Origin of the sequence: Streptomyces aureocirculatus (genome assembly GCF_000720475.1) — a bacterium.
Classification (GTDB): domain Bacteria; phylum Actinomycetota; class Actinomycetes; order Streptomycetales; family Streptomycetaceae; genus Streptomyces; species Streptomyces aureocirculatus.
In genome coordinates this window covers 1-57,671 of the sequence record NZ_JOAP01000044.1, presented here as the reverse complement: position 1 = coordinate 57,671, position 57,671 = coordinate 1, and the positions used below count along the sequence as shown (strand labels likewise).

The window sequence follows — 57,671 nt, the reverse complement described above, 5'->3', positions numbered from 1 at the left end:
ACCTTCCTGCATGGCGGTCGGCGGCCATACGTCCACCAGGCCGGGGCAGCGCTCCTGCCAGGTGTCGAGCTCGGCCTGGCCGACGGGCACCAGGGGCACGTCGGACGGCGTCAGACCGCCCGCGTCCGCGGAGACGGCGTGCCGGGCGAGGCCCTGGAGCGCCGTGCGCCACAGGGCGGCCAGCTCCTCCACGTCCGCGCGGGACAGCAGTCCGGTGGGGTAGTCCAGGCGGCCGGCCAGCCGGGGCCCGTCGGGGGTGTCGGTGACGTAGGCGGTCACGCTCACCGACGCGAGGGCGGGCATGTCCGCGTCCAGGTCGGCGAGCAGCTCCGTGGTGCCGTCCGCCTGGGTGAAGCCCGCGCCGCGCAGGTGCTCCGGCACGGCCGTGGCGCCCGCGTAGTGGCCCAGGTAGTTGAAGGCGACCTGCCCGTTCCCGTACCGCGCCAGGATTTCGGCCGTCCCGGGGTTGAGGTGGCGCAGCATGCCGTAGCCGAGGCCCTTGTCCGGGACGGCGAGGAGCTGTTCCTTGACGGCCTTGACCGCGTCCGAGGCGGCGGGGCCGCCGGCGAGCGCCTCGTCGAGATCCACCCCGGACACGTCGAGGCGGACGGGGTACATGCTGGTGAACCAGCCGACCGTACGGGACAGGTCCGCGCCCGGCACCACGTCCTCCTCGCGGCCGTGGCCCTCCAGGCGCAGCAGCAGCGAGGGTTCCGCCTCACCGCGCGCCGCGCGCCACCGCGCCATGGCCAGGGCGAGCGCGGTGAGCAGACCGTCGTTGACACCGCCCCGGTAGGCGGCCGGGAGGGTCGTCAGGAGCGGTCGGGTGACGGACGCGGGCAGGTCGAGGGAGACGTGCTCGACCGTCGCCTGCACGTCGACGGCCGGGTCGAAGGGGCGCGCGCCGAGTGCGGGGTCCGGCCCGGCGACGATGTCCTCCCACAGGGCGAGTTCGGCCGTGCGCCGCGCGTCGGTCGCCTCCTGTTCCAGGGCGTGCGCCCAGCGCCGCAGCGAGGTGGCGACCGGTGCGAGCCGCGGCGTGCGGCCCTCGCGCACGTGCTGCCACGCCTCGGCGAGGTCGGGCAGCAGGATGCGCCAGGACACGCCGTCGACCACCCAGTGGTGCAGGAGGATGATCAGGCGTCCGGCCGTTTCCGCGCCCGCGTCGAACCACACGAACCGGGCCATCACCCCGCGCTCGGGGTCCAGCTCGCCCGCGGCGGCGTCGAGTTCGGCGGCGGCCCGGGCCCGCCACGCCTCCCCCCGGACGCCGTCGGTGGCGACGCGGCGGAGCAGCGTGGCGACGTCCACCGCGCCCGGCTCCGCCACTTCGAGACCGGTCCGCTCCCCGACGACGAGACGCGAGCGCAGGGCGTCGTGGCGGTCGAAGACCGCGCCGAGCACGGCCACGAGGCCGCCCTCGTCGATGCCGACGGGCAGGTCCACGACCATCGACATGGTGAACCGGCGGCTCGCGGGGCCGAGGTCGCGCAGATAGTGCCCGATCGGCAGCAGCGGTACGAAGCCGGCGCCGCCGCCCTCCCACTCCTCCAGGACCGGTCCCGTCGGGCCGCTCGCGGCGGCCTCGGCCAGCTCCGCCACCGTGCGGCACTCAAAGATCTGTCGCGGCGTGACCTCGACGCCCTGGGCGCGGGCCCGCGAGACGACCTGGATGGAGCGGATGCTGTCGCCGCCGATGGCGAAGAAGTCGTCGTCGACGCCGACCCGGTCCAGGCCCAGGACCTCGGCGTACACGGCGGCGAGCACCTCTTCCTGCGGGGTGCCCGGGGCGCGGTAGGTGCCGCCGGTGAACTCCGGTTCGGGCAGCGCCTTGTGGTCCAGCTTGCCGTTCGGCGCCAGCGGCAGCCGGTCCAGCATCACGAACACCGAGGGCACCATGAACTCCGGCAGTCTGCCGGAGACGAAGCGGCGCAGGTCCCGCACCGAGAGCAGGGCCGTCAGGTCCAGGTCCAGATCGCCCAGGTTGTCCACGTCGCCCAGGCCCTCGGCACCGCCCTGCGGCACCACGTAGCCGACCAGGCGGGTGCTGCCGCGGTCCGTGCGCACCACCACGGCGGCCTGCGCCACGCCCGGGTGGGCGGTCAGCGCCGCCTCCACCTCGCCGGGCTCGATGCGGAAGCCGCGCACCTTGACCTGCGCGTCGTCACGGCCCACGTACTCCAGTTGGCCGTCGGGGGTCCAGCGGGCGAGGTCGCCGGTGCGGTACATCCGGGAGCCCGCGGGTCCGAAGGGTTCGGCGACGAAGCGTTCCGCGGTCAGCGCGGGACGCCCGTGGTAGCCGCGCGCCACGTTTCCGGCGACGTACAGCTCTCCCACCACGCCGGGCGCCACCGGCCGCAGGCCCGGGCCGAGGACGTAGGCGCGCATGTTGCCCAAGGGCCTGCCGATGGGGGCGCCGGCCGTGCCGGTCCACTCGGTGGCCGCGAAGGCGGTGGCGTAGAACGACTCGGTCTGGCCGTAGCCGTTGACGATCCGGGTGCCGGGCATGAGTTCGCGGACCCGTCGCACGAGGGAGGCGGGCAGGGCCTCTCCGCCGAACACCACCGCGTCCGCGTCGATCTTCTCGCCCACCTGGTCGAGGAGTTCGGCGAAGACCGAGGGGACCGTGCTGACGACGCCGCCGGTCCAGCCGCCGCGCTCACCGATGACCAGGACGTCGCGGACCACTTCGAGGGTGCCGCCGACGGCGAGTGTGGTGATCGTCTCGAAGACCGACACGTCGAAGTTGACCGAGGTGCCGGCCAGGGTCCGCGTCCCCGCGCCGATGCCGACGACGTCGGCGAGCCGGAGCACGCCGTTGACCACGTCGCGGTGGGTGATGGTCACGCCCTTGGGGGTGCCGGTGGAACCGGAGGTGTACATCACGTACGCGGCGTCGGCGGGTCGTGCCGGGGTCGGCTCGGTGTCCGCGGTGTCCGCGTCACTCTCGGCTGCGTCGCCCACGAACAGCGTGGGCACGTCCGTCGCGGGCAGCACCGGCACCGTCTCCGCGTCCGTCAGGACCAGCGCCGGGCGCGCGTCGCGGAGGATGTGGTCGAGGCGTGTGCTGGGGTACTTGGGGTCGATCGGCAGGTACGCCGCCCCGGCCTTGAGGATGCCGAGCATGCCGGCCACGAGGTCCTCGGTCCGCGGCAGAGCCAGGCCGACGACGGTTCCCGGGCCCGCACCGCGCCCGGCGAGTCGCCGGGCGAGACGGTCGGCCCGCGCGTCCAGCTCCGCGTACGTCAGCTCGGTGTTGTCGTGGACGACCGCGACCGCGTCGGGCGTCGACGCGGCCTGGCGCTCGACGAGCCGGGCCACGGTGAGGTCGGGGGTCGGCTGCCGCGTGTCGTTGCGGCCGTGCAGCATCAGCTCGCGCTCCGCGGGCGTGAGGACGTCGGCCAGCGCCACCGGCAGCGACGGGTCCCGCACCAGTTGGCGCACGAGCCGCTCGTAGCGCGCGGCGATGTTCTCGGCGGTGGACCGGTCGAACAGGTCCGTGGCGTACTCCAGCGTGATGGTCAGGCCCGGCTCCGCGGGGTCCGCGAAGAAGCTGAACTCCAGGTCGAACTTGGCCGTCGCCGTGGGCAGGCCCGTGCAGGTGCCCGTGACACCGCCCGGCAGCCGCACGGCGACCGAACGGTGGTTCTCCCAGGTGAACATCGTCTGGAACAGCGAGTGGTACGCCGTGGACCGCTCGGGGTTGAGTGCCTCCACCAGGCGCTCGAAGGGCGCGTCCTGCTGGTCGTAGGCGGCCATGGCCTTCTGGCTGACCTGGGCGATGAGGTCCGTGAAGGTGGGGGTGCCGGACAGATCGGTGCGCAGCACCCAGGTGTTGACGAAGAAGCCCACGAGGTCGTTGAGCTGGTTGTCCATGCGTCCGGCGACGGTGGAGCCGATCGAGATATCCTCGCCCGCGCCCAACTGCTGGAGGAGCGCCGCGAGGGCCGTCTGGAAGACCATCGGCAGGGTCGCCCTCGTGCGCAGGGCGAGCTGTTCGGCCTCGGCGAACAGCTCCGCGTCGACGGTGAACTCGACGGTGTCCCCGCGGTGTCCTGCCACCGGCGGCCGGGGGCGGTCGGTGGGCAGGCGCAACGGCTGCGGGGCGCCGGCCAGCTCGTCGCGCCAGTAGGACAGTTGGGTGGCCAGGATGCTGTCGGGGTCGTCCTCCTCGCCCAGGAGCTCCCGCTGCCACATCGTGTAGTCCGCGTACTGGACGGGCAGTTCGGGCCAGTCGGGCCGGCCGCCGGTGACGCGGGCGGTGTAGGCGGCGGTGAGGTCGCGGACGAGCGGGCCCATGGACTCGCCGTCGGTGGCGATGTGGTGGGCCAGGAACAGCAGCCGGTGCTCACGGGGCCCGGTGCGGAACAGGGTGGCCCGTACGGGGATGTCCTCGGCGAGGGTGAACACGTGGTCGGCGGCGGCGGACACGGCCGCGTCGGCGTCGTCGGGGGCCACTTCGACGAGCGGGACCTCCAGGCACATCTCCTCCTCCGGGACGATGCGCTGTTCGGGTACGCCGTCGGGGCTCTCCACGATCAGGGTGCGCAGGCTCTCGTGCCGTGCGACCACGTCCCGCACGGCCGAGGCCAGTGCCTGGGTGTCCAGTGCGCCGGTGAGCTGGATGACGAAGGGCAGGTTGTACGTCGCCGACGGCCCCTCGAAGCGGTCGATGAACCACAGACGGCGCTGCGCGTAGGACAGAGGGATCATTTACTTGGCGCTCCTGTTCATCCGGCGCAGTGCGGGCCGCTTGGTGGCTGAGGCGTTCTTCAGGGTGCGGGCGAGGTCCGCCACGTCGCGGGCGCCGAGCACCGCGCTGATGGGCACGTCGACGCCGATCGCGTCGCGGATCCGGCCGACCAGGTTGACGGCGAGCAGTGAGTGGCCGCCCAGCTCGAAGAAGTTGTCGTCGACACCGACGCGCGCCATGCCGAGGACGTCGGCGAACAGGTCGCACAGGCGTGCTTCCTGCGGGGTGCGCGGCGCCCGGTAGGCGGCGCTCCCGGTGACGTCGGGGGCCGGCAGGGCCTTCCTGTCCAGCTTGCCGTTGGGGGTCAGGGGGAGGGCGGTGAGGGGCACGACGGCGGCGGGCACCATGTGGGCGGGCAGCCGCTCGTGGAGGTGGTCGCGTATCTCGTCGACGAGGGCGGCGGTCCGTGCGGCTCCGGACCGGTCGCCGCCGTCCGCGGCCCCGGGCACCACGTAGCCGATCAGTCGCTTGCCGGGGCCCACGGTGCTGTCGCGGGCGACGACCACGGCCTGGGCCACCTCCGGGTGGCCGGCGAGGACCGCTTCGACCTCGGCGGGTTCGACCCGCACACCACGGATCTTGACCTGGTCGTCGGCGCGGCCGGCGTACTCGAGCTGTCCCTCGGCGTTCCAGCGGGCGAGGTCGCCGGTGCGGTACATGCGGCTGCCCGGCGGGCCGTACGGGTCGGCGACGAAGCGGTCGGCGGTCAGTGCGGGACGCCGGTGGTAGCCGCGTCCGACGATTCCGGCCACGTACAGCTCACCGACCGTTCCCGGGGGCAGCGGGTTGAGGCCGGGGCCGAGGACGTAGACGCGCATGTTCCCTATCGGGGTGCCGATCGGGGCGCTGGCGCCGTCCGTGGTCCGCCAGCCCTCGTCGGCGGTGAAGGTGGTGGCGTAGAAGGACTCGCTCTGGCCGTAGGCGTTGATCACGCGTACCCAGGGCAGCGTCCGACGGATCCGGTCCACGAGGGCGGCGGGCAACGCCTCGCCCGCGAACACCGCGGTCTTGAGTCCGGTGATGGTGCCCATCCGGTCGCCGAGTTCGGCGAAGACGGAGGGGACCGTGCTGATGACGTCGGCGGCCAGGGTCTCCCGCTCGGCGAGGACCAGGGCGTCGCGCACCACCTCCACGCGGCCGCCCTGGGAGAGGGTGGTGAGGATCTCGAAGACCGACACGTCGAAGTTGACCGACGTGCCCGCCAGCACGTGGGTGTGCGCGTCGATGCCCACGCGGCGGGCGAGCTGGGTGATGCCGTTGACCACTCCGGCGTGCGTGATCATGACGCCCTTGGGGGTGCCGGTGGACCCGGAGGTGTACATCACGTACGCGAGGTGGTCCGGGAGTGGTGTCGCGGCGCGCGCGGTCTCCTCCGGCGGGGTCCTGTCCGCCGCGGTCGCCGGACCGGGGTCGTCGATGCACAGGCGGGGGATGTCCGGCCGCGGCAGGGCCCCGGACGTCGCGGTGTCGGTGACGATCAGCACCGGACGCGCCTGGCCGAGGATGAGGTCGAGGCGTCCGCCCGGGTAGGCCGGGTCGATGGGCAGGTATCCGGCGCCGGCCGTGAGGATGGCCAGCATCCCGGTGACGAGGTCCGCCGAGCGGGGCAGGGCGAGGCCCACCACGCTTTCCGGGCGGGCCCCGCGCGCGGTCAGCTCCGCGGCGAGTGCCCGCACCCTGGCGTCCAGTTCCCGGTAGGTCAGGGCCTGGTCGCCGCAGACGACTGCCGTGGCCTGCGGTGTGCGGGCCACCTGCCGCCTCCATGTCTCCACGAGCGTCGTCCCGGGCTCCGGGGTGACGGTGTCGTGCGCCTCGCAGGCCGGCGCGGCGTGTTCGTCCGGCAGGAGCAGGTCGACGCCTCCCACCGGTTTGTCCACGTCCGCGGTCAGCTCGGTCAGGACGCGGCCGAAGCGGGCGGCGAGCGCCATGGCCTCCTCCGGCGCGAAGGCGTGCCGCTGGTACTGGAGGGTCAGGCGCGGGTGCGGGCCGTCGGGGTAGACGAAGAGGGTCACCGGATAGTGGCTGGCGGTGAACGTGCGCATGCCGACGACGGAGAACCCGGCCGCCGCGCTCGCCTCCCCGATGCCCGCCCGGTCGAGCGGGAAGGACTCGAAGGCGATCATGGTGTCGAACAGCGGTGCCAGGCCCGTGGCGCGCTGGATCTCGGTGAGGCCGACGTGGTGGTGGTCCATCAGGGCGGCCTGCGCCTGCTGGAGGTCGGTCAGGAGGTGCGCGAAGGGCCGGCCCGGGGCGCACCGGACCCGTACGGGCACGGTGTTGAGGAACATGCCCACCGTCTCGTCCACGCCGGGCAGGGCGGGCGGACGCCCCGACACGGTCGCGGAGAACACCACGTCCTGCCGGCCGGTCATGCCGCCGAGCAGGACGCCCCAGGCGCCCTGGATCAGGGTGTTCAGGGTGACCCCCACATCGCCCGCGCGCCGCGCGAGGTCCCGGGCCCGGGCGGGCGTCAGGGGCACGTCCGCCTGGCCGATGCCGGAGGCGGGGACGTCGAGAGCCTGCGGGGCGAGGAGCGTCGGTTCGGTGACGCCGTCCAGCTCCCGGGCCCAGGCGCGCACGGAGTCCCGTGTGTCCTGCTTCCCCAGCCAGGTCAGGTACCCCCGGTAGCTGTGGGCCCGCGGCAGGCCGGAGGCGTCGCCGTCGGCGGCGTACAGGAACAACAGGTCCTGGATGAGCAGGGGCAGCGACCAGCCGTCCAGCAGCACGTGGTGCACGGTCAGGACCAGTTCGTGGCGCCCGGCCGCCGTCGTGAGCTGGGCGAGGCGCAGCATCGGCGGGGCGGCCGGGTCGAAGTGCGCGGCGAGGTCGTCGGTCAGGAACCTCTCGTGGGCGCGCTCGCGTTCGCCGTCGTCCAGGCCGCTCAGGTCAAGGTGCGTCCAGGGCAGCCGCACGCCGTCGACGACCAGTTGGACCAGGCCGCCGTCGGGGCCCGGTACGAACGCGGTGCGCAGGACGGGGTGGCGGTCCAGGAGCGCCTGCGCCGCCACGCGCAGTTGGGCGGGGTCCACCGTGCCGGACAGGTGCAGCACGTACTGCTCGTGGTAGGAGTCGAACGTCCCGCCCGCCTCGGCCTCCACCTTCGAGTGGAACAGCAGGCCGGACTGGAGCGGGGAGGCGGGCCACACGTCGGACAGGCCGGGGTGGCGCCGCTCCCAGTCCTCGATGTGGCCCTGCGTCACCGAGGGCAGTGCCACGTCGGAGGGGGTGAGTCCGCCCGCGTCCGGACCGGTGGCGTGGCGGGCCAGGCCCTTCAGGGCCTGGCACCACAGTTCGGCCAGTTCCCGCACCTCGTCCGGGTCCAGCACCCCTCGCGGGGCGGTGAACAAACCGCCCAGGCGTGGTCCTTCGGGCGTGTCGGTGACGTGCGCGTTGATGTCGAGCTCGGCGGGGGCGGTCATGTCCGGGTCCTGGCCCGCGTCGAGTTCGGCCAGGTCGGCGAGGCCGGGGGCCTGGGTGAAGCCGAGCCCGCGCAGTTCCTCGGGCATGTCGGAGGCGGCGGAGAAGCGCCCCAGGTAGTTGAAGGAGACCTGCCCGGTCCCGTACCCGGCGAGGGCGGCCGACGTCTCGGGGTTGAGGTGGCGCAGGAGGCCGTAGCCGATGCCCTTGTCCGGGACGGCGAGCAGTTGTTCCTTGACGGCCTTGACGACCCTGCCCGCGGCAGCGCCGCCCATGAGCACTTCCTCCAGGTCCGCCCCGGACACATCGAGCCGGACCGGGAAGACACTGGTGAACCAGCCGACCGTGCGGGACAGGTCGGCGCCAGGTGCCGCTGCCTCCTCACGTCCGTGCCCTTCGAGGCGGATGAGCGTGGAGTCCTCCTTGACTCCCCGGGCGCGCCGCCAGCGGGCGACGGCCACGGCGAGCGCGGCCAGCAGGCCGTCGTTCACGCCGCCGCGGAAGGCGGCGGGCAGCGTGGTGAGCAGTGTCTCGGTGACCTCCACCGGCAGTGTCACGCGGGTCTTGGTGAGGGTGGAGACGGTGTCCGCCCGCGGGTCCAGCCGCCGGGCGCCGAGCACGGGGGCGGGGCCGTCGACGAGGGAGCGCCACAGCTCCAGCTCCGCCACCCGTTCCGGGCGTGCCGCCTCCTCCACGAGGGCGTGCGCCCAGCGCCGCACCGAGGTGCCCACGGGCGACAGCCGCGGGGTCCGTCCCGCACGCACCTGCCGCCAGGCGGTGGCCAGGTCCGGCATCAGGATGCGCCAGGACACACCGTCCACGACCATGTGGTGCAGTGCCACCAGGAGCCGTCCGCCCCGCTCGGGCCCGGTGTCGAACCACACGAACTGCGCCACGACACCGGCGGCCGGGTCCAGTCGGCCCGCGGCGGCGTCCACTTCGCCCATGAGTGCGGCGCGCCAGCTCTCCGACTCCCAGTCCCCCGCGCACTCCACGCGCCGGATGAGCCCGCCCACGTCCGTCGTGCCCGGAGGGGGCACGTGCAGACCGCCACCGCCGTCCTCCACCAGGCGGGCCCGGAGCAGATCGTGCCGGTCGACGACCGCGCCGAGCGTCGCCGTGAGCTGCTCCTGGTCGATGCCCGCGGGCAGGTCGAGCACCATGGCCTGCAGGAATCGTTCGAAGCCGGGGCCCCAGTCCCGCACCCAGCGCGTCACCGGCAAGTGCGGCAGGAAACCCACGCCGCCGCCCGGGAGTTCTCCCAGGACCGGTGCCGGCCGTGCCGGGGAGTCGGTGAGGGTCTCGGCGAGACGGGCCACCGTGCGGTGCTCGAAGATCTGCTGCGCGCCGAGGACCAGGCCGCGGGCGCGGGCCCGGGTGGCCAGTTGGATGGACTGGATGCTGTCCCCGCCGACGGTGAAGAAGTCGTCGTCGACGCCGACCCGCTCCACGCCGAGGACCTCGGCGAACAGCCCGGCCAGTTGTTCCTCGCGCTCCGTTCGGGGGGCGCGGTAGGCCGCGCCGCGGAAGTCCGGCTCCGGCAGGCCGGCCCGGTCCAGTTTTCCGTTGGGCGTCAGCGGCAGCTCGTCGATGACGGTGAACGCCGCGGGCAGCAGGTACTCCGGCAGCGCCCGCGCGGCGAAGGCCCGCAGCTCCACCGCCGCGAAGCCGGTGCCGAAAGTGAAGTGGCCGGTCCCTGCGGACCCGTTGCCCTGGTCCCGTCCGGCCTCCGTGCCCTGGCCGGTCGCTCCGTCCTCCTGCCCGGCCGTTGTGCCCTGTCCGGTCCGTCCGTCCTCCTGCCCGGCCGGGGCCGGGCGTGCGGCGGTGGATGCCGGTACGACGTACGCGACCAGTTGCCGGCGTCGGCCCGTCTGCCCCTCGTGCGGGACCACCAGCGCGTGCGCCACCGAGGGGTGCTTCTCCAGGACGGCCTCGATCTCACCGGGCTCGATGCGGAAACCGCGGATCTTGACTTGGCCGTCGGCCCGCCCCCGGAAGTCCAGCTCGCCATCCGGCGTCCACGCCACGATGTCGCCGGTGCGGTACATGCGCTCACCGGGCACGCCGAACGGGTCGGCCACGAAGCGCTCCGCGGTCACCCCGCGGCGACCGAGGTAGCCACGGGCAAGCCCGGCGCCGGTCAGATACAGCTCGCCGGACTCGCCGGGTGCCACCGGGCGCAGGCGCTCGTCGAGGACATGGCCGCTTCTGTGGTCCATCATGCGCCCGATCGGAAGCGGTGCGGGCACCTCGCGCGGGTCGGTCACGGGGCGGCAGGTGGCCATCACGCTGGTCTCGGTGGGCCCGTACGCGTTGTGGACCGTCACCCCGGGGCAGGCGTCAAGGACCCGGCGCACCGCTGCCGGGGACACCACGTCGCCGCCGGTCCACAGGGTGCGGACGCCGCGGAAGCACTCCGGCTGCTCCTCGGCCACCGCCTTGAACAGACCCGCGGACACGAATGCCGCGGTGACCCGGTGCTCGGTGACCACGGCGGCGAGGGCCGGCGCGTCCAGCAGGCCCGGCCGTGCCACGACCACGGCGCCGCCGGAGAGCAGCGGCACCCACAGTTCGAAGGTGGAGGCGTCGAAGGCGAGCGGGGCGTGTTGCAGCACGCGGGCGTACGCGTCGCCGCGGTAGCGGTGGTCCACGGTCAGCGAGGCCACGCCGCGGTGGGTGACGCCCACGCCCTTGGGGGTGCCCGTGGAGCCGGAGGTGTAGATCACGTGGGCGAGTTGGTCCGGATCGCCGGTGCCGCCGGGCGCGGTGGCCAGGTCCTCGTCCGGGACCGCCGCCAGCGCGTCGACCGTGTCCTGCTCGTCCAGGACGATCCGCGGTACGCCGGTCCGGGGCAGACGGCCACCGGACGCGGTGTCGGTCACCACGACGGCGGGCGCGGCGTCGCGCAGCATGAACTCCAGGCGGCTCACGGGGTACTCGGGATCGACCGGCAGGTAGACGCCGCCTGCCTTCAGGATCGCCAGGACGGCGATGACGTACTCCGGCGACCTCCGCAGCGCCACCGCGACGATCGACTCCCGGACCAGGCCGTGCGCGACGAGCAGCCGGGCGAGCCGGGAGGTTCGCTCGTCCAACTGCCGGTACGTCAGCTCCTCCCCCGCACAGGACAGGACGGCCACCGCGTCCGGCGTCGCGGCCGCCTGTCGCTCGAAGAGGGCCGGAAGGGTCTCGTGAGGGATCGGCTGAGCGGCCGTCGACGACTCGCGCAGGTCGGTCATGTGAGGACTCCAGGAAGTTCATGGGTGTACGAAGGAGACGTACGCGTGCGTATGAAGGTGAAGGCGTATGGGTGCGTACGGGCGCGTTCGCGCTCCGCGCACGTGTGGGCCCGGAAGTGTGCCGCCGTGGCGGCACACCGGCGCGGCCCGGCGCGTGTCGGCGGCAGCGCGGGTGGGCCGACTCCGGAGTGGCCGGGGTCGGGCGAGGGGAAGGGAAGACCGGCAAGACCGGCAGCCGGGAAGACCGGCAAGACGACGGGACCGGTCAGGAACGCGCAAGAGCGAGCACGGGCAGGTCAGTCAGTGCGTCAGCCAGCCGGCCCGTCGACCAATCCGTCAGTCAGTCAGCACCGTGCCGCCCGCTGCCGCCTGCACGGCAGGGCCGCCCCACAGGCGCGCGGGACTTGGCATGTGTTCAGTCGACGGCGTGTTCAGTCGACGGCGTGTTCTGTCGCGGCCAGAAGGTCTGCGCGTGCCGTACGGCACGCGGCGGACCGTCTCCGACCCTTGCTCCTTATGCCATTGCTGCACCCCCCACCGATGCCCACTCGCTGACTGCTCCCCCTGATCGCGATGCGCCTTGGCGATGTCCGGCTCACCGAACGTAACGCACCGGTGCCACCACAACCAGGCACCGCAGACTCCCCGCACCCAACGACACTGTTTCCATGCGTGCCTATGACACACATAAAAGCTTTTGACCTGCCGTTATGCCGCGCCCGGCATGTCCACGCCCCCTTTCGACCCAGGGCGCTTTGCAGTCTTCAGGCGTCTTGGCAACAGGACAGCGGAGCTCTTTCGCACCCCTTTCCCGACCCTTTCGAAGCGCATCCACCCCGCCATGGCCACGAGAGCGCTCACACTGACTTACATTCAAGCCCTCGTGATTCCCGTCGAGCCTCCGCAGGCCGAAAAGGCGGTCGCCTCACGCCCTTTCCGTAGGCACTCGCGCCGTTCCGCACATCCGCCGCGAATAATCTCGGAGCCGGACCGGACCGGGTGATTCGAGCCGCCCATCAGCAATTACCTGCCAGTCGACCATTCTCATCGCCTTGCCGTATCGAGTAGTTCACGCATTGCCGAACTGCCGTATCGAGCGGACGCATCCAGCCACCCCATCCAGCAGGATCCGTACCGAGTGGAGCGCCACGCCGGGCAGGCGGTCAGGCGGCCCGGCGGCCAGGCGGTCAGGCGGCCAGGCGGTCAGGCGGTCAGGCGGTCAGGCGGTCAGGTGGTCAGGCGGTCAGGGTCTGGTTGAACCGGTCCACGCACACGTTCCCGTGATGGCGGCCTCCTCGGTGTGAGGGTCACGAAGAAGCCGCAGTCGTGACAGTCAGCGCGGACGCGCGCCCGATCCTCCTGCGGCTCACGTCCTCACCCGCGGGGCGCGCGATTTCGGAGGTATCGACTCGGGGGCGGGGACACGAACCTTGGCCAAAGCCTTAGAAGGCGAACAGGCCTTCGAGGCGGATCCGTTCGTGCGTGAGCTTGTTGCGTCCGCAGTGCGGAACTGCCGGCGCCCAAGAGGGGCCTCGCCGATAATTCGCCATATCTGCCTTGCGGTGCCGACTGCCGCGGAGCGCGGGGGCGCCCCTCGCGTTCCCATGCGCGCCAAGTAACGACGGGAGCCGCGAGGTGTAAGCCGCCGCATAAGGTGACGTCCTGTTTTCGGACACCTCCCGATCAAGGGAGATGGGGCTTGTGGTGCTTCGGCAATTCGGTGTGACAACGTGGGCTACGGCGACGCACGGAAACTCCGAAGCGGTGTTCTCCACACTCAGAACAGGCGGGGTTGCCGCAGTGTCCGACAAGACGCCCGGCCGAGAACGGACGTGACAGGTCCGTCAATCGTCAGCGATTCGTGAAAACGGCTCTGGCCGCAGTTCCGTGAAGGCGCAGGTCGGCGACGGACGTGGCAAGCTTTGCCGGGTTGTCCGCCGCGTGGCGGTCAGTCGCGTGGCGGTCAGTCAGGGACGTATGAACAACGGTCGGCTGTCTTGTGGTGATCGATGGTGCGACTGGTTCATGCCTGGAACTCGGTGAGATCGATGGTGTGAACCTGCAGGGGATAGCCGTACTCCGGGTGCGCCGTCTCCCGCTCGGGCACCATGCCGAGCTTGCGGAGGATGTTCCCGGAGGCATCGTCACCCACCCGGTTGATACTGATGACGCGGTCGAGGCCGCGGTCCTGGAGCGCGAACTCCAGCGTGGCGTGGGCAGCTTCGGAGGCATATCCCTGGCCCCAGAACTGTGAGCCGAGCCGCCAGCTAATTGCCACGGCAGGCCCTACCTCCGGCAGGAAGTCGGGCACGGACAGACCCGTGAAGCCTGCCAGTTCACCCGAGGCCAGCAGCTCGACGGCGAAGAGTCCGAAGCCCTCCTCGTCCCACTCCTCCTCCCACCGCTCGATTGCCTCTGCGGTGTGGTCCAGGTCACGCACCGAGCCGTCGTCGATCCAGCGCATGACCTGCGGGTCCGCGTTGATGTCCGCCATCGGCGCGAGGTCGTCGTCATGCCAGCGACGCAGGAGGAGGCGGGGTGTGCGGATCTCAGTCATGGCGCCCATCCTGCCGAAGGAAATGGCCTAATCGGTAATCCGGCGCTCGGCCGTGCTGCCACGCGGGGACCGCGAGGCAGCACGCCGCCCGCAGCGCACACCGTGACGGGTGAAACATCGGGCCGATGGCTGGGCAGATGTCGTGCCACTTCGGCAGCGAGGTTGCGAGGTGAGACCGATGCGGCGGCAGTCTGCCACAGCACCAAGATCGTTCACGGAATCGCGGCCAGACCCGTAAAAACGGCCATGGCCGCTCCTCGCCTGACTTGGTTGGTTCTTGACGTATGTGGGGAGGTTGGGGAGCGAAGATCGGGCCTTGTTCACCGGTGGCTAAGTTGGGGCCATGAATGGTGACTGGCGGATGGACCGGATCGGGGCTGCTCTGCGAGGTGAGAACCCGACCGTGCTGCGGCGGCTCGCGTCGGGGTTCGCGGTGATCGGTGACGTTCAGTTCTTGCCGGGGTACTCGGTTCTCCTCGTGGACGAGCCAGGTGTTCAGCGGCTGTCTGATCTGCCGAGGGCGAGGAGGCTGTCGTTTCTGTCTGACATGGACCGGCTCGGAGAAGCCGTTGAGCGCGTCTGCCGACACCTGGACCCCGGCTTCCGCCGGGTCAACCTGGAGATTCTGGGGAACACCGACCCGTTCTTGCATGCCCACGTCTGGCCGCGGTTCGAGTGGGAGCCGGCCGAGTTGGTGGGCAAGCCTGTGTGGCTGTATCCGGGTGACCGGTGGAGTGACGAGGGGTTCAGGCTCGGGCCGCAGCATGACGTGTTGCGGGACGGGATCGGGAGCGAACTGGATCGGTTGCGTTCGATGGGCTGACGGCGTGCGCCCGCCGACCGTCAGGTCGGCGGGCGCACCGTCCGCTCCAGCGTGATCACGTGTCCGGCGTCGCGGACGGTCTGGCCCGCGCCGTCGGCGGCCCGCCGGTGCTGGGCGATCACGGCCCGGGCGGCGGTGACGCTGTGGAGGTGGTCCTCGCCGAGCCGGTGCACCAGGCGGGCCTGGGCGCCGGGCATGCCTGGCGGCACCGAGTAGAAGTTGCCGCGGAAGGACACCAGGCTCTGTGGGCTGATCGCGCGTCCCACTTCGAGTTCGGCCGGGAAAGGCCTGACCGGCAGGTCCAACAGCGGTTCACCGGTGGCCAGTTCGGCGACGGTGACTGTGCTCCCGTCGACTCTGTGGCGGCGTTCGTCCATGCGCAGCGCGAGCTTGTCGACCCCGGACCGGGCCTGCTCAACCGTCAGGTGGTCCGGGACGGCCCGCCACCATCGTTGAGCTGCCGAGTGGTTGGCCTTCTCCACGACGCCTTTGCGGTTCCCGCACCGTGGCGGGCAGATGTCGACGCCGGCCCCGTAGTACTTCGCGACGTCAGCGAAGGCCGCGGTGACCTGCCTGCTGGAGGGATGGCAGACGGCCTGGTGCAAGAGTAGGCGCTGCCGTACGGCCCAGACGGGACAAAGGGCGCAGTACCTCCTCGCGGGCGCCTTGGTAGCCACTGTTTTCCACGACGACGAGGGCCGGGCCTGAGCGCGAAAGCAGGATCAGGTTGCCGTCGACATGATCGCGCAGGTCTTCAAGCGGCATGGGACGGGCTCGTTCATACACCTTCGAGCTTGCCCAGGAGCACCCGACGGGCGTCCAGCAGCCAACCGTGACGCGCATGCGGGCTCGGCCACTGCGGGGAGGCAGTGTCTGAGTCGATCACCTACCTCGGTTGAGTACCAGCACTCAGGCGGGCTGTCCTGATTCGCTCGTACCGTCCAGCCCATGCATATAGACCACGTTACTCCCGGACCGGTGTGCCGGCGGGTGGGTATCACCGCAGTGGCCTCCTGCCTGCCGGAGCTCGAAGTGACGTCCCGGCAGTTGCAGGAACGGATCGCCGCGGCCTCCGGGCTGTCCCTGCCGGCGCGGATGCTCGAACGGGTCACCGGCATCGCTTCGCGCCGGGCGGCCGCGGAGGACGAGTACGCCTCGACGCTCGCGGTGCGGGCGGCGCGTACGGCGCTGGACCGGGCCGCGCTCGCCCCCTACGACGTAGACCTGCTGGTATTCGCCTCCGCTACGCGGGACGTTGCCGAACCGGCTACCGCGCACATCGTCCAGGCTGGACTCGGTTCCCGGGCACACGCCTTGGACGTGACCAACGCGTGCAACAGCTTCGTCAACGGCATCGACATGGCACGGGCGATGATCCTCGCCGGCCGTGCCCGCCGGGCCCTGGTCGTCACCGGGGAGACCCCGAGCCGCGCGGTGCGGCAGGACCCCTCGGGCCCCGACCAGTTGCGGGACGGATTCGCGGGTTACACCTTTGGAGACGCTGGGGCCGCGGTCGTCCTGGAGGCGGTGGAGCGGGGCGGCATCCTCGACGTGGACACCGAGACCCACTCCGAGCACTGGTCGGTCGGCGGCATCTTCGGCGGTGGTTCGCGCCATCCCAGAGGCGACGAGCACACGTACTTCCACGGCGATGGCAGCGAGCTGCGCGAGGTGTTCGAGAAGGTCGGCACGTCGGTGCTCGACCGGATGCGGCAGCGCACCGGTCTGGCGTGGAGCGACTTCCGGCACATCCTCGTGCATCAGGTCACGGTGCCATACCTGGAGCGGTTCGTGGAGCTCACCGGCGTCCCACGGGACCGGCTCGTCGTCACAGTCCCCGCACTGGGGAACATGGCCAGCGCCACCCTGGGTGTCCAGCTCGACCGTGTCCATGAGGACCTGCGGGCCGGTGACCGGGTCCTCTTCGTGGGCCTGGGCGGCGGCGTGAGCATCATGACCATGGTCTGGGAGAAGGCATGAGCTCCCTGTGGATCGTGGTGCCCGCGCACCAGGAGGCCGCGCGCATCGGCGCCACGCTGGACGCGCTCGCGGCCCAGCGCGACCGTGACTTCACCCTCGTCGTCGTGGACAACGCCTCCACCGACGGCACCGCCGCGGTGGCCTACGACTTCGCCCGCTGGGCACCCTTTCCTGTCCACGTCCTCAGCGAACCGGAGAAGGGCGTGGGCTGCGCGGTGGACACCGGCTTCCGGTATGCGATCGAGCACGGCGCGACGCTGCTGGCCCGCACCGACGCCGACTGCCTGCCGCGCCCCGGCTGGACGGCCAGGGCACGCGCCGCCCTGCAGCAGGGCGCGGGCCTGGTGTGTGGGCGCATCGACGCGCGCCGTGACGAGCACGGACCGCTCGGGCGGGCCGCCTTCCGCATGCTGGTCCGCATCGCCGCGTTCTTCGGCCGGATACGCCCCGCCCACCACCGCCGGCACGGCTATCTCGCCCCCTACCGGATGCACGCCGGCAACAACATGGCCGTCACCGCGGCGCTGTACGAAGCCGTCGGGGGGATGCCGCGCCGTCCTTCCCCCACCGACCGTCTCTTCCTGAACCGCGTGCGCCGCCACACCACCGCCATCGTCCACGCCCGCGACATGGTCGTGGAGAACTCCACTCGTCGGCTGCGCGCCTACGGCCTCGTCGGCACCGCCCGCTGGTACCTCGACAAGGGCCCGGGCCCTCACGGGGAGGACCCGCGCTGATGCTCGACACCCTCGCCCACACCCTGCGCCGCCACCCCGAGCGGCCCGCCGTCCTTGGCGCCACCCGCACCGGGGCCGTACGCACCAAGGCCACCTACGGCGAGCTGGCCGACCTCGCCGACCGCTACACCACTGCTCTCCATCGGCGGGGTGTGGGACGCGGCGGCACCGTCGGCGTCGCCGTACGGCCAGGGCCCCGCGCCCTGGCGGTGATGCTCGCCGTGCACCGGCTCGGCGCCCGGGCCGCAGTGCTCGACCCGGGCGCCGGGCCTGACGTGCTGCGCGCCCGGCTCGCCCTGGCTCGCCCCGACGTCGTCCTGGCCGACGCCGCCGCCCAGGCGGTCGCCGGATGGGCCCGGCCGCTCGCCCGCCGGGCCCGCCTGGCCCTGCCCGACCTCGCGGAACTGGGACCGGTGGCCACGCTCGGACCACGGCTGCCCGGGTGCGCCCCCGCCCTGGACGCCGATGTCCGGGCCGTACCGCTGCCGCCGCCGGTGGACGGGGACGGTGACGCGGTCATCGTGTTCACCTCGGGCACCACCTCACGGCCCCGCGCGGTGGTGCACACCCGCGCCTCGCTCGCCGCCGGCATGACCACGGTCGCCGAGCTGGTACGGCCCGATGCCGGGCGGCCTGTCCTTGGCGGCACATTCTTCGTCCTCGTACCGTCCCTGGTGAGCGGAGCGCCCGTCGCGCTGCCCGCCCGCTCCGCGCCTGTGCTCCGCCGCCAACTGCGCCGTCTCGCCCCGCAGGCCACCTATCTGACGCCACCGCAACTGAGGCGGCTGCTGGCGGACGGCGCCCGCTTCAGCGGGCGGGTGTGGACCGGATCAGCTCCCGCGAGCGCCGAACTGCTCAGCCGCGTCAAGCGCGCGGGGGCCGACGAGGCATGGGGCGTCTACGCGCTGACCGAGCTGTTCCCCGCCGCGGCGGTCGAGCAGGCCGACAAGGCCGCCTTCACCGGTGAGGGGGACCTGGTCGGCTCGCCCCTTTCCGGCGTCGTGGCGAAGACAGACTCGGCTGGGGAGCTGCTGTTGTCGGGCTCCGCCGTGCGGGACCGCTACCTGGGCGAGGACCCGGACCCATGGGTCGCCACCGGCGACCGGGCACGTCTCGACGGCGGCCGCATCGTGCTGGAGGGCCGCCGTAAGGACATGATCCTGCGGCACGCGGAGAACATCTATCCGGGACTGTACGAGCCGGCGTTGCACCTGCCCGGCGTCGAACTGGCCCTGCTCGTAGGCGTACCGGTCGGCGACGGTGACGAACGCGTAGTCGCCGTCGTCCAGCCGAGCCCGGGGGCGGACCACAACGCGCTGCGTGCGGCCCTGAACGGACCGCTGGAGCGCATGGGCGCCGCCCGCCCGGACGCGGTGCTGATCGCCGACATCCCGCTGTCCGGCCGCTCGCTGAAGCCCGACCGCGCCGCGACCGCGCGCCTCGCCGCCCGGCGCCTCGGTGGACGGCGCCTCGGTGGACGGCGCCTCAATGGACGGAGCCGGGGATGACCGCGTCCGGCAGCGCGCCGCTGCTGTGGGCCGTGTTGCCCGCCTACAACGAGGAGGCCGGGATCGGGGCGACCCTCGCCGCACTCGCCTCCCAGACCGACACCGGTTTCGCCCTCGCCGTCGTCGACAACGCCTCCACCGACGCGACCGCCGCCGTCGTACGCCGCTTCGCCGCCACCGCGCCCTTCCCCGTACACCTCGTCCACGAAGAGGAGCAGGGCACCGGCACCGCCGTCGACACCGGCTTCCGGTACGCCGTCGCACACGGCGCCGCACTGCTCGTACGCACGGACGCCGACTGCCTGCCCGCCGCCGACTGGATCGCCGCGGCGCGCCAGGAGTTCGCGCGCGGGACGGAGATGGCCTGCGGCCGCAGCCTTCCGCGCCGCGACGAGCGGCCCTCACCCGCCGAGCGGTACCTGCTCCCGGTGGTCGTCAGGGCGACCGCGCTGTACGGGCGCTACCGCACCGAACACCGGCACCCGCGCTACCGCGCGCCCTACGTGCTGTGCCACGGTCACAACCTCGCCATCACGGCCGACCTCTACCTGCGCTGCGGGGGCACGCCCCGCACTGCGCTGGAGGGCCCGCCCGAGGACGTCGTCCTCCTCAACCGGGCGCGCGAGCACAGCCACCGGATCGTACGGGCCGAGCGCATGGTGGTGCACACCAGCCTGCGCCGCCTGCGGGCCTGGGGTACCCGCCGGACCCTCCTGTGGTGCTGGGACCGCCGCTACCGGCCCGCCGACCCGAAGCAGGTGCACGTCAGGTGACCACGGTTCCCACCACATCCGCCCTCCGCGCCGCCCGGCGCCGCGACCGACGCGTGTACACCCGCTCCCACCCCGTGCTGTTCGCCCTCCTCGCCGCCACCCGCCGCCGCGCGGTCACCCGCATCGGCGGCGCGGTGCTGGTGCACGGCACCGAGCCCTACCGGCAGGCCCTCACCCGTATCCCCCTGGACCGCACCGCCGCCGGCACCACCGGCGGCGCCGCACGGGAACTGTCCGCGGGCAGCACACTGTTCGACCAGGAGGGCACCGGACACCGCGCCACCCGGCGCGCCCTCGCCGACGATCTCGGCGCAGCCGGGGTGGAGCAGTTGCGCCCGGTGTGGCGGGACGTCCTGGACCGCCGTCTCGCCCCACTCGGTGCGGGCCGCGACGTCGACCTCGTACCGCTGGCCCGTGAACTGGCCGGGGCCACCGTCCGCGCGCTGCTGGGCACAACCGGCGACCCGATGGCCATCGCCTCCGCGGCCGCTGCGGCGGCCGCCGCCGCTATACGCGACCACCTGCCCGGTCCCCGGCCGCCGGGCACGGCACGCGCGGCCGCCGCAGCGACCACGCGACTGGAGGCGCTGCTCGCCCCGACATCCGGCGAGGCGAGTGAGCCGGCCCTGCGGGCCATGCTCGCGGTCGCCGCCGTCAACACCACCGTCGCCGCCCTCCCGCGCGCTGTCGCCTGGTGCGCCGACGGAGAGCTCTGGGAGCAGGCGGCCGATGACCGGCTGCGCCCGGCCCTGGTGGGCGAACTGCTGCGGGTGATCGCTCCCTCCCCGCTGCTGCCCCGTGTGGCGGCCGCCGACGCGGAGCTGGACGGCTGCCCGGTACGGGCCGGGTACCGCCTGATCCTGATCGCACGGCACGCCGCCCGGGCCCACGACCAACTGCCCGACGCCCGTCACCCGGTTCCGTCCGCCGTGACCCAGCTCGTCTTCGGCGCCGGCACCCACGCCTGTCCCGGCGCGCGCCTGGCCCGCGCCCAGCTCGACGACACCCTCGCCGCGCTCGCCCCCCACCGCCCCACCGTCCTGCGCGCCCGCGCCGACCGGAGCGCGGCCCTGCCGGGCTGGCGTTCCCTCACCGTCCGGGCGGTCGCCGCCCGTCAATCCCAGGAGAGCCGATGATCACGATCGCCGTCACCGGAGCGAGCGGCTTCTGCGGCTCCCACGTCGCCACCACGGCCGCCGCGCGTGGCGCCCGCGTCCTGTGCCTCGGACGACGCCCCGGCCCGGTCGGCCGGCACATACCCTGGGACGCCGCACGCGAGGTGCCGGACCTGTCCGGCGCCGACATCGTCGTGCACTGCGCGGCGGCCGTCGGCGACCCGGTGCCCGGCTCCCCCGCCGAGGCCGCCATGCACGCCGTCAACGTCGAGGGCACGGCCCGGTTGCTCGAGTCGGCTGCCGGCCGGCCGGTGGTGTGGGTGAGCAGCGCCAGCGTCTACGCGCCCGGCCGCGGGCGCTCCCGCGTCACCGAGGACCATCCGGTGCACGGGCACCTGAACGCATACGGCCGCACCAAGGCCGCCGGTGAGGCACTGGCGCTCGCCGCGGATGCCGTGGTGCTGCGGCCGCGGGCGGTCTACGGCAGCGGGGACCCGCACCTGGTGCCCCGGCTTCTGTCCCGCGTCCGCCGCGGACTGCTCGTGCTCCCGGGGCCCAGCGTCCGCCTCAGCCTGACCGCCGTTGAGAACCTCACCGACGCCTGCCTGCTGGCCGCCCGCTGGCCGCCGGGCGTATACAACATCGCCGACCCGGCGCCGTACGACCGGGACGAGGCGATCCGGACGGTCCTGCGTGCTCACGGCGTACGGGCACGCATCGGCCACGTCCCGTTGCCAATGGCCCGGACCGTGGCGGGCGCCGCTGAGGCGCTGGGCCGGCTGCGCCCGCACGCGGAGCCGCCGCTCACCCGCTACGCCGTCGACCAACTCGCGCACTCCGTCGTCCTGGACGTGTGCAGGGCCGAGTCTCAAGGATGGGTAGCTGGTCGTACCCTCAAGGACTACGAGGGCTGCGACGGGAAGCATGGAACTCCGTGCCGCAGAGCCGTCTGAGCGCGGCGACGCGTCCAGCGTCAGGAGCCACCGCCCTGCGTGCCGAGCTCCCTCTCGTCCCCGGCGCCGTGGAGGAACTGCTGCGCTTCCTGTCCGTCGCCGACGGCCTGCAACGGGTCGCCATCGCCGACATCGAGGTAGCCAGGCGCATCCGCCCGAAGGTGCCGTCCTTGGTCCACCGCCGAAACCGGGCGTGCAGTGTGGTCCATGGCCGGGTCCAGGGCTGGTAGGCGTAGGTGCACGAGCGGAGTTCGAGGGTCATGGTGGGTGCCTTCCGTCTCGGCGGGTCAGGTGGTGGCGCGCGGGCGGGTGCTCATCTGGACGATAAGGCCGGCCGTGAGCGTCAGGAGAGCCGTGAGGGCGGCGGCCCGGTTGCCGGCGGTGTGCGGGAGCACCGTCCAGGGGGCGGGATGGCCGGTGCGGTCGGAGCCGAAGAAGACGACGGCAGCGAACCACAGGACGGGTGTCATGACGGCGGGCTGCCCGGCCACGGCCCGTGTGCAGAGCATCAGCCCGACGAAGAAGGCGGTGTTGCGGCCCAGAGCCGGGCCGGCGTCGGAGTCCAGAAGCGGGCCGACGCCGACACCAATCACTGTGGCGGCGGTGACGGCGGCCAGGGTGAGTCCCGCGTCCCGAAGGCGGACGCGGCGTGCGGGGGCGTCCTCGGCGGCGGGCAGCCGTGACTCCAGCGACGCCAGCAATGCGGCGCACAGCGGGAGGGGGACAAGCAGCATGAGCATGACCGGGTTGTCGTCGCCGGTGCGCAGCGACGGGAACTGCGACGCGGTGTCCTGTACCAGCAGGACGAGCGCAGTCAGACAAGCCAGTGCTGCGGGCAGCAGCGTTTGCGCACGGCGTGCCTTGACCCACCACATCACGTGTCGCTTTCTTCACGCACGTCGGCGCATGCGCGCTCAAGCTCGCCCTGATACCAGGACGCCTGCACGGCCTTAGGTGCGTGTCGTACTTGCGCAACGCGCTTCTTGATCACGGCGATTACGTCGTCGCCCTCCTCGAACTGGGCCAGTTCCTCTCGCTGCCCCTTGAGGAATCGCTTCTCCTGGCCGGTGTTCTTCGCTGCCCAGAGCATGGCGCTGCGCCCGGCGACTTCGTCAGTGGTGACCGTGCAGGGGAACCGGACTGCCTGTGTCAGCACCTGCAAGCGTGAGGTCGCGTCGCGCTGGCTGGTGGTGAGAGGCAGCCACCAGATCTCGCTGCTGGAAGGGCGGAAGTATGCACCGTTGATGACGCTGTCGGAAATGGTGCGCGGCGGCGTCACCCTTGCGCCTGCCGCGGCCAGTGCGCGCAACACAGCGACCGCGTCCGCCCGGGCCTGGGCGGCGTCCGCGCCTCCGGCCTCAGGGACGCAGACCCGGGGAGCCGATCCCACGCAGTCCATGTCCGCGTGGCCGATCGACAGCGGTGCGGTGTGGTCCCAGTCTTTGACGATGGCATAGGAGGTCAGCGTCCCGGCGAGGGCGACCGCGCAAGACATCGTGGCCACCACGATGCGGAAACGGTGGTGCTGGGCCGCAAGGCCGAGCAGCGCCATGCCCAGTGCGATGCTGCTGGTGAAAAGGACATGGGGGGCAAGTCCGGCCCACGTCGTCCGTTCCCCAAACGACAGGATCGTGGAGAAGGCCCCGGAAACGTGGCGGGGCCACAGGCGGTCCCCGGAGGAGGCCTACGAGGACACGGCATAGAACACGCCCGCCGTCAGTAACGGTGCTGCGATGAGCCGGGGCACGACCTGTCCGGCGATGAAGCCGATGACGCAGTGCGCCATGGTGACGAACAACGACATCGACAGCAGCGGCACACATTCCGGCGTGAACGCCGCCCCCCTCGCTTGCCAACCCCAGGACAACGGGCAACACGAGCATGGCCCAGGCGGGCGTCAGGGCAGGGAGCAGTGCGTGTGCGCAGATGACGGAGCGGCCCCTGGCAGGGGCGCCGGCCCACACCCCGTCACGTTTCATCCGGCCGCTCTCCCATGCCGCAAGGCTGGAAGCCGTCGCGTACGCGAGGGCGTCCATGGGATCCAGCACGGCGGAGACGATCTCCGGGGCGTATGCAATGTCTCCCCGGGAGAACTCGTATGCCTTCAAGAAGCTGACGTAGAAGTAGAACGACACCAGCCCGAGCGCCAGCGGGGCAGCCCACAGGGCACTGTTCGTGCGGAACAGGACAGTGAGTTTCATAAGACTCCGGGGCGACAGGGCATGAGGCGGGGAGGGTGCCTCTGCAGCACTTGAGGCACCCCCAGCCATCGGTTTACGGCCCTGCCACTTGACGCACTCACCTATGGGACGTAGCCCGTTGATTCTCTGTGAGCCCTCAGGGAGCGGTCGAGGTGCTCGCGTTGGCGTCAACAGATTCTTGTACTGGCGTGGTCACATTCTGTTCGTGTCGAGGCCCTGGCAGACCCACACCTTCGCGTGCGGTGAGGAGCCCGAGGCGCAGGTGCACGATACGTGCAAGATCGTCGACGGTGCCGTTGCTGCGCAAGAGTTCCATCGGTGGGATCTCGATGCCGTACTGCTGGCGAAGGCTGACCAACAGTTCGGTGGCCAGGAGCGAGTCCATGCCGTATTCGTCTAGCCGGCGGGTGTGGTCAAGCTGCTCGACGGGCATTTGCAGTGTTTCAGCGAGCATTGCGGCTAGTGAGTCGGCGACAAAGGCCAGCGATTCCTCGCTGCTCATGGAGGCCAAGGCCCGCAGGAGTTCCTCCCGGGTCTTTCCTCGGGTCTCACTGCTGAGCTCAGGCAGCAAGCTACGCATGCGTGGGCAATCGAGCTTCGACAGAAACTCGGCCATCGATTGCCAGTCGAATCGGCCCACGCAGGTGAAGTCCGCCTCGCTGAGCAGGGTGTCGCTGACCGCGTTCAGCGCTTCCTCCGGGCTGATCACATCAACACCCGCCTGGCGCAGCATGCGGGTGAGGTCATTGCGTGCCACATAGCCGGTGTCGCTGATCGCCCCCCAGGCGATTGCGCTACCCGGCAACCCCTTCTCACGCCGACTGCGTACGAGGGCTTCTTGGAAGAGGTTGCCTGCGGCGTAGTTGGCTTGCGCTACGCCGCCCACAGTTGCTGAAACGGAGGAGTACAGCAGAAAGAAGTCGAGGTCTTCCTCGCGCGTGACCGTGTCCAGGACCGCAGCACCGGCGAGTTTGGGTGCGAGCGCGGTGCACAGCCGGTCTTCGTCGAGATCGGCAAGGACGTGGTCGTCCAGTTGCATGGCGGCGTGCACGACGCCGCGCACGGGGTGTCCGGCCTCTCGGCAACGTCGCAGGATGTGACGCATCGTGTTCACATCGGTCACGTCGGCGGCGTGTACGGTGGCCCTGACGTGGTGTGCTGCGAGTTGCTCCAGCAGCTCAGATGCCTCGGGTGACTCCTGGCCGCGGCGGCCGACAAGAGCAAGATGCCTGGCGCCGTGGTCTGCCAGCCATTGGGCTGTCTTGGCACCGAAACCACCGAGACCGCCGGTGACCAGATAGGTGGCTTCAGGGTCGAGTGTGCGATCCGGTACGCAGCGCTGAACGGCGGATGGGTCGTCTTCTGAGTCGTGAGTGACGATGATTTTCCCGATGTGTCGGGAGTGCTGCATCAGCTTGAATGCTTCGTCGATCCGTGCGGCGGGGAAACAAGCATGTGGGAGCGGACGGTAGGAGCCGTTGCTGACACGTTCGGCCACCTCCCTCATCAATGACGTGCCGGCCTCCTCGTCGAAGATCAGGGCGGTGAGATCTACGCCGTAGAAGGCGATGTTCTTCTTGAAGGGGGCGAGTAGCAGTGGCTTGTTCTCGTAGATGTCTCGCTTGCCCAGTTCGACGAAGCGGCCGCCGTAGCGCAGTGCTTCAAGCCCGCGGGGGATGGCTTCACCGGCCAGGGAGTTGAGGACTACATCGACGCCTTGGCCGAGGGTGATAGCGCGGGTGTCTTCGGCGAAGGTCAGGCTCCGTGAGTCCAGTACGTGTTCTACACCCAGCGAACGCAGCATGTCGCGTTTGAACGGGCTGCCAGCAGTGGCGATGACCCGTGCACCGCACAGGTTGGCGTACTGCAGGGCTGCGAAGCCGACACCGCCTGCCGCTCCGTGGACCAGGACGGTTTCGCCGGCCTTGAGTCGGGCCAGGTGCCCAAGGCCGTAGTGGACGGTGAGGAACGCGACGGCCAAGGTGGCGCCCTCGGCGAATGAATAGGAGTCCGGGAGGTGGAAGATGCCTGCTGTGTCGGCCAGCGTGTGGGAGGCGTGGCACTGCTCGGCAACGCCGAACACTCGATCGCCGGGGGCGAAGCGGGTGACGTCGGGGCCGACCGCAGTGATCACGCCTGAGAATTCGAAGCCGACTGGGTGGCGGGACGCGCCGGGGCGGGCTTCGGCCGGCAGCAGGCCCGCGGCTTGCATCAGCTCGCGGTAGTTCAAACCGCTTGCGTGGATCTCGACGACGACCTTTCCGGCCTCCGGTTCGGGTGCGGGAGTCTGCTCCCAGGCCAAGCGGTAGGAGAGACCGGGTCGGTGTACCCGCAAGGCATAGCTGGAGGTCTCGGCAGCCGCGAGGGTGCCTTGCGGGCTGCTGGTTGAGTCCATGAGGCGGGGTACGAAGCGCCCGGAGGCAGTAAGGGCGACTTCATCCTCAAGGTCCGGGTGTGTCAGCTCCTCAGCCAGCCGGGAGGCATCGGCGGGCGTGTCGTGGGTCCGCTCCAGCGAGATGCGCCGGACGGTGAGCTGGGTATGTTCGTTGGCGAGCGTGCGCGTCATGCCCCATACGGCGGCATCCACAGTGACCAGCGGCTTTTCAGGCGAGGGCAGAGCGCCGCTTGGCCGGGTGACCAGCCAGAGGCTGACCTGACGGTCGAGAGACTGTTGTGCAACGGCAGTTGCTAGAGCGCTCAGAATGCGTGCACGAGCGACGCTGATGGCCATCTCCGCGGAACCGGGCGGCAAGTCGTTCTCGTTGTCGGGCGTTGCGAGCTCTGCTTCCATCAAGAGCACGATGTGTGACGCGTTGTCACCGGTGCCCAGCAGATGGGACCAGGTCGCCGCATCGTCCGATGCAGTGGTGCACACCGTCACCTGCTCTGCGGAACTCTTGAGTGAGTCGGCTACGGAGGACGGCCAGTCACTGTCTCCGTTGCCCTCGCCTGCGATGATCCAGGCAGCAGAGGGCTTACTACCGGTGGATTCCGAGGGCAGCTCTTGCTCTTCCTGTTCCGAGCCGATGGCGCTCGCCTGGTCCGGCTCGGGTGCTGAGTTGGGGGCAGCGGCCAAAAGGATCGACATGCGTGAGCCGGCAGTAATCTGACCGGGGTCGGCTGCCTGCTCCACTGCCGTGAAACCACTGTCTGCCAGTACCTGCGGCCATTGCCCAGCGGGCAGCAGCAGGTTGTCGGCTCGCAGGTCGTGATCTGTGAAATTCCAGAAGCTCGGCAGCAGGCCGAACAAAGGGGCCATGACTTCTGCATCATGGCACTCCATGGCGAGAAGGTGCCCGCTGGGCGCCAGCAGTTGGCGGACGCGCCGCAGGGCGGCTCGCAGACCGCGCGAAGTGTGCAGGGCGTTGGCCGCGACCACCAGATCGAATGCTCCCTCGGCGAAGCCCTGATCGTGCATGTCGCGATCAAGGTCCAAGGTGCGGTACTCGACGAAGTCATAGGCCGCAAAGCGCTTCTCGGCCTTGGACAGGAACAGCGAGGTCACATCGGTGAAACAGTAGCGCGTGCGCTCGGGCGGCAGAACGGGCAGCAGCGTAGCGGTGGTCCCCCCGGTACCAGCGCCGACTTCCAGGATGCGCAATGGCCGGTCACAGGGCCAGTGACTGATGACGGCCGATAGCACGGCACGAAGGCATCGGTTGTTGTAGCGGGAGGTAGGATTGACGTCGAAGTACTGCTCGAAGCGTTCGCTCGCGCCGTCACCGAAGAGGATGTCCAGGGGTTCGGCCTGCCCGCGCAGCATCTGCGGCAAGTGACGCGCCCAGCGGGTGTACAGAGCCTGAGTGGGAGCGAACGCTGAGTGTTTCGCGACGGCGCGCTGTTGGAATTCGGCAGTGCGGTAGGTGGTGCGCAGCAGACGCCAGCTCTCTTCACCTGTGCGCTCCACCAGGCTCTGTCGCTCAGCAGATGCTAGATGATGCAAGACCAGATCCCGGTGCTTGCTCAGTACGCCCGCAGCCAGTAGGTCCGCCCACGAGAAGGTAGACGCCCCTTCCGGAAGAATCTGAGCGAGGGCGGAGGTGAAGGAATGCGCGATGAACTTCAGCAACACGAACCGTACGTACTCGAAGTCATGGTCGCTGAAGCCGGCTGACAGGTCGCTCACCGTCGGCCGCGCCTCAGCAACAAGGACGGCGGTACAGGGCAGTGGAACAGGAGTAATGGAGGTGGTGTCGCGCGGAGCGGCCCTCATTGTCAGCATGTGGCGGCTCAGCGGGGAAGAAGTCGCCGTCTCAAAGCCCCGCAGACGGCACCCCTCGATCTCGGCCGCGACGTTGCCCTCCTGGTCCATCATGACGATGTCCCAGCACACCTCATTGTTGCCCCGGTTGCGTTCGCGTGTGTAGGACAGGCCCTCGGTGGGGGGAGTCTCCCAGATGCGAACGGCGTCGAAGGCGTAGGGCAAATATCCGCGGTGCCCGTCGGAGAAAAGCTCCAGCAGCAGTGGGAAGCCGGACTGAAGAGGAACATCCAACAGTGAGGGGTGGACCTCGTAACCGTCCCCGGGCTGAGTGTGCCGGTAGGCCGTGAGGACTTCGTGATCACCTACCCACAGCGAGTGCACAGCCTGGAAGGCGGGACCCATCTGCATACCGATATGGGTCTGCGCCCCATAGAACTCCTCCCGGCTCATCTCCCGGGTGCAGCGTTCACGCAGCATCGCGACATCGAGTCGCCCGGGGCGAGGGCGCAACAGTGCGCGTGCGTGGCCACGGGCATTGACTTGCGGCTGGCCGTCGCGTCCGGTGCCGCTGGCGATGGTGAACAGGCCGTCGTCGGGGCTGAACGTCAGTTGTAGGTACAAACTGCTGGGGTTGTCCCATGGCACGGGGATACCTCGGTACAGAGCCAGGTTCTGGATCTCTGTACGGGTTTCCAGCACACGGCGTCCGGCAGCCAGCCCCATCTCGATGTACGCCGCGGCAGGCAGCAGGACTGATCCGGCGATCTTGTGGTCAGGCAGCCAGGGGGCCAGGGTGGGCTCCACGGGGCCACGCCAGGTCGGACAGGCAAACGGCATCCGGTCGCCGAGCAAGGGGTGGTCGTAGCGTCCCTTGCCCAAGCCTCCAGTCCAGGCTTCTGGGCCCCCGCCCCAGTGCCGCTGGCGCTGCCAGGGGTAGGCGGGCAGGTCAACCACCTTCCCCGCCGTGGGGAAGTGGGCACTCCAGTCCACGTCCGCATCGGCAGCAAGCAACCGTGTCACCGCTGACCGCACTGCTGCTGCGCCCGCGGCGTCCTGCGAGAGAGTGGGCACCACAGTGGCCGGTGTGTTGCGCTGGGCTGCTGTGCGCCGCACGTAGGGACGCAGCACGGGGCTGGGTCCTACGTCGACGAAGAGGTCGAAACCTTCGTCCATGAGCCGTCCCACAGCCGGCCCAAAGCGCACGGTGTAACGCATGTTGCGCCACCAGTAGTCGGCATCCAGTTCCGGGCCTTCGACCATCTCGCCCGTGAGCGCGGATGCCAGCGGGATACGCGCCTCGCCGGCAGGCTGCAGCCCCTCGAGGGCGCGCTTCAGCGGCTCCTGCAACGGTTCCATGGCACTGCTGTGAAAGGCGTAGTCCAAACCCAGATCGACGCACGGCACTCGCCGAGTCGACAGCTCTTTGCGCAGCGCCTCGAGTTCGTCAGCCGGCCCGGTGATGGTGACGTCGCGCCCGGAGTTCACACAACCGATTTCCAGCCCGGGATATGGGGCGATGGCCTCCTCGGCTTGTTCCAACGACAACGTGGTCGCGGCCATCCGCCCCGCCCCGACAGTGACGGCCTGAGCACTGCCCCGGGAGACGACGACCCGTGCAGCGTCCTCGATCGTGATCGTACCAGCCACGTAGGCCGCAGCGATCTCACCGGCACTGTGCCCCACGCAGGCGGCCGGCACGATGCCCTGCTCACGCAGCATCTCCACCAGACCCACCTGGATGGTGAAGAACAAGGGCTGGGCGATCTCAGTGGCCGACAGGTCGGCCATTCGCTCGGGTTCCGCCATGACTTCGGCCACTGACCAGCCCAGCAAGGGGCAAAGGGCTCCGTCGGCCTTGTCGACTCCGCGACGGAACGCCGCGTCCTCGGCCAGTAGATCAGCACCCATGCCCGGCCACTGGGCACCGTTGCCGCAGAAGGCGAACACTACGCGACCGGTCCCGTGTGCTTGGCCCAGCGCACGCGCTGACATGGGGCTGTTCGCATCGGAGATACCGGACTCCTCGTCGTCACTGACGGAAGTCGGCTGCTCCTCGGCACTGCTCGGCAGGGATGTCAGCGCGCTCACCGCGGCCTTGATGGCTGCGTTGACCTGAGCGTCGCGTTCACCGTGAGAGGAGACGGAAGCACTTGTGCTGTCCTGGCCCAGGGGTGATGGCATCGGCTCAGAACTGCCCTCAGCCCCAGTGCCCTGCTGGTCCTCCGCAGGACCTTCCACCGCCGGGGTGCTCGACTGTTCTTCCGGCTTCGGACGTGGGACCAGGCAAACCAGTTGTCGTGCCGCTTCGGCAGCAGTGGCCGCCTGGACCACCGCGCGGTGCCGGTACTTGCCTCGACGCACACTTGCGGTGTACGCCACGTCGTAGAAGTCTTCCTCGTCTGTGCCACGCAGACAGTCGGCCATCTGGTGCACCGCCTCAGCCAGTGCTTCACCGGTGCGGGCGGAAACTACGATAGGAAGCGTGCCCGGCTTGGCTGGTGCAGGAGCAGCCTGTGCGGGCGGAGGAGCCAGGATGACGTGTGCGTTGGTTCCCCCGAAACCGAAGGAGTTGACGCCTACGACACCGCGGGCTTCGCGAGGCACCTGTCGGTGTTCCAGGACGGGCGCCAGCTTCAAGGCGTTGAAGTCGACGTGCTCATTGAGCGGTTCGGCATGCAACGTGGCCGGGATCTGATTCTTCTGCAGTACGAGCAGGCCCTTGAGAAGGCCCGCCATACCGGACGCCGGCTCAAGGTGGCCCAGGTTGGATTTGACCGAACCGATCGGCAGGTACCCGCCGGAGCGGTGTACTCCCAGGGCCCGACCGATCGCCTCGCACTCGACCGGGTCACCAACCATTGTCCCGGTACCGTGCGCCTCGAGATAGAGCACCTCGTCGGCTTCCACACCAGCCCGCTCGTACACCTGCCGCAGCAGCGTCTCCTGAGTTTCCACCCGCGGCAAGGACAGGCCCATGGTGCGGCCATCACTGTTGGAGGCACTGCCCACGATCACACCATGAATGCGATCACCGTCAGCAATCGCATCCTTAAGCCGCTTCAGGAGGACCATGCCGGCGCCCTCGGAGCGGACATAGCCGTCCGCTTTGGTGGAGAAAGAACGGCACCTGCCTGTCGGGGAAAGCATCGACGCTTGCGAGAATCCCACAAAGTGATATGGGCTGAGCAGCAGGTTGACACCACCGACGAGGGCGGCGGAGCTCTCTCCGACGCGCAGAGTCTGCACAGCCTGGACCAGTGCGACCAATGAAGAAGAACAGGCGGTGTCCACGATCAGACTGGGACCACGCAGGTCGAACACATGCGACAGACGGTTCGCGGCAATCGACAGCGCTGCTCCGGCCATCGTGTAGGCGTTGACCTTCTCCGGGGACAGCATTTGCAGCGCCCCGTAGGAATTGTCGGAGATGCCGACGAATACAGCCGTGTCCGTTCCTGCAAGCGCCGTCGGCGCCACGCTGGCATCGTCACATGCCTCCACGGCCAGCTCGAGCAGCAAGCGGTGCTGTGGATCACACTGTGAGGCTTCCTTCGGTGAGATGCCGAAGTAGTCGGCATCGAAACCGGCGACCTCATCCAGGAAGCCGCCGGCTGCGGTGTAGCTCTTGCCCGGGCGCGGCATGGAGGGATCCACGAACCGTTCCGTGTAGAACCGCTCTTCAGGCACCTGAGTGATCAGGTCAGCACCTTGAGCCAACCTCTCCCAATACGACTCAAGGTCCACGATTGCTCCGGGCAGCCGACAAGCGGCTCCCACCACGGCGATACCGTCGCCTTCGGTGCCATCCCACTTGCGTACGTCCACAACGACTCCACTCGAATGGCGCCTACTTGTAGCCGCCGCATAATGAGGAAAACGCAAGCACACGAAAGGGCTTGCAAGGATGACAGGACAGCTCGCACGCGCCGATGAACCGGACGTACAAGGATTCGCAACAGCTTCCAGGCGATGTTTACTGGCACTCCACCAGAGCCTGCAAGTGGGCGTTAGGGCATACGGGTGACACCTGCGGTGCAGTAAGGCGCACGAGGGATGGGGCAAGCGTCGGCGGTGCCACGCGGAGGGCTACGTCGTCGTCATGAAGGCTCTGGGAACCTGGCTTCCAGCCTTGGCGTCCAGCAGTCTGACCCCAGGAGATGAAGCCATAAGGCTGGCTCAAACACAGGCAGCGTGGTCGGTAACCGAGGTGGTTGCCCGCACCGCAGAGAAAGACGCTTAGCCGTGTCTCCCTCTGTCCGGATGCTGAGCGAGGTCGGGTTCGGCCGTTGCGACTCGGGTCTTGGGCGAGCAGTACAGCGCGGACCGGCAGTTGACGCCGTTTCACCCAGTAAGGCTCCGACGCATTGCGTTGCCGAATGTGGATGCCTGGCCCCGCCTGCATCTCCACGCTCGCTTTCGCATAGCTGCGATTTACACCAGCCGACGCAGGGCAGGGTGACCGCATCTCTGCCGGCGTCTGATGGGCTCGCTGCGCAGAGTGGTCTTGGATGAGGCGACGAAGAAGTCATCGTCCATGGCTGGGCATGCTTCGGCCGTGGTGAGGAGCGCTGAGCGCGGGTGCCAGAGGAGGTGTGGAGCTGTTCCACCTGGTCCTCGACGAACTGGACTCCGCGGCCGATCCGGTCCCGACAAGGCCCCCTTCGGCGCAAGCCCGGCAAGATCCACGCTGACAAGGACTACAACCACCACTCCTGCGGCAATGACTGTCCCGGTACGATATCCAGCCCCGCATCGCCCGCAAGGGCGTCGCGTCCTTACCATGGCAGCCGACACCGCTGGACTATCGAACGCACCATGGTCTGGCTTGCGGCCGCCCGCGATGCTGCCGCCGCTATGAGCGCGACGTTGGCCACTGACTGACCTCCGCCAGCATCGCCTGTACCCCTGATCTGTGACCGCAGACTCACCACAGGAGCGACACCTGAACGTGCTGAGTGCCTGGGCCTGCTCCTGGCGACCGGCAGTGAGATCGACGACTCCCGACATGCCAGCAGGACCACCTACCCGGCCGGGAAAGCTGTCGAACAGTTAACAAGGGGCTGGCCACCGACTCGCCCCCTGTCTTGGTCGCTCCTGAAGACCTGTTGCGCATGGGTCAGCGGATGCTGAGCGCCCCTCGGCCCTTGATGTGCCTGACGCCACTGCTGTGGCAGATGCGTACGTTGTTGGTGGGCACTGCTGCTCCGGCGAAGGTGCGGTGGGCCATGCGGCCGGAGGTGATGGTTCCGTTGAGGAAAGAGTCGGCGGGAGTGTATCCGCTCGTGCCGCGCGGGGCAGGGCGAAGGACGGAGCGCCCCACGATGCGGCCGGTGCGGTTGCGTCCGGAGTACCAGGTCACGGTGGCCTTACCCCGGAGCGACTTGGCACGCGAACAGTTGGCGTGCGCGGTTCCCTTCACTGTGAGGCGACCCGAAGCGATACGGGACTGACGGCCGTTCGGGGAAGTGCAGTTGTCCAGATTCGCGCTGCCCCGGGCCGAGATCTTGCGGGGGGTGCTGGTGACGGCGGGTGAGAAAGCGATGCGCTGGCCGGGACCGGTCCGCAGGGAGCACTTGAGAGTGGCTTGGTGAGCCGCTGCGGCGGTCGGCGCTGGAGCGGCCCTCTGCGTTTCGGCCCGGCTCGTGGCTCCCGTGGCGAAGAGGGTCAGGATGGCGGTCGCCGTCACGGCTGCAGCTCGCAGGCGGTGCACAGCAGGCATGTGGTTCTCCTTCAGTTTGGGGCGGCACCCCCGTGGCGGGGCGAGGTCAGACGGTTTGGCTCAAACACCGTGTCCCGCTCATCATTCACGACCGTTGTGGGCTGAATCGCCTGAACGCAGCATTTCATCACCATTTATCACTCTCCAGAGCTAATGGGGCGTTTGACTCTTGAGTGCTGATTTGCTCAGATCGCCGTGTCGAGGAAAGGACCGACATGCGACGGTTTCCCGGAAGCGGTCTATGGGGCCGGATGCGCAAGACCACTCACGGACGACGTGGCAAGACTGGCCGGCGCACGCGGCGTCCGTGGTGGGTGCTGCTCGCCACGGCGGGCGTCGGGACCGTACTGGCCCTGACCGCGTTCGCGGCGCCGGGCCGGCTGTCCAACGGCGGGTACATCGCCGAGGGGACCGAGGCCACCCACGCGGAAGCGTTGCTCCAAGAGCGTTTTGCTGCGGGAATCCCCGACCTGGTGTTGTACGTGCGCTCGCACCAACCTGTCGACACCAAAGAAGTAGCGCGCGCGGGCCGCGAGTTCACCCGCCGGGTGGGTGAGCGCACGGGCGGCGGGGAGGTCTTCTCCTACTGGTCCGTGGGAGACCGCAGGCTGATGAGTGAGGACGGCCGGGCCGCCCTGGTCACGGTGGACCTGCAGGGGAGCGAGGACGTGGCTGCACGCAGGGCGGCTGAATTGGTGCCTCACCTGACCGGCGCGCGCGGCATGTTCACGGTCACGGCGACCGGACCGGCCTGGGTGATGGCACAGGCGACCGAACTGAGTCATGCGGAACTGATCCGCGCAGAACTCGTCGGTGCCCCGCTGACCGCCCTGGTGCTGCTGTTCGCCTTCGGATCACTCACGGCGGCGCTGCTGCCCGCGGCGGTCGGCGCCCTGGCGGTAGCCGGCACCTTCGCCCTCCTTCAACCGCTGTCAACCTTCATGCCGTTGTCAGCATTCGCCTTCAACATCACCACCGCCCTCGGATTTGGACTGGCCGTCGACTACGGCCTGTTCGTCGTCAGCCGCTACCGAGAGGAGCTGGCTGCGGGCGCGGCGCCGCCCGAAGCGGTCGAAACAACGATGCGCACGGTCGGCCGGACCGTGCTGTTCTCCGCGGGCACGATGGTGATCTGCTTCGCCGCCCTCCTGCTCTTCCCGCTGAGTTTTCTGCGCTCGCTGGCGCTGGCCGGCATCAGTGTGGTCGTATTGGCAGCCGCGGCCACGCGACTGGTGCTGCCCGCCCTGCTCCTGGTCATCGGCCACCGGATCGACCGCCTGGATCCGCTTGCCTCCCTGCGCCGCCGCGGACGTACCGACCGAAGTCCGCTGTGGCTGCGCGTCGCACGCCTTGCCACCGGCAGGCCGGTGCTGGCAGGTGGATGCGCGATTTTGTTCCTGCTGGCCCTGGCTATGCCGTTCACCCACGCCCGCTTCGGGGTCACCGACGAGAGGGTCCTGCCCGAGAAGGCGGAATCCCACGCCACAGCGACGCGCATCGGGAGGGAGTTCCCTCTGCCGTGGACCCGGACGCTGGCCATCCTCTTGCCCGACACCGACGCCGTCGACCAGCGGGAGGAGCTCGACGCCTACGCCCGCAGAGTCTCCGCGCTGCCCACGACAGGGGAAGTGGGGACTGCCCTGGGCACCTACCGTGAAGGACGTCGTACCTCTGGACCGTCGGTGGACTCGCTGCTGTACGTCAGCACCGGTTCCACCTGGCTCTCGGTGATCGCTGAGGGGCCGCCCTCGGCCGATGAACCCCTGGTGCGGGAGCTGCGCGCGCTGTCCTCCCCCGGGCGTCACCTCGTCTCGGGGCGCCCGGCCCGTGTGCTCGACACCAAGAACGCTGTCCTGGGGGTACTGCCGACAGCCGCGGCGATCGTTGTGGGGGCGGTGCTTTTGCTCCTGTTCCTTTTCACTGGCTCCATCCTCATCCCCGTGAAAGCGGTGAGCATGGGCGCGTTGAGCCTGAGCGCCAGTTTCGGAGCGATGGTGTACGTGTTCCAGGACGGACATCTGCGCAGCGTCCTCGGAGACTTCACAGTCACCGGCGAGCTGGAGACCTCCATGCCAGTGCTGATCTTCGGTGCGGCCTTCGCCCTCTCCGTCGACTACGAGCTGTTCCTCATCTCCCGTATCCAAGAGGAGTACCGGCGCACCGGCCATCACCGGAACGCGGTCATCACCGGCCTCGCCCGTACGGGAAGAATGATCACCGTGGCGGCAGTGATCTTCGCGGTCGCCCTGCTGCCCCTGGTCTCCTCGGCCATCACCCTCCTCAAACTGGTCGGCCTGGGGCTCGCGCTCGCGGTCCTGGTCGACGCCACCGTCGTACGTGGCGTGCTGGTGCCGGCGTTCATGCAATTGACCGGGCGCGCCAACTGGTGGGCGCCACGCCCCCTCGCCGCTCTCCACCGACGTATCGGCGCAGACCGATGGCACCGACACATCGGCCCCAGCACCCGCACCGGGCTCCCCGCTGCGCGCGACAGCGCACCCGCTCCCGAGCCCAACTCCACGACGGCGCGGTGATCATCATCACGGACGTGACCATCACCTCGGCCGTGCTCTACGACAGCAAGTCCCTGCCCCGCCACCCACCGGCTGGCCGAGCGAAACCTGCTGCCGACGAGCACGCCGTCGACGGCGGCTCCACATCGGTCGTGGAGCAGAACCAGCTCGACTACAAGCACGGGACCGCTCTGGAGGAACTGGTTCGACGAAAACGCACTCACCACCACGCAAGGGCAGCGTCTTTGGCCGCGACGCCTTCACCATCGGCTGAGAGCGGCAGCACTTCGTACGTCCCCAGGGCAAGTTAAGCCAGCAGTAGGCGATACCGGCGATCCCCCCCCCGATCACAAGTCAGGTTCTGCAAGGAGGGCTGCGGCCGCGCCTGTCAAGTCCACCTGCACACACAGCAACTGGCAAACGCCGGTCACCCTACTGTGGCAACCCCACCGGGCTGCCGCCCGGGCTGCGCAACGGTCCAGCGTGGGGAAGGCGAAATTGACGATGTGTGCCGCCTCGAGAGCACGGCCACGGTATGCGACAGGCCCGAGCGGCTCGTCCAGCGGACGACGGTGGTGTGACTGAGCTGGAAGCGTTCCGCGGCCCGCCGCAACGGCCAGCCGCCGTCCACGACACACCTGGCCAGACACAGCCTGCGGGTTGGAGCCAGCCGGGCATCACGGTGGGACACGAGAAACTCCTGAGTACTGGTGGAGATCTCGCAATCCGCTCCGAACCCAGAAGGCCCTCACCAAGATCTTCATGAGCCTTCTACCGGTAGTTCGTTAAATCCGGTGGTAGAGGTCAATGCCATGTCCGGTGGTGACCGCGTCGATCAGGGCCTGGAGCTCGGAGGGTGGGTCCTTGTCCGTCCAGGCTTGCCACCACCGGTTGAGGGTGACGGCGGGGGTGAGCCAGGAACGGATGGCCCGTAAGGCCCTTGGCCAGCAGGGCTGTTGGTGCTGGTGGGGTCTGGTTGGCCCCCCTCTGCGGCCCCTCGTCGGGGCAGGGGTCCGGCGCGGAGGCATCCAGGGGTCCGGGTGGGGTGAACCACTGGTCCCAGCAGAAGGAGAAAGCGCAGTTGACCAGGGTCTGATGGCGGCGGATGGCGCGGTCGGAGCGGACTTGGAAGTCGGCCCAGCCGAGTTCGTCCTTGATCTGCTTGTAGCTCTGCTCGATCCACGGCCGCAGTCCGTAGAGGCGCACGATCTCGGCGAGGCCGGCCGGCGGGTGCAGGCCGGTGGCGGCGTGGGGTGCATCAGGGTGGGGCAGGTTGGTGGCCAGGTACCAGGTGGCCTTCTCCGGCAGCCGGGCTGGGTCGGTGGTGGCCACGACCAGTCGGCAGGGTGAGTCGGGGCCGTAGCCGCCCAGGCGGGCGTCGGCGGCCCACCAGTTCTCGGTGTGCCCGTCGCGGAAGTGACGCTCCACGGGCGTCCAGTCGCCGGGACGCTTGGCATCGCGCCAGGTCAGGGCGCGGGCGGCCGCAATGGGAGTGTGCGGCTGGTCGGCCCGGGCCCAGGTGCCGCGGTGCGGCCTGAGCGCGACCACGTAGGCCAGGCCGGCCGCGCGCAGCGCGAGGTACCAGTCGTCGCTGACGGAGTAGGCGCAGTCGGCGACCATTCGCCCGGCAGCCGAAGCCCGCTGCCTTCCCGCGGGCCGCGAGGGCAGCGGCCAGCTGCGGTTTCGTGCGGAAGGCCGGGTCGGACCGGCCGCGGGCGAAGTGATGAGCAGGGGTGTAGGGAGTCGCGTGCAGCGGGTAGTACACACGGCCGTTAGTCCACACCGTAGTCACCGTGACAATGCCGTTGTCCGTTTTGCCCAGCCGCCCCAGCCACTGCCGGCCCACGTTGGCGGTGGCCCGGCCGTCCTTGCGGTCCCCGGAGTCGTCGATCACGATGACTCCACCGTCGTGCGGAGCGGTCGCCGGCTCCTCGCGCAGCAGCTCAAGCCGCCGGTCGTTGACCTGCTCGGCCTCCCAGGGCGACTCGGACAGGAAGAACTGCAGCCGCTACACCCCCGGCTTCCCCGCACCGGCCACCGGCTCCGCCCCTGCCAGGCAGGTGATCGTCTTGTTCCGCTCCCGCGGCGCCAGCAGCCCGGTCAGATACTCACGAAACCCTCGCCGCTGTGCCAGGCTGAAGAAGAGGTCGTCGAACCGGGCCGCGTAGTCCTCCAACGGTCCCGGAGCGGGCGGACACGGACGGCGAGCAGTCATCTTCAGCCCCCGGCAAGGAAGTTGGCTCCTGCTACCGGCCTACGACCAGACCGACCCGTCGTCAATCCCCACCACCGCCGGATTTAACGAACTACCGGTAATCTGCGAAGAGTCGACGAAGGCGTACGCATCAACGTCACCCGCACCCCCCAGAGCACGCCGGTGACAGTAGCGGTCAGTGAGTCGTTCGGTTTCGGTGGCCACAATGCTGCAGTCGTCGTGGGCCGGCCGTAGTGACGCTCGCCCGTCGACCGCGCCTGTCGTCGGGTGAGCGGGGAGTCGGCCCGGCAAGTTCTGGCGCCCTTGCGAATTACCTCGTCTGCTTGCTCTCCTGACCTCATGCGAGATCTCCTGTCACTGACGCTCCCTTACAAAAACGCGGTGCAGTAGCTGCCCTGCCATCCCCGGCCGGTCGGGAGGCGTGCAAGACGGGCAAGCCGACGCCAGATGCTGCGGTTGTCCGAGGAGTTGATATCGTCGACGTCCTGCACGGGGTGTTGTGGCGCTCGCCGCCGCGCGGGGCGGCGGCGAACAGGGAGTCAGGAAGGATTCCGGGCCATGCCTTCGGCAGTTGCTTCTGGTTGGCGCGGCAGGGTTGCCGCCTGTTGGGGTCGGGTGTCCGTCGAGATCGAGACTGTCTGGGCGGATTGAGTGCTGTGCCCCAGGCCCAGGCGTAGCTGGATGACTTGCGCCAGATCAGTGATGTTGCCCTTGATGTAGCGCATTAGTTCCATGGGCGGGATCTCGAGGTTGAATTCCTGCTGGAGTTTGACGAGCAGTTCGGCTGTCATGAGGGAGTCCAGGCCGTACTCGTCGAGGGGACGGTGGACGTCGAGCAGTGCTTTGTCCATGTGCAGTACGTCGGCGATCTGTGCGGCGATGAGATCGGCGAGGCGCAGCAGTGCCTCGTCCGCCGACAGTTGTCCGAGCTCGCGTAGCTGTGCACCGTCGGTCTGGGTCCCGCTGACGGCGGGGAACAGACCGGCCAAGCGGGGGCTTCCTGCGAGCGGCAGCAGATGACGCACCCGGGCGGCGTCGTAGCGCACGACACCGGCGACATCGGCATCCTGCTGCAGGAGTACCCGGGCGGCGGTGAACGCTTCCGTCGTGCTGATCGGCTCGATGCCGAGACTGGCCATGGATGCGGTCAGTTCGTTGCGGGCCGCGTAACCGGTCTCTCCCAGCATGCCCCAAGCGATGGCGAGCCCGGCCTGGCCTCGCCGGCGGCGGTTGCGAACCAGCGCCTCCAGGTAGAGGTTTCCGGCCGCGTAGGGGGCCTGGCGCAGATTGCCGACGCTCGCGGTGCCCGAGGAGTACATCAGGAAGAGGTCGCAGTCCCGGTTGCGGGTGAGCCGGTCCAGGACGAGTGCCCCGCCGATCTTGGGGCGCATTACGGCGGCCAGGCGTTCGTCATCCAGGTTCGAAAGCAGTTCGTCATCGAGGTGCATGGCGGCATGGACGACACCGCGGAGCGGATGCCCGCCGGCATCCAGTTGTGTGACGACCCGGGTCATGGCGGCCAGGTCGGCGGCGTCGGCCGCGTACGCGGTGGCCTCTACACCCTGCTCGTGCAGTGCGCTGAGAGTGGCCGCGGCCTCCGGTGCAGCAGGGCCGCGTCGGCTGGTCAGGGCGATGTGCCGGGCTCCGAGCGCGGCGAGCCACTGTGCGGTCGCCGCGCCGAATCCGCTGGTGCCGCCGGTGATGAGGTAGGTGCCGCGGGGGTCGAGCCGGGGGGATCGAGGGAGGGGCCGGACGTGCGGGGGCTCGTCGAGGGGGTCGAAGGTGACGAGGACTTTGCCGATGTGGCGGGAGTGCTGCAGGAAGGTGAAGGCTTCCTGGACGCGTGCAGCGGGAAAGGCGGTGTGCGGCAGCGGACGGCATACCTCGTCCAATGCAGGATCTTCGAATTGTGCCTGGAGGTCGGCCAGCAGACGCGGGTTGGAGATGACTTTGTTGAGGTCGACGCCGAAGAAGGCGAGGTTGTCGGTGAACGGCCGCAGCAGAAGTTGCCGGTTCTCGTAGAAGTCGCGTTTGCCGAGTTCGAGGAAGCGGCCGCCAGCCCGCAGCAGTTCGAGGCTGCGCGGGATGGCTTCTCCGGACAGTGAGTTGAGGACAACGTCGACTCCGTCGTTGTCGGTGATCGTGCGCACCTGGTCGGCGAAGTCGAGGGAGCGGGAGTCCAGGACGTGCTTGATGCCCACGGCCCTGAGGCAGTTGCGCTTGAGGTCGCTGCCCGCGGTGGCGATGACGTGTGCGCCGCAATGGGCCGCGTAGTTCAGGGCGGCAAGCCCGACACCTCCGGCCGCACCGTGGACCAGTACGGTCTCGCCGGGCTGCAGGCGCGCCAGGGTGCGCAGGCTGTAGAGAACGGTGGCGTAGGCCACCGGCCGGGTCGCTGCCTGGGCAAAGGTCATGTCCGCCGGCAGCGGCAGCAGGCCCTCAGCGCGGCTGAGCGTGTAGGAGGACAGGGACGCGGCGGCCATGCCGGCGACCCGGTCGCCCGGCTGCACGTGGGTTACGCCTTCGCCGCAGGCAGCGACGATGCCTGCACATTCCAGTCCCATGCCGATTTCGCTGAGGGTGCCCTCTACGGCTTCGGCCGGCAGCAGGCCGGTGCTCTGCATGAGGTCGCGGTAGTTGAGAGCTGCCGCCTTGACCTCGAGGAGAACTTCTCCCGGGCCCGGCGTGGGCCGGACGGTTTCGTGCCAGGCCAGTGTGTAGGACAGACCGGGATTGTGTGTTTTGAGGGTGTAGGACAGGCCCTTGGCCGCCGCCCGGGTGGTGGGGCGGTGCTGTTCGCGCGGGACGAAGCGGCCGTGTTCGGCCAAGATGATCTCGTCCTCGTCTCCGGGCGCGCTCAGTTCTCGTGCGATCCGGCGGGCATCGTGCTGCAGGTCGGCGGTGCGGTGCAGGGACACGCGCCGCAGGCACACTTGGGGCAGTTCGTTGGACAGGCAGCGTGTCATGCCCCAGATGGCGGCGTCGGCCGGCTGTTCGGCCTCCATGCCGCTTTCGACAGCTCCGCTGGGGCGGGTGACCACCCACACGTCAGCGCGGTTGTGGTCTGCCAACCCGCTGGCGCATGCGGCAAGCCCGGCACGCAGCACCCCGGCGCGTCGTGCGGTGCGGGAGATAGCGGCATCCGGGTCGTCCTCGGTGGCACGGCCGAGCACAAGGAGCACGCCCGGTGTGCCGGCCTCCTCGCCCGCTGCGGCGAGGGACAGGAGGTCTTGCCACTGCTCACAGGTCTCGGGCGCGAGGGCGGCCACCGCAGCACGTCCGTTGTGCGGGGGGAGTGTTTCGGCCAGAGTCTGGGCGAACGGCAGTTCGTCGGGGGTCTCCGCGGTCACGAGGAACGACGTCTGTGCTGCCAGCCCGGGCTGGGCAAGCGCGTCGTGTGAGGGGGTGACGGGCAGTGTCGCCAGCAAGACGGAGCCGTCGTGGTGGCTGTTGTCCGTGCCGTTGACCACGTGCTGGAAGCCGGCTTCCTTCAGCAGGCCGGGCCACTGCGCGCGCGGCAGGAGGATGGAGCGGGGTCGCAGGGCGGTATCGGTGTTGCTGTAGAAGCTGTCCAGGGTGCCGAAAATGGGTGCCAGCACCTCCGGGTCGTGTACTTCGGTGGCGAGCAGTCCCCCGCCGGGGGCCAGCAGCCCGGCGACGTGCCGGACGGCACGTGCGAGGTCGTTGGCGGTGTGCAGCGCATTTCCCGCCACGACTAGGTCGAACGAGTAAGGGGTGAAGCCCTGTTCGCTGGGTGGGACATCCAGGTCGAGGGTGCGGTAGTCGAGGAAGTCATAGGCCGCGAAGCGCTTGCGGGCCCGGGAGAAGAAGAAGGGGGAGGCGTCGGTGAAGCAGTAGCGCGTGAGATCTGCAGGCAGCAGGGGCAGCAGCGCAGCGGTCAGCCCGCCGGTGCCGGCTCCCACTTCGAGAATGCGCAGCGGCCGTCCGGCCGGCCAGTTGCGGACGATCTCCTGCAGCATCGTCTGGGCCAGACGGTTGGCAAGACGGCAGAAGGGGGCGGTGTCGTAGAACTGCTCGAGCATCTTCGCCGATGTCTCGTCGGCCAGCAGCTCCATCGGGTCACGGACACCGCGCAGGATGTCGGCCAGGTGGGCGCTGTGTTGGGCGAACAGTGCCTGTGTGGCGAGGAACTGCGGGTATTTTCGTACCCAAGCGGCGTGCGTGGCGTCTGTGCCCGCAGGATCGTCGCTCAGGCACAAACGCCCGTTGGCTTTCCTGTGCAGGACTCCGTGTCGTTCCATCGCCGGCTGCATCAGGCGGGTCAAGCGCAGGTGCCGCTCTTGCATTCCGTGTCCCACGAGTTCGTCCCAGGTGAAGGACGCCAGGGGATCGGGGAGCAGTGAGGCCACTGCCGCGGCGAGCTCACGGACCCACATAGCGCTGCCGTCGGCCGTGAATTCCGCGAAACGCAGCTCTCGGAACTGTTTGCACGCCTCGGCGATCCTGGGGGCGCAGACGTCTGTCACCTGCGCGGGCAGGGGCACTGGCGAGTGGGCGGGACCGGACTCGTTCTCGTGGCGGGCGACCCGCAGCACCGTGTGGTGCACGGCCACTGAGGTGCGGGCCGAACCGGAGAACCGGCGCAGACGGCAGCCCTCGAGCCGGGCGGTCACGGTGCCGTCCGGGTCGGCGATGGTCACGTCCCAGCAGACTTCGTTCTCGGTGCGGGACCGCTCGCGCACAGTGATACATCCCGCCGCGGAGGGCGTGGCCCACACGCGTACCGCGCCGATCGAGGCGGGCAGATAGGCCTGGCCCTGCGCCACCAGGTCAGCCAGTAGGGGGAAACCCGCCTGCAGCGCGGCGTCCAGCAGCGCCGGGTGGGCAGCATAGGGAGCGCCGGGACTTTGGTGTGCGTAGCGCGCCAGCACGTGTGTGCCGTCGGTGTGCAGTTCGCTCAACACGCGGAAGGACGGACCGTAATCCAGACCGGCCCGGGCGCATGCGGTGTAGTGCTCCTCGGCGGTGATCTGCTGGGTGCACCGCGCGGCGAGAGCGTCCAGCTCGAGCGGGGCGGGCCGGGAGGCGATCAGGGCGCGTACTCGGGCGCGGGCGTGCAGACGCGGCTCACGACTGTGGTCGTCGGTGCTGGAGACCATCAGAACGCCGTCATCGGGGTTCAGGGCGACCTGCAGGTGCACGGCGGAAGCATCGGCCCAGGGCACGACCAGGGCGCTGCTGATGTCCAGATGCTCCACCTCGACCGGCGCATCCAGGACGGCGCGTGCGGCGGCCTGGGCCATCTCCACATAGCCGGTCGCGGGCATGAGGACGCTGCCTGCGACACGGTGGTCGGCCAGCCAGGGAATGCGCACGGGTTCGACGGGCCCGCTCCACAGAGGGGAGGGCGCGGGGATGCGGCTGCCCAGGAGCGGGTGTTCGGCGGGACGTCGGTAGGTGCGATCCGCGGGTACGTTCCAGTGCCGCGCTCTCTGCCAGGGATAGGGAAACAGGCCAGTGACCTGGCCAGGCCGGGGGAAGTAGCGCGTCCAGTCGGTGCGTGCCCCGGCCGCCAGCAGCGCTGCCCGCGTGCCGGCCATGGCCAGGGGGCCGTCGGCCCCCCGGCGCAGGGTGGGCAGGACGGCCGTGGTCGTTTGGGGGCGTGCCGCGGTCAGGCGCCGCAGGTAGGTGCGCAGCGCCGGGTGGGGACTGATCTCCAGGAAGATGTCCACGCCGTCGTCGAGCGCCTCCTTCACGGCCGCGGCAAAAGCCACGGGCTCGCGCAGGTTGCGCCACCAGTAGGTGGCATCCAGCTCCGCTCCGTTGTGCCAGGACCCGGTGACCGTGGAGATGAAGGGGACCCGGGCCGGCTGCGGAGTCAGGGTCGTGAGCGCTGCGCGGACCGGTTCGTGCTGCGGGTCCATGGCGCTGCTGTGGAAGGCGTAGTCCATGTCCAGGTCGCGGAAGAAGACACCCTGTGCGGTCAGATGCTCCCCCAGCACCGCCAGCGCCTCGGCGCTTCCGGCGAACGTGACGTCCTGGTCGCTGTTGATACCGGCGATCTCCAACTGCCCCGCAGACTCCTCCACCTTCTGCACGGCCTGCTCACGGGGCAATCCGGCCGCGGCCATGCGCCCGCTGCCCGCGGTTTCCGCCTGCGCCTGGCTACGTACCGCGATCACCTGGCACGCCTGCGCCAGGGTGAGGGCCCCGGCGGCGTACGCAGCGGCGACCTCCCCGACACTGTGACCGAATGCCACGGCCGGATCCACCCCCCAGGCGCGCAACATCCGGGTGAGGCCCGCCTGGACGGCGAACAGCAGCGGCTGGGTCACCTCGGTAGGCGCCAGCTGCCACTGCTGGGCCGGCTTGGCGAGGTAGTCGGTGATCGACCAGCCCAGCAGCGGCGCCAGATGGCCGTCCACCTCCTTGACCGCCTCTTGGAAGACGGCATCGTGGGCCATCAGGTCAGCGCCCATGCCGGCCCACTGCGTTCCGTTGCCCGCGTAGACGAACGCGACCCGTCCCGCGCGCACTGCTTTGACCAAGCTGCTCTTACCGGTTGAGGTGAGCAGGGTGAGCCGTTCGGCCGCGTCCTCTGCTGTGGCGGCCAGGACGGCCGCGCGGTGTTCGTGCTTGGCCCGGCGCCGGCAGGAGGTGTAGGCGATGTCGTAGAACTCGTGGGGATCGGCGTCCGTCAGGCGCCGTGCCATACGTGAGGCGGCCTCCGCCAGCGCCGGCTCGGTGCGCGCGCTGACCAGCACCGGCAGGCCCTCCGGCGGCGGCGTGCAGGGGGCGGGTGCAGTGGGCGGCGGCGCGGCGGCCACGATGGCATGGGCGTTGGCTCCGCCGAAGCCGAAGGAGTTGACGCCCACCACCGGGCGCGGCGTATCGGCCAGCGGGCGGTTCTCGGCGACCAGGTCGATGCCAAGGCCGGTGAAGTCGATGTCCGGGCTGGGCTGCGCGGCGTGCAAAGAAGCCGGAATGAGCCGGTGCCGCAGCACGAGCAGGGCCTTGCACAGTCCTGCCATGCCCGAAGCGGGCTCCAGATGGCCCGTGTTGGTCTTCACCGAACCGATCGGCAGCGGCCCGGCGATGCGCCGCATCCCCAGCGCCTGGCCGATGGCCCGGGCCTCCAGCGGATCCCCTACCGCGGTGCCCGTCCCGTGGGCCTCGAAGTACACCAGCTCGTTGGGGTGCACGCCCGCCCGCGCGTAGGTGCTGCGCAGCAGGGCCTCTTGGGCCTCGGCGCTGGGCAGCGCCAGGCCCATGGTGCGCCCGTCGCAGTTGCTGCCGGTCCCCAGGATCAGGCCGAGAACGCGGTCACCGTCGGCCACCGCGTCCGGCAGCCGTTTGAGCACCACGAGGCCGCCGCCCTCGGCGCGCACGAAGCCGTCGGCGTCGGCGTCGAAGGCGGCGCACCTGCCGCGGCGGGAAAGCATCGCGGCCTGGGAGAAACCGACGTAGTGATAGGGGGAGAGCAAAACGTTCGCCCCGCCGCACAGCACGGTGCGACTGGTCCCCTCCCACAGGGTGCGACAGCCCCGGTCCAGTGCCACCAGTGATGAGGAGCAGGCGGTGTCCACGACCATGCTGGGGCCGCGCAGATCGAAGGTGTGCGAGAGCCGGTTCGCGGCGATCGACAGGGCTCCACCCGACATCGTGTAGGGGTTCATCCCACGCGGGTCGTAGATGTGGGAGGAGGCGTAGCTGGTATCAGAGATACCGACATACACGGCGGTATCGGTGCCGGCCAGCATTTCGGGGTCGATGGCAGCGTCGTCCAGCGCCTCGGTCGCCAACTCCAGCAACAGCCGGTGGTGGGGGTCCATCTGGGCGGCTTCCTTGGGAGGAATTCCGAAGTAGGCGCTGTCGAAGCCCGCGACATCGTCCAGGAATCCGCCGGCCGCCGTGTAGGACTTGCCCGGCCGCGGCATTTGCGTGTCCACGAACCGGCTGGTGTCGAATCGGTCGGCGGGCATTTCGGTGATCAGATCACGCTGGTCCCGCAAGGCGTCCCACATCTGTTCCAGCCCGGTGATGCCGCCGGGCAGACGGCACGACGCTCCCACGACGGCGATGGCACGCTCATCAAGAGCAGACGGTTCCCGGTGCATGTACGCGACCCTTCGAGACGGGCTGGGAGACCAGCCGAGCGCTACGTAACGTAGCCGCACTCGTGGTGTGCGCTGACTATCCCCACGCTTGTGGGCCCACCTACTTAGCTTTCACTGAAACCGGTGACGTGCACGGATGTCGGGTCGACGACCCTTTCGGGTGAGAGGGCATCCATATGCGGCAGCAGTTCCGAGGAGCGGACAGAATCACGTAGCGTCACATCCCTGTGTCCGATCCCTGCCGTGGAGATGCCTTGTCCATCCTGATCACCGGCGCCACCGGATTCCTCGGCAGCCGCCTCGCCCGCGAACTCCTCGCCCGCCCCGGCGACCAGCCGCTGATCATCCTCGGGCGCGGCGGCGAAAAGGACCTGCGCACGCGGACGGAAGCCGCCATCACCTGGCTTGACGCCCCACCCCTGCCACCGGGCGCCCTGGACCGGTTGCGCTTCTTCAGCACAGATCTCAGCCAGCCGGGCATGGCCCTCACCGCAGCCCAACGGGTGCAACTGGCCGACGGACTGACCCAGATCTGGCACAGTGCGGCCGCGCTCAGCCTGGAAGGCGATCCGGTGCCCCTGCACCGGACCAATGTGATGGGCACCCGCCACGTCCTTGAGCTCGCCGACGCCGCCCCCGGCGCCCACGTCGTCCACGTCAGCACTATCGCTGTCGCCGGCCGACGCACTACCGGCCACATCCTTGAAGACGACCTGCGCGACGACGGGTTTCTCACCTCCTACGAAGAGACCAAATACACCGCCGAGACCATCGTGCACACCTGGGCCAGGACCGGTGCCCGCCCCGCGACCATCATGCGCCCCAGCCTCCTGGTCTCCCACCGCCCAGCTCCCCACGGCCTCCCCGGCCAGCCCCTGGACACCCTGGTCCGACTCACCGACGACACGGCACGCTCATGGACCATGCGAGGGCGCAGCCTGGCCGACATCCTCGCGAACGGCTGGGAAGACGGAACCAGGCTGCACGTCCGCATCCCCGTCGACCCCCAGGGCGCCTGGAACATGCTCCAAGTCGACTACGCCGCTCACGCCATGGTCCGAGCCGCCGAGATCCCCCACGACACGCCGCTGGTCCAGACTCTGCACATCACCCATCCCAAGAACACCGCAACAACCACACTTTTTCGGGCCCTCGAACTTCGCCACCCAGGCGTTGCCCTGGACCTGGTGCCCGAACTGCCCGCCCCCACATCTCTGGAGCAGCTCGTCATGCAACGGGCAAGCTTCCTAGGCTATGCCGCACAGCGGCGTACCTATGACCGGTCCCAGCTAATGACAAGGATCGGCGAACTACCCGACCCCAAGCCCGTAGACGAGCATTACCTTGCACAGGCTCTGGGAACCTCAACCACCACCGCCACGTGACCTCGCCACAGCGGCATTGGCATGTACAGAGAAGGATGCCCGGGCCGTCTCGGATGGAGCGGCCCGATCGAATCCGTCTCGGTACAGGAGTTGGCGGTGACCGCAACCCTCGCCTCACCTGCGGATCAGCGGATCGCATCGCCAGCGGCGGCTGGGCCGGCACCCGGCGCAAGCTCGGGCCGCACTCGGCACCCGTGACGTGACCCTCACCGGGTACGGCGACGCCAGCCACGGCTTCTCCCAGGGTTGGCAGCCGAGCCCCTCACGACGCATACCGCGAGCCTGGCCGTCATGGCCGCCGACAGGCCATGGTGGCCCTGCTGGCCCGCGGCGACGCCATGGCCACGCAGCTTGTCCTCCAAGTGCTCGGAGTGAGCCTGCTCCTACGCAGCAGAAGCAGGCGCAGGTCTGAGAGTTGGCCGCCCGGCTTCGGGCAGAACCCCCGCCACAGTCCATGCGACGAGGGCTGGGGCCACTGGCATCGACGGCATCGGCTCCAGCGGCCTCCTTCGGAGTGCGGGTCAGGTCAGTCGGTGTCCCCTTGAGGTTCGGGCAAGGCTGAGCAGGTCTCACGCTGCTGCGAACCGATCGCGGTCACCCCGGTCGGCAACCGGTTCACAGCCGACCAAGGGGCCCGGCCACCTGAATGCCACCCGCCGCGGACCACCACTGCCAGTACGCCACCACCTGCGTCACCGGCAAGACCCTCCGGTAGACGAATCACAGACCTCAGCGAGCTCAACAGATCGGTTGTGCCGCGTCGCGAGCGTCGCTCCGCCGCCCGCAAACGCAGCGTCGTCGTCGACACTCCGGGCCTGTCACTGCTGGCCTTGGTCACCGCGTCGAGCGTCTCCGAAGCGATGGCCCCAGCCCCTCTACTTCGTGTTACTGTGTAGTGGTACTTGGTACTACGCAGTACCAAGAGAACCGAACAGGACCGCGATGGACGATCTGACGGAGATGCTGAAGGGCACGCTCGAGGGTTGCGTGCTGGAAATCATCGACAGCGAGGAGACCTACGGGTACGCCATCACCCGTCGACTGAACGAACTCGGCTTCACCGACGTCGTCGAAGGGACGATCTACACCATCCTGCTGCGGCTGGAGAGGAACGGCCTCGTCCAGGTGACGAAGCGGCCGTCCGGACTGGGACCACCACGCAAGTTCTTCGCGCTGAACGACGCAGGGCGCGAAGAACTCGCGGCGTTCTGGGCGAAGTGGGAGTACCTCTCCTCACGAATCGACAAGCTCAAGGAGGGCGGGCGATGACCTTCTGGGAGACCATCACGGGCAGCGACCTCACCAGGGAGTACAAGGCGTTCGAAGGCCGGGCCGCGGCACTGCCGGCCGACTACCGTGCGGCGTGGGAACAGATCAAGCTCCACACCTCCCCCTACGGGGACTTCACCGGCCGCAACCTGATGCCGATCCTGGACGGCGCCCTGGGGCTGCTCGAAGAGGCAGCGGCGGAGGGGCAGAGCGTTCACGAGGTGCTGGGCGACGACATCCCCGGCTTCTGTACTGCGCTGACCGGCGGAGAAGGAGCTCGTACCTACCGCGACCGGTGGCGCGAGCAGTTGAACAGGAACGTCGCGAAGAAGCTGGGCCGACTAGGGGGCTGACATGGGCATCCACGACATCATCGAAGGCAAGAAGCAGTGGCGGGCGCACATGGCGCGAGTCCAGGCGTTGCCGCCCGACTACCAGATCGTCTACAAGGAGATGCAGAAGTACTTCTTCAAGGTCGGGCCGGTCGACCTGCCCGACGGGCCTCTGCTGCCGGGGATCGTCGACTTCTTCGAGGGGGGCGTGGCGGACGGCAAGGGAGCTCTGGAACTCATCGGCAGCGACATCGCCGCCTTCTGCGACGACCTGGTCGATGACTCGCGTACCAACGCTGACGTCTATCAGGAGTCCCTCAACGGGAAGCCCGGCACCGCCGAGAAGTAACCCCCGTCGAACCGGCCGGGATTCAGCCATCCGGCCAGTCGCGGGCAGCCGCCGATGACTGCGGACGGCCGCAGACAGTCGCTCCCAGTTGTACGGCACGGGCCATCAGGAGAACTTCTTCCGCAAGATCTACGAGCCCGGGTGGGTCCTGCTCGGTGGCGCGGCGCACAACAAGGACTCCATGTCCGCCCGCGGCATCCCGACGCCTTCCTCCGCGGCAGCAGGCCTCCTCCTGCCACTGCTCGGCGATCCCGCGCAGCATCGCCGTGCCGCCGTCGCACGCCGCGTACAGACGGCCCGCGTCATCGGTGCCGGCGTCCAGCAGGGCGAAGTAGTCGTCGGTGTGGTCAGCGTCGGCCGCGCAGCGGATCATCGGGTGGTCCACTTCGGGGCGGTCTGGGCGATCGGTCCGGTCAACTGGATTGGTAGTCGGGGTGCTGGTTCCACTGCCCGGCCAGCTCGTACAGCGGCGCGGCGAGCGCGCGCACGCGGCTGCCCTTCGGGTCCATCTCGGAGAGCATCTCGGCCCACAGCAGGCGGGCCTGCCAGAGCCGGTCGGCGGCCTCCTCCATCCGGGCCTGGACGAACGCGCCGACGGCGAGCAGATCCTCGCGGGGGCGGGTTGACCGGGCGGCTCATCCGCTCGTCCCCGGGCGCAGCGCGGCGGCGCCCGGGGACGAGTGGCAACTACACGCCCGGGCCGGCGAGTACGGCGCCCACCTGGGCACACTGCTCCTCGGGCCAGGCGGCCATGGCGTCCGCGACCACGTCGGACACATGCCGGTAGCGGGGAGGCCCGGATGGGGGTGACGTGGAGGTAGGTCGCGCCCAGGAGGTCCACCGTCGTCAGTACCCGGTAGGCCAAGGTGTGCAGTTCCTCGTCGACTCACGCCCGGCCGCGGTGGCGGCGTCGGCGTCCTCGCACAGGAGCAGGGCCTCGTGCAGCGGTTCGGCGTCGCGGATCAGACGGGCCGCGGTGTTTTGGTAGGTGATCCGCACATTGGGGTGACAATGTGGTTCCGCGGTTGTCCGCCATACCGGCGACTCCGCGTTCGGCCGCTGGCGGTGCCGGTCTGAGGGCCGACTTTCGACCGGCTCCCCAAAATTTGATCTTTCCGGCCCGCACCGCTTCCATCGAGGGAGGTGGGCGCAGCGGGAGGCTGGTCACGTGGACTACCCCGTCGCTGACGCTCTCGCCGCGTCCCGCTGCGCCCTCTTGTCCCGCAGCCACTTACGCTGGCTGACCTCCGGCGGGCGTTCGCTCTCCCACCGGACCTCGTCGGCGGCCTGCGCCGCTTGAGTGCCTGCGTGCTCAGTCGCCAGGCGGACGTGCGTGAGGGCCTTCGCGACGGTCGCGAGGACGGCGCTGGCGAACCGAGGGTCCTCCCGGTCCGCGACCGCAACGGTGAACGCGCCGGGGAACGCCACCTCCGGCCGGGGATTGGTCATCTCCCACTCGACATGCCCGATCCCGTCCACGGCAGCCGTCTGCGGAACCACAAGGACGGCGTGCGCGCGGACTTCCCGGTACAGGACGGTGCTGTCCGGGGGGTCGCGGTCGAGGTGATCCTCATCGCCGACGCTTACCCGCACCTCGTATCCGGCCCACGTGTATCGGGCGGTGCGTCGTGGAGTCAGCCGCACGTCGGCGAGCGGAGCACCGATCGCGTACGGCTCGGTCTGGCGCAGGCCGGGACATGCTGCGGCAAGCGCGGACAGGGTGGCGTCGAGAGGGCTGGGCGGGGTCTCTTCAGGCACGGACACGGGACTGCCTTCCTCGCGAGGGGGATGGATAGGCGCCCAGGCGGCACACGCGGCGGTGCGGTGTGCCTGGTGACGCCATCCCCTCGGGCGCGGGAAGTAGAAGAGCAGTGCTCTTAGCGGGAGCCATCCCCGCATACGCGGGGAGCAGTACCGATGCGTGGCGGCCCTTGCAGCAGGCCCTGTGGGCCATTCCCGCGGGCGCGGGGAGCAGTAGGCCGAAGACTACTCGGTGGCGTACTGCTGTGTCATCGCATGGTCAGTTTTGCCGGGCGGGACGAGAAGGGCTTGGGCAGGGGCGTCTCCACGTACACGGTGATCTTCCCCTCCGTGCAGACGGGGCCGTCGCTGGCCACGTAGGCGTCGCTGTACTCGTAGTCGAAGGACCGTGCGATGACCTGCACGCGCTGGGAGAACAGGGTGACTGTGTCGCCCACGGCCGGGACCTCAAGCGCGCCGCGAGCCTGGAATGTAGCGAGGTACGTGCCCCCTTTGGGCGCGGATTCCCGCGTCTGGCCCTCGGCCGGGGTGCTGACCCAGTAGAAGGTCAGCGTGTGCAGCGCGGGCTCGTCGCGGCCGGGCTCGTCCTTGTTCTCGTCGTCGGGGCTGCCGCGCCGGAGTTCGCGCGCGGTGATGATGTCGTCGACATCGTCGGGGCGCTCACGGATGACCATGCTCTGCTCGACAAGCGGGTGGCGGAGGCTGCGGTACAGCTCCCGCAGCGGACTCCTGATGTCGTCCCAGGTCATGCTGGCAGGGGCGTCAATCCGAGCCCAGGTGCAGACGGTCGTCGGCGGGTCGTCCTCCTCCGGCTCCGCGATCTGCACGATGCGCATGGTGAAGTGCTCGTGGCCGACGAACGCGTCCTGGAGCACGTTGGTGATCTCGGTGGCGGCGGCGTCCTGGGGCGCCTCGAAGGCGGCCCAGACGCGGTACGTCCGCAGTTGCGTCGTCATGCTGATTCCTCACTTGTCGGAGTGGTCCTTGCTGTCAGAAGCTGTGAAGCGTCCGCCGTCGACGCGTAGGGCGCCGCGGCGTCCCTTGCCGGGGCGGGCCCGGTGGGCGGCCTCGACCTGGTCGGCGGCGTACCGGCTCTCGCCATCACGGCCCGGCTGCCGGTCGACGGCTGAGATGCCCCAGCGGGAGAGCTGTTTGCGGGCGCTGCCGGTCGCCGAGGCCCCGCTGTAGCCGAGGTGCTCGGCGACCTGGCTGATCGTCCACCGCTCGTAGTCCCGCGCGATGTAGGCGTCCAGGTCGTCGACGTGCCACAGCGGCATCCGCCCGCCCACCGCGTAGTGCCGCGGTGCGGGTACGTTGCCCGCCTTCTGCAGCAGGATCCACGCGTCGGGGCTGAGGATGACGGTGCGCTCGCTCTTGTCGGCGAGGTATGGCAAGGCCTGGTCGCGCCTCAGGCAGCGGTCCGCGCGGGCCGCGCCCGCGGAGGGGACGCGCTCCTCCATGGACTGCATACGGCTGTGGGCACCGGCAATCGGCCAGAAGTCGAGGGATGTCGCGGGCATTGGCCTCCAGCCACTCCTCGGGCGACGTCACGCCGTCCTTGCGGATCGGCTTGAGGTGGGTCAGGAAGCGCTGGTCGGGCTGGGCGGCGATGGCCTGGGCCTCGGGCCCGGTGCCGTACCGGTAGGCGAATTGGGGGTGCTCGCCCTTCGTCCGGTCCGTGTCGCACAGCACCCCGAGGGGCTGCTGCCCGAAGGACAGGCTGATGGCCTCAGCGAGGGCGCGCGCCCGCGGGGTGAGGGTGTCGAGATCGACCTCGACGGCCGGGGACGAGTCGCGGATGTGCAGCTTGACGATGGCCGTCATCAGAACTGGCCTTTCAGGGAGTCGATGTAGGCGGATGCTTCGGAGCGGGACAGTTTGGCGATTCCGGCGTAGTCGGTGAGCCCGGTGAAGAAACCGCCCCCTTCGCCGTCGCGGCGGCGCCGGGCCAGAAGATCGAGGATGTAGCGGATCTGGCGTTCGGTGGCGAGGTTCCGGGCTGCTCGGGCTTGCTCGGCTTCCCGTTCGGCTGCGACCTCGATGTCAATGAGCCTGCTGTCGATCCAGCGGCGGCTGCGGCCGTTGAATCGCCGGTAACGGCCCATGCCGCGGGCGTCGGAGCCGAGGGCGGCCTCGATCTGGGCGGGGCTGATGCCCGCCTGGATGAACTTGCGGAAATTGGCGGCTTCAGCGTGGTCGTCGTCCCACGGGTACTGGGCGGCCGGTTCGGTCATGACCTTGGCCTCTCGGGTGCGTATGGCGCCGATGGCGATGCGGATGGCGAGGGAGGCGGTGTCGATGATCCAGCGTCCGGCCTGCTTGAGAGGGCCCGGGGTCAGGTCGCCGCCGACTTGGAGCACGCGACCGAAGCTCAACCGAGCCGCGCCCTGAGGGCACACCGCCAATCCACCCCAATTTGGCGAGGACTCTGATACGTCGTGAAAGCCGCAGCGGACCGCAGAGGTAGCAGCTCTCCGTCGAACGCTCAGAACCCGTCTGCAAATCTTGTCGCACAGAACCGGCCATCGACCGATCAGTTGGACAGTCCCGCGTTCCCATGACTGGTTATCCTCGTCCCGCAACGATCACCACAGGGGGAACCATATGAAGCGCACGTCCATGCGAGCGGGGTGCCTAGCTGCTGCCACCCTCATGCTCGTGGCAGGGTGCGACGGATCGGACGGAGCAGACAAGGGAACAGCAGAGGGCGACGCAGGTCCGGGCGCTTCGGCCCCCGCGCCGCGCCCCGGGGTCCGCGAAGTGAAGGCGCCGGTGCGCTTCTCGACAGAAAAGCCCGTCGCCCTGCCCGATTCCGCAGGAGCGGGCAACATTTCCATTGGGGGACTGCAGCACCCCCTGCCCATCGCCCTGCACAGAGGCACGGCCTACATCGCCCGCCCCGACAGCATGGAGATCGCCAGCGGCGTCCGGAAGGCAGACCCGGTGCTGATCGCGCCCAAGCACAAACCCCTCACCACCATGAACGACTTGGGGGCGATGGTCGGCTCGAACCCCGCGCGGCGGCCGGTCATCGCAAAGCACGAGGACAAGACCTTCGCCCTGAGTAGCCTGATCGCCCAGGTACCAGGCTCTGGCACCACGAAGGGGCACCACGAAGTCGAACTCCTCGTCGCTGACACGGACAGGGCCGCCAAGGCCTGGTCGACACGGATCCCCCTAAGGGAATTGGAATACGCCCTGGATGTGGACGAGAAAGACACCGAAGTGGTCGGGCTGTACGGGGACACTGTGGTCTTGTTCGCGCAGGGACGGCTCTTCGGCGTGGATGTCAACAGCCACCAGAAGGTGTGGACGGCGCCGGGTACGTACGCCGCGGGAGCGGTCCTGGCCGCAGGCAAGCTGGTGGCCTTGCGAGATGATGCGGACGGCGACAGGCAACCGGTCGGACTCGATCCGGCCGACGGGCACCAGGAGTGGGCCATCGACGACCTGGCCGCTGACACTCTGGCGGCGGCGAGTCCCGGCACCGTCCTCGTAGGCGGGTACCTGACCAGCAACGACGACACCAAGGCCGGTGCTGTCCTGCTCGAAGCTGCAACCAACAAACGCCTTGAGACCTACGACGGGGAGTTCAAGGTCGACGGCTGCGACTACGACGGCCGCGCCACGACGATCTGCACCGGCGCGGACTCGATCGTCGCCTACAACACCCAGACCGGCAGTACGCGATGGAAGCTTCCCGCCGGTAACCGGGTTGCCCCAGAGGTCACGTTGGTGCGCGCGGGCCTGGTCTACGGAACCACGGAGAACGGCCCTGTCGTCCTGGACTCCACCACAGGCGCCGACAAAGAGGACCAGCCCGGCATCGCGCCCTACTTCAGCGACGGGTATGTGGGCATCGCCCTCACGGAATCCGACCACACGGTGTCGGCCTACCGCATCGAGCACTGACCGGCTCACGCGTCCCAGAACCGCTTGCCTCAGCGAAGACTCCAGCAGGCGCGCTCAATCCTCCCGATCTTCGAAGCCGTGTGAACGTCAGTCTCTGACCTGGTCGAGGGTCGACCGTACTGACGGCATCGCGTATCAGGATGTCGTCGCCCGGAGCCACGGCGCGTAGAAACGTAGTTCACTCATGACACGCCGAACCAGCCGATCGAGGAAAACCTTCGGATTGCTGAGGTAGCGCACCCGGCGTCACATGTCGTCCCCGAGGACCTGGCGGCGGGCTTCGGCGGCCCGGCGGTTCAGTTGGTTGGTCATCTTCACCGTGATGAACGAGAAGGCGATGCCTAGCACGACCAGCAGCGTCTGGGTGATGACGCTGACGACGGCGATGTCCTGGCAGGCGAGCGTAATGCCGAGCATGATGAACCCGCCGGAGAACCACGCGAACCAGATGCGGAATTTCTCGACCCGCACAGCGGACTGGACGTCGCGGTAACTCGGCTCGTCGGACACAGGCGTGCTCCCCTCAAGTTGGTGTGTTCTGTGCCCAGCGTCTCCTGCGCGGTGGCACCGCGCAGGCGTGTTGATCAGGTCGTGACATGCGGTTGCCCGGCCGCAGACATGATCGGGCGCCCTGTGAGCCGCCACCGCCGAATGGTGTGCCCGCCCCATATAGCGCTAACAGACCCCTGGGAGCCGTATCAGGTGCTGGACTCGTTCGGACGGCCGATCGAGCCTGTCGCCACGTACCTCAGAGACCTGATGGCAGCGGACAGTTCGCCGTTGACGCCACGCTCGTACGGGATGGATCTGCTGCGCTGGTGGCGCTGCCTGTGGGCCTTCGGCATCGAGTGGGACCGTGCGGTTCGAGAGGATGCCCGGGACTTCATGCTGTGGATGAAGCTGGCGGACAAGCCGGTACGTGTCCACTGGCGTCACCGCGGCAAGGACCCTGCTGAGATACCTCCGGCCCGGCGTGACAGTCCGGCGCCGGGATCTCCGAACCCGGTGACGGGCAAGCCCACCGTCACCAAGAAGTACGCGCCCACTACCCGGGCGCATTGCGAGACGGTGCTGCGGACCTTCTACGACTTCCACCTGGAGCGCAACACCGGATCGCTGCTGGTCAATCCCTTCCCCCTGGTCCGCAGCCGGCGCTCGGCGCGAGCCAACGCCCACCACAACCCAGAGAAGGAACACAACAAGCAGCGCACCGACCTCTACCGGCCAAAGGTCCCCAAGCGGATCCCGCGCCGCATCCCCTACGGACAGTACACCGAGGTCTTCGCGGGTGTCCGCTCGCACCGTGACCGTGCCCTCCTGGCCTTCTGGGTCGCCACCGGCGCCCGCGCCGAGGAACTGCTCACGGCCAAGCAGGGCGATACGGTCGTCGGCCAGCAGACCATCGGCGTGATCCGCAAGGGCACGCGCGCCTACCAGGAACTGCCTGCCACCCCTGACGCGTTCGTTTGGCTGCGGCTCTACCAGGAAGAATCCTAGAACAAGGGCGTCCCCCGCCGCCGCGCGCAGCCGCTGTGGTGGACTGTGCGCCGCCCCTGGCGGCCGTTGGGGTACGACGCAGCGCGCATGATGTTCAAGCGCGCCCACGAGCTCCTGGGCGCCAACTGGACTCTTCACGACCTGCGGCACACTGCGACTTTCCCTTTGGGCGATGGGCTCCGCGTCAATGGCGGCCGTCGTCCTGGCTCTGGCGGATGGCGGCAACCTCGTCCAGGAGGGCGCGGGCGGCTTGGCGCAGCTCGGCGATGTGTGCCTCGTCGTGACGGATGCGGTAGGTGCGGGTCTCGGTGTCGTGGCTGCTGTAGGCGATGACGTAGCCATAGCAAAGGCCGTAGGTGTCGAGGAGCCACTGGTGGTGGT

The 57,671-nt window shown here is 69.4% G+C and carries 35 protein-coding genes and 2 pseudogenes (1 of these 37 running past the window's edge); 16 read left to right on the top strand and 21 right to left on the bottom strand.

The window, feature by feature from the left end; genetic code table 11:
* The 3 genes from IG78_RS44405 to IG78_RS0132065 form a co-directional block, all read right to left on the bottom strand.
* A protein-coding gene (locus IG78_RS44405) for a non-ribosomal peptide synthetase (protein ID WP_063760824.1) crosses the window boundary here: on the bottom strand, positions 1-4,713 show its 5' portion. Its footprint begins 2,394 nt before the window's first position; the window shows 4,713 of its 7,107 coding nt (coding positions 1-4,713); the start codon lies at positions 4,711-4,713; the stop codon falls past the left edge of the window.
* Entirely contained in the window at positions 4,714-11,409 is a 6,696-nt protein-coding gene (locus IG78_RS42970; protein ID WP_051853105.1) for a non-ribosomal peptide synthetase, read from the bottom strand.
* 2,023 nt (positions 11,410-13,432) lie between these two features.
* A complete protein-coding gene (locus tag IG78_RS0132065; protein WP_030569856.1) occupies positions 13,433-13,966 on the bottom strand; it encodes a GNAT family N-acetyltransferase in 534 nt (177 codons plus the stop codon).
* Positions 13,967-14,309: 343 nt separating this feature from the next.
* On the opposite strand from IG78_RS0132065, the gene IG78_RS0132060 reads away from it, so the two are divergent.
* Entirely contained in the window at positions 14,310-14,789 is a 480-nt protein-coding gene (locus tag IG78_RS0132060) for an HIT family protein (protein WP_030569853.1), read from the top strand.
* Positions 14,790-14,809: 20 nt separating this feature from the next.
* Here the strand turns inward: IG78_RS0132060 and IG78_RS0132055 are convergent, their stop codons facing one another.
* Positions 14,810-15,394 carry a Mu transposase domain-containing protein gene (locus tag IG78_RS0132055; RefSeq protein WP_225882290.1) on the bottom strand — a complete coding sequence of 195 codons (585 nt, stop codon included), beginning with the start codon at positions 15,392-15,394 and terminating at the stop codon, positions 14,810-14,812.
* A 385-nt stretch (positions 15,395-15,779) separates the two neighbouring features.
* Here IG78_RS0132055 and IG78_RS0132050 point away from each other — a divergent pair, with 385 nt between their 5' ends.
* Genes IG78_RS0132050 through IG78_RS0132020 form a run of 7 tightly spaced genes read left to right on the top strand, consistent with a single transcriptional unit; the run spans position 15,780 to position 22,085 of the window.
* Complete coding sequence (locus IG78_RS0132050; RefSeq protein ID WP_225882289.1) at positions 15,780-16,769, top strand: 3-oxoacyl-ACP synthase III family protein; 990 nt, start codon at positions 15,780-15,782, stop codon at positions 16,767-16,769.
* Positions 16,766-17,506, top strand: a complete 741-nt coding sequence (locus IG78_RS0132045) for a glycosyltransferase family 2 protein (RefSeq protein ID WP_030569843.1) — start codon at positions 16,766-16,768, stop codon at positions 17,504-17,506. The genes IG78_RS0132050 and IG78_RS0132045 overlap by 4 nt, the downstream gene beginning before the upstream one ends.
* Positions 17,506-19,014 (top strand): class I adenylate-forming enzyme family protein, encoded by a 1,509-nt coding sequence (locus tag IG78_RS0132040; protein WP_030569840.1) that lies wholly within the window; start codon positions 17,506-17,508, stop codon positions 19,012-19,014. Before IG78_RS0132045 ends, IG78_RS0132040 begins: the two co-directional genes overlap by 1 nt.
* Positions 19,011-19,787, top strand: coding sequence for a glycosyltransferase family 2 protein (locus IG78_RS0132035; RefSeq protein WP_030569837.1), 777 nt, complete (start codon positions 19,011-19,013; stop codon positions 19,785-19,787). Before IG78_RS0132040 ends, IG78_RS0132035 begins: the two co-directional genes overlap by 4 nt.
* Positions 19,784-20,923, top strand: coding sequence for a cytochrome P450 (locus IG78_RS0132030; protein ID WP_051853103.1), 1,140 nt, complete (start codon positions 19,784-19,786; stop codon positions 20,921-20,923). The genes IG78_RS0132035 and IG78_RS0132030 overlap by 4 nt, the downstream gene beginning before the upstream one ends.
* Positions 20,920-21,855, top strand: coding sequence for an NAD-dependent epimerase/dehydratase family protein (locus IG78_RS0132025; RefSeq protein ID WP_051853102.1), 936 nt, complete (start codon positions 20,920-20,922; stop codon positions 21,853-21,855). The genes IG78_RS0132030 and IG78_RS0132025 overlap by 4 nt, the downstream gene beginning before the upstream one ends.
* Entirely contained in the window at positions 21,837-22,085 is a 249-nt protein-coding gene (locus tag IG78_RS0132020; RefSeq protein WP_030569828.1) for a hypothetical protein, read from the top strand. The genes IG78_RS0132025 and IG78_RS0132020 overlap by 19 nt, the downstream gene beginning before the upstream one ends.
* A gap of 57 nt (positions 22,086-22,142) precedes the next feature.
* Here the strand turns inward: IG78_RS0132020 and IG78_RS44400 are convergent, their stop codons facing one another.
* From IG78_RS44400 to IG78_RS49625, 5 genes are all read right to left on the bottom strand, one after another.
* Positions 22,143-22,730 carry a hypothetical protein gene (locus IG78_RS44400; protein ID WP_051853101.1) on the bottom strand — a complete coding sequence of 196 codons (588 nt, stop codon included), beginning with the start codon at positions 22,728-22,730 and terminating at the stop codon, positions 22,143-22,145.
* Positions 22,730-23,407: a hypothetical protein gene (locus IG78_RS0132010; protein ID WP_030569822.1), complete on the bottom strand. Its 678-nt coding sequence runs from the start codon at positions 23,405-23,407 to the stop codon at positions 22,730-22,732. The genes IG78_RS44400 and IG78_RS0132010 overlap by 1 nt, the downstream gene beginning before the upstream one ends.
* 132 nt (positions 23,408-23,539) lie before the next feature.
* The gene (locus tag IG78_RS52275; RefSeq protein WP_263972742.1) at positions 23,540-23,674 is read right to left on the bottom strand and encodes a hypothetical protein; all 135 of its coding nucleotides are present in this window, start codon (positions 23,672-23,674) and stop codon (positions 23,540-23,542) included.
* Between the two features lie 518 nt (positions 23,675-24,192).
* Positions 24,193-32,085, bottom strand: a complete 7,893-nt coding sequence (locus tag IG78_RS0131995) for a type I polyketide synthase (protein WP_107055040.1) — start codon at positions 32,083-32,085, stop codon at positions 24,193-24,195.
* Between the two features lie 1,291 nt (positions 32,086-33,376).
* A complete protein-coding gene (locus IG78_RS49625) occupies positions 33,377-33,619 on the bottom strand; it encodes a hypothetical protein (protein ID WP_157855935.1) in 243 nt (80 codons plus the stop codon).
* A gap of 611 nt (positions 33,620-34,230) precedes the next feature.
* Here IG78_RS49625 and IG78_RS0131985 point away from each other — a divergent pair.
* Positions 34,231-36,513 carry an MMPL family transporter gene (locus tag IG78_RS0131985; protein ID WP_159398274.1) on the top strand — a complete coding sequence of 761 codons (2,283 nt, stop codon included), beginning with the start codon at positions 34,231-34,233 and terminating at the stop codon, positions 36,511-36,513.
* A complete protein-coding gene (locus IG78_RS49620) occupies positions 36,510-36,803 on the top strand; it encodes a hypothetical protein (protein WP_157855934.1) in 294 nt (97 codons plus the stop codon). Before IG78_RS0131985 ends, IG78_RS49620 begins: the two co-directional genes overlap by 4 nt.
* 239 nt (positions 36,804-37,042) lie before the next feature.
* Here IG78_RS49620 and IG78_RS52790 read toward each other — a convergent pair.
* The 3 genes and pseudogenes from IG78_RS52790 to IG78_RS0131975 form a co-directional block, all read right to left on the bottom strand.
* A pseudogene (locus IG78_RS52790) lies at positions 37,043-37,183 on the bottom strand (helix-turn-helix domain-containing protein); the annotation flags it as partial.
* A 113-nt stretch (positions 37,184-37,296) separates the two neighbouring features.
* Positions 37,297-38,707 (bottom strand): annotated as a pseudogene (locus tag IG78_RS52785) (IS701 family transposase).
* A 539-nt stretch (positions 38,708-39,246) separates the two neighbouring features.
* Complete coding sequence (locus IG78_RS0131975; protein ID WP_078965735.1) at positions 39,247-46,785, bottom strand: type I polyketide synthase; 7,539 nt, start codon at positions 46,783-46,785, stop codon at positions 39,247-39,249.
* Positions 46,786-47,039: 254 nt separating this feature from the next.
* Here IG78_RS0131975 and IG78_RS0131970 point away from each other — a divergent pair, with 254 nt between their 5' ends.
* The 4 genes from IG78_RS0131970 to IG78_RS0131955 all read left to right on the top strand — a co-directional run bounded on the left by IG78_RS0131970 (position 47,040) and on the right by IG78_RS0131955 (position 50,120).
* Positions 47,040-48,170, top strand: a complete 1,131-nt coding sequence (locus tag IG78_RS0131970) for an SDR family oxidoreductase (RefSeq protein WP_030569805.1) — start codon at positions 47,040-47,042, stop codon at positions 48,168-48,170.
* 942 nt (positions 48,171-49,112) lie between these two features.
* Positions 49,113-49,439, top strand: coding sequence for a PadR family transcriptional regulator (locus IG78_RS0131965; RefSeq protein ID WP_030569802.1), 327 nt, complete (start codon positions 49,113-49,115; stop codon positions 49,437-49,439).
* On the top strand, positions 49,436-49,792 hold the full coding sequence (locus tag IG78_RS0131960) for a DUF1048 domain-containing protein (protein WP_030569799.1): 357 nt from the start codon (positions 49,436-49,438) through the stop codon (positions 49,790-49,792). The genes IG78_RS0131965 and IG78_RS0131960 overlap by 4 nt, the downstream gene beginning before the upstream one ends.
* 1 nt (position 49,793) lies before the next feature.
* Positions 49,794-50,120, top strand: coding sequence for a DUF1048 domain-containing protein (locus IG78_RS0131955; RefSeq protein ID WP_030569797.1), 327 nt, complete (start codon positions 49,794-49,796; stop codon positions 50,118-50,120).
* A gap of 22 nt (positions 50,121-50,142) precedes the next feature.
* On the opposite strand, the gene IG78_RS49615 is transcribed toward IG78_RS0131955, so the two are convergent.
* From IG78_RS49615 to IG78_RS0131915, 7 genes are all read right to left on the bottom strand, one after another.
* Positions 50,143-50,505 (bottom strand): hypothetical protein, encoded by a 363-nt coding sequence (locus IG78_RS49615; RefSeq protein ID WP_157855933.1) that lies wholly within the window; start codon positions 50,503-50,505, stop codon positions 50,143-50,145.
* A gap of 28 nt (positions 50,506-50,533) precedes the next feature.
* Complete coding sequence (locus IG78_RS49610) at positions 50,534-50,692, bottom strand: hypothetical protein (RefSeq protein ID WP_157855932.1); 159 nt, start codon at positions 50,690-50,692, stop codon at positions 50,534-50,536.
* A 274-nt stretch (positions 50,693-50,966) separates the two neighbouring features.
* Complete coding sequence (locus IG78_RS49605; protein WP_157855931.1) at positions 50,967-51,119, bottom strand: hypothetical protein; 153 nt, start codon at positions 51,117-51,119, stop codon at positions 50,967-50,969.
* Between the two features lie 174 nt (positions 51,120-51,293).
* Positions 51,294-51,884, bottom strand: coding sequence for a hypothetical protein (locus IG78_RS0131930; protein ID WP_030569790.1), 591 nt, complete (start codon positions 51,882-51,884; stop codon positions 51,294-51,296).
* 245 nt (positions 51,885-52,129) lie between these two features.
* A complete protein-coding gene (locus IG78_RS0131925; RefSeq protein ID WP_030569789.1) occupies positions 52,130-52,837 on the bottom strand; it encodes a hypothetical protein in 708 nt (235 codons plus the stop codon).
* Between the two features lie 9 nt (positions 52,838-52,846).
* Positions 52,847-53,401 (bottom strand): hypothetical protein, encoded by a 555-nt coding sequence (locus IG78_RS51770; protein WP_063760822.1) that lies wholly within the window; start codon positions 53,399-53,401, stop codon positions 52,847-52,849.
* Between the two features lie 303 nt (positions 53,402-53,704).
* Positions 53,705-54,241 (bottom strand): hypothetical protein, encoded by a 537-nt coding sequence (locus IG78_RS0131915; RefSeq protein ID WP_030569783.1) that lies wholly within the window; start codon positions 54,239-54,241, stop codon positions 53,705-53,707.
* Positions 54,242-54,653: 412 nt separating this feature from the next.
* Here IG78_RS0131915 and IG78_RS0131910 point away from each other — a divergent pair, with 412 nt between their 5' ends.
* Positions 54,654-55,793: a PQQ-binding-like beta-propeller repeat protein gene (locus tag IG78_RS0131910; protein WP_030569778.1), complete on the top strand. Its 1,140-nt coding sequence runs from the start codon at positions 54,654-54,656 to the stop codon at positions 55,791-55,793.
* Positions 55,794-56,039: 246 nt separating this feature from the next.
* Here IG78_RS0131910 and IG78_RS0131905 read toward each other — a convergent pair whose 3' ends face one another.
* Positions 56,040-56,303 (bottom strand): hypothetical protein, encoded by a 264-nt coding sequence (locus IG78_RS0131905; RefSeq protein WP_030569775.1) that lies wholly within the window; start codon positions 56,301-56,303, stop codon positions 56,040-56,042.
* Between the two features lie 270 nt (positions 56,304-56,573).
* Between IG78_RS0131905 and IG78_RS42955 the strand changes: the two genes are divergently transcribed.
* Positions 56,574-57,290, top strand: coding sequence for a site-specific integrase (locus tag IG78_RS42955; RefSeq protein WP_225882287.1), 717 nt, complete (start codon positions 56,574-56,576; stop codon positions 57,288-57,290).
* Positions 57,291-57,474: 184 nt separating this feature from the next.
* Here IG78_RS42955 and IG78_RS50325 read toward each other — a convergent pair.
* Positions 57,475-57,671: hypothetical protein (locus IG78_RS50325; protein ID WP_169749732.1), on the bottom strand; the 197-nt coding region annotated here is incomplete at its 5' end.

Excerpts from the sequence above, each read along its gene's own strand:
- IG78_RS0132065 (WP_030569856.1), bottom strand. The coding sequence starts at position 13,966 with ATGACTGAGATCCGCACACCCCGCCTCCTCCTGCGTCGCTGGCATGAC.
- IG78_RS0131965 (WP_030569802.1), top strand. The coding sequence starts at position 49,113 with ATGGACGATCTGACGGAGATGCTGAAGGGCACGCTCGAGGGTTGCGTG.
- IG78_RS51770 (WP_063760822.1), bottom strand. The coding sequence starts at position 53,401 with ATGCCCGCGACATCCCTCGACTTCTGGCCGATTGCCGGTGCCCACAGC.
- IG78_RS0131975 (WP_078965735.1), bottom strand. The coding sequence starts at position 46,785 with ATGCACCGGGAACCGTCTGCTCTTGATGAGCGTGCCATCGCCGTCGTG.
- IG78_RS49610 (WP_157855932.1), bottom strand. The coding sequence starts at position 50,692 with ATGGAGGAGGCCGCCGACCGGCTCTGGCAGGCCCGCCTGCTGTGGGCC.
- IG78_RS0131985 (WP_159398274.1), top strand. The coding sequence starts at position 34,231 with ATGCGCAAGACCACTCACGGACGACGTGGCAAGACTGGCCGGCGCACG.
- IG78_RS0132035 (WP_030569837.1), top strand. The coding sequence starts at position 19,011 with ATGACCGCGTCCGGCAGCGCGCCGCTGCTGTGGGCCGTGTTGCCCGCC.
- IG78_RS0132045 (WP_030569843.1), top strand. The coding sequence starts at position 16,766 with ATGAGCTCCCTGTGGATCGTGGTGCCCGCGCACCAGGAGGCCGCGCGC.
- IG78_RS0132040 (WP_030569840.1), top strand. The coding sequence starts at position 17,506 with ATGCTCGACACCCTCGCCCACACCCTGCGCCGCCACCCCGAGCGGCCC.
- IG78_RS0131960 (WP_030569799.1), top strand. The coding sequence starts at position 49,436 with ATGACCTTCTGGGAGACCATCACGGGCAGCGACCTCACCAGGGAGTAC.
- IG78_RS0131925 (WP_030569789.1), bottom strand. The coding sequence starts at position 52,837 with ATGACGACGCAACTGCGGACGTACCGCGTCTGGGCCGCCTTCGAGGCG.
- IG78_RS0131955 (WP_030569797.1), top strand. The coding sequence starts at position 49,794 with ATGGGCATCCACGACATCATCGAAGGCAAGAAGCAGTGGCGGGCGCAC.
- IG78_RS0132025 (WP_051853102.1), top strand. The coding sequence starts at position 20,920 with ATGATCACGATCGCCGTCACCGGAGCGAGCGGCTTCTGCGGCTCCCAC.
- IG78_RS44400 (WP_051853101.1), bottom strand. The coding sequence starts at position 22,730 with ATGTGGTGGGTCAAGGCACGCCGTGCGCAAACGCTGCTGCCCGCAGCA.
- IG78_RS42970 (WP_051853105.1), bottom strand. The coding sequence starts at position 11,409 with ATGACCGACCTGCGCGAGTCGTCGACGGCCGCTCAGCCGATCCCTCAC.
- IG78_RS0132060 (WP_030569853.1), top strand. The coding sequence starts at position 14,310 with ATGAATGGTGACTGGCGGATGGACCGGATCGGGGCTGCTCTGCGAGGT.
- IG78_RS0132010 (WP_030569822.1), bottom strand. The coding sequence starts at position 23,407 with ATGGCGCTGCTCGGCCTTGCGGCCCAGCACCACCGTTTCCGCATCGTG.